This window comes from Ruminococcus sp. AF17-12, from assembly GCF_003479245.1.
Lineage (GTDB): Bacteria > Bacillota > Clostridia > Lachnospirales > Lachnospiraceae > Blautia_A > Blautia_A fusiformis.
The window spans coordinates 57,672-115,342 of the sequence record NZ_QUGY01000009.1 but is presented as its reverse complement, the minus strand read 5'-3'; the positions used below and the strand labels follow the sequence as shown (position 1 = coordinate 115,342).

The window sequence follows — 57,671 nt, the reverse complement described above, 5'->3', positions numbered from 1 at the left end:
CGGATCAGTCATATCCTTTGCAACAACGCTCCATTCACTCGGTCTTACTTCCCCTGCCTCGTTTCCACACCATCTGATGTCCGGGCCTGAAATAGAAATCACCGCATTTGGCTGCAGTTCACGCATCACTTTATAATATCTCTGCCAGTCGTATTTCTGGACCTTTCCATTTGGTCCCTCACCACATGCACCGTCCAGCCAGATCACAAAGATATCACCATATTCTGTCAGCAGCTCTGTCAGCTGGTTCAGATAGTAATCGTCATACTCTTTTCCCTTTCCATAGCTGCTGTTGTTTCTGTCCCAGGGTGAAAGATAAACACCAAATTTAAGTCCAAACTCCCGGCACGCTTCGGCTGTTTCTCTGACAATATCCCCTTTTCCGTTTTTGTACGGGGAGTTTTTGATACTATGCTCGGTGTATTTGGATGGCCACAGGCAAAATCCGTCATGATGTTTGCATGTGAGGATCAAGCCCTTCATCCCACCCTCTGCTGCTGTTTTTGCCCACTGGCGTGCGTCCAGCTCTGTCGGATTAAAAATGGATTCCGGTTCTGTTCCATCTCCCCATTCGCTTCCGGTAAAAGTATTTACAGTGAAATGAATGAAACAGAAAAATTCCATGTTTTCATATGCAATCTGTCTTGCTGATGGTACAACCTGAACCAAACGTTTATCTTCTTCAAAACCTGTATAAAGCATAATCCTTCTCCTTTTTCACAAAATTCTATCAATATGTCTATCTATTTTCGAACATATATTATTTAATTGTCATTTTAATCTCAAAATCAAATTCTTCTGCATCCAGACGATACTGCTCTGATAATTCCGGCCCACAGCTGTTAGATCCGATTCCGTTCTGCGCATAATCCAGACATAAAACAGTACTTCCGCACGGCTGAAGCTCGTAGCTGTGTTTTTTTGTTGTCAGTTCTTCCTGTGTATATGGTGATGCATTAAAGGAGAATGTCTTTTCTCCTGCTGCTGCAAAAGTAAGATCTGCTCCTTTAAGGATCAGATAATCACAGTCTGTATGGCTTCCGTTTTCCTGCGGACGCAGATAATCTTCATGCATCTCATGAATTTCCGCACAATGTCTTCCATGATGGCCTGATCTCTTTTTATCTACATAACTTTCATCTGGTCCGATTCCATAGTATTCCGCATTGTCAAATTCTTTATCAAGAAACAGCCGGATTCCGAACCTTGGGAGCATCGGGAATTCCATATCCCTCTTCACGTTCATTTTTACACGGATTGCACCGTCCGGAGTTATGATCCATTCTGCTTTCACGTTCAGGATCCTCTGTACAGTAGGTGCTGAAACGCTCATGGTTCCTGTGATATGTACCTGTCCGTTTTCAATGTTGCAGAAGGTCTCATATGCTCTTGCATAGCTCTGGTCATAATGCGCATTCATCCATTCCAGTTTGATCTTACGGTCATTGTCTGTCGGAGCTCTCCAGATGTTCAGTTCCATTGGTCGATCAAGGATTTCTTTGCCATTTACGTTCAGTCCTTCAAACAGTCCTGTCAGGCGGTTAAATACATAGGTAGTTTTCTGTCCTGCATGGATTGTAAAGAATTTATCATTTTCTTCCACTGTAAGGATATCATCTGTTTCAGTTTCTGTAAGGAGCTCTGCTGCTTTCTGGTTTCTTCCATCTGCATTCGTTAAGAGAATCTCATCAAATCCCAGTAACGTATCCGGCTGCATAAGCGGTGTGCCATTTTTCAGATAATAGAATACTCTAAGATAACATTTTCCTTTGTCCGGAACAGAAACAGGAAGTTTGATTTTTCCTTCACCATGAGCCGGGATACTCTCATCCAGATTTATATGAGCTACATATTTAGCATCTCCATCAACGCTCATTTCATATATTAAATAAATGTAATCTTTTAAATCCACATAGTTCAGATAATTATGAAGTACAGCTTCACCTGTCTGCTGGTCATAATGAAGTACTCTTGCAGGTCTGTATATGTTTTTGTATTCTTTCAGACCGACATGTGGCTTTCTGTCCGGATATACCAGTCCGTCCATACAGAAGTTTCCATCGTGGATCTCTTCCCCGTGATCGCCGCCATAATAGTAAATTCCTTTTCCATTTTCGGCTTTTCCCTTATAAATCGCATGGTCGCACCACTCCCAGACAAATCCGCCGCAAAGTGCATCATATTTCTGGATAAACTGGAAATAGTCCTCCAGATCTCCAGGGCCATTTCCCATAGCATGGCAGTACTCTACCAAAAGGAACGGTTTTTCCGGATCCTTTTCCATATATTCTTCTATTTCCGAAAATGCCGGGTACATTCTTCCGACTACATCAATATTGGAATAATCATATTCCCTGTCAGAGCTCTGATAAAAAGCACTTTCATATGTAGTGAGTCTGGTAGGGTCAAATTCTTTTGTCCACTTTAAGGCTTCTTCAAAAGTACATCCGTATCCGCATTCATTTCCCATGGACCACATCACAATACATGGACGGTTCTTCTCACGGTATACACAGAGCTTTGTACGATCCATGGTAGCCGGGATAAAATCCGGATTGTTGGAGATGCGTTTATTCCAATGTTCTACTACATTATCCCATTCCTGGTTCTTCAGATACTGGCTCTGGGTACCATGGCTTTCGTTATCTGCCTCTGCGATCACAAAGAGTCCATATTCATCACACAGCTGATAGAAATACGGCGCATTCGGATAATGGCTGCTTCGTACAGCGTTAAAATTGTTAGCTTTCATCATCTTCAGGTCAAGGTCTGCCTGTTCAATACTGATCACAGCTCCTGTCACCGGATCGGAATCATGACGGTTGACACCATTGAACTTCACTTTTACCCCGTTGATATAGATTACGCTTCCATCTCGTTTTACTTCACGAAGACCAATCCTGTCAGTGATCACTTCTCCTTCAGTCTCAAATACTACCTGATAAAGATATGGAGTCTCCGGATTCCAGAGCTTCGGTTCCATGATTGTAAACACTGCTTTATGGGAATATTCCCCTTCAGCCGTTTCTTTAAATCCACCCGCTGCCACTGTGTTGCCATCCATATCCTGGATCCGGATGTTTACAGTTTCTGCTGCGCTGCCAAGAAATTTTGCACAGATCTCTACATCTGCTGTACTTCCCAGTAGTTTTGTAGTAGTGAAGTAATCATACAGAACTGCTTCCGGTCTTTTTAACAGATATACATCACGGAAAATACCGGTCATTCGGAATTTATCCTGGTCTTCCAGATAAGTACCATCACACCATTTCAGAACCAGCACTGCCAGTGTATTCTTTCCACTACGGATGTAATCTGTCACATCAAATTCACTGGTGCAGTGTGAAACCTGGCTATATCCCACATAACATCCGTTTAACCATACATAAAAGCAGGAATCCACGCCTTCAAAGTTCAGATATGCTTTTGGCGCATGTTCATCTTTTTCATACTCAAACTCATGAACATATGCCCCGCATGGGTTGTCCTGTGGAACGTATGGCGGATCAAGGGGAATCGGATAACGTACATTGGTATACTGATGCTCGTCATAGCCGAAATTCTGCCAGATCCCCGGCACAGGTATCTCCCCGAACCCATTTGTATCATAGCTTTCTTCATAAAATTTTTCCTGCAGGTCATAAATGCTCTCATAGAAACGGAATTTCCAGTTTCCATTCAGAAATTCTATTCTGTCCGATTTTTCCCTGTCATGTACGAGGGCTCCCATGCAGGCGGAAGCCGGTACATAGTAGGAACGGTATGGCATGGTATTCTCATGCAGCATGTTAAGATTTTCATAATGCTTAGGTATGATCATGTGATATCCTCCCAATACGTTTATTGTTTTGCTTTTGTCGTACTATCATTATACTTTTTTATTATAAAAAAATACATAAACAACATTCGACAAAACATGCACAAAATGTTATACTTATTACATAATAACCAACTATTTTTTAACAATATTTTGTAGAATCGTAAAATTGCACAATTCATATTGTTGTGTTTTGTGCAATATGACAAGGAGGACATTACTTGTATACGTTATCAGCATACTATCACAAATCCAGGGTAGATTTTATGGATAAAAAACATCCCCTGTTTATTGGAAGCTGCGGCACTTATCATCTATACACCGTAGAAAAGCTTCCTACCCACCGCCCGAAAGGCCGGCTTGATTATCAGCTTCTTTACATCGCATCCGGACGGGCACATTTTTATTTTGATGGAAAACCTACTGTTGTAGAAGCCGGCAATATGGTACTCTACCGTCCACGTGAGGAACAACGCTATTATTATGGAGCGGATCAGACCGAAGTTTACTGGGTTCACTTTACTGGAAATAATGTAAAGAACTTTCTGAGAAGATATGGGATTGCCGACGATACCCGCATTATTTATACCGGTATCTCCATTGAGTACAAAAATCTATTTATGTCTATGATCGAGGAACTGAATCTGCAGCGAATTGATTACGAGGAGATGCTGATAAATTATTTCACGATTCTCCTGATCAGCCTCCATAGAATAGCACTGCAAAAGCCACGTAAAAAGAACCTTCAGAACATGAACGATATGGAACAGGCTGCACAGTACTTTCGGATGCATTATAATAAACCTATAAGTATTGAGGACTATGCTGTTTCCCACAATATGAGTATCAGCTGGTTCATCCAGAACTTCCGTCAGTATGCCAATACTACACCTGCTCAATACGTGCAGTCTCTGAGGCTTACCAATGCAAAAATGCTTCTGGAAACGACCAATTATAATATCACAGAAATAGCCAACCTGGTCGGGTACGAGAATCCATTATATTTCAGCCGCTTTTTCCGAAAACAGTGTGGCATTTCCCCTTCACAGTTCCGCAAACAGCTGGTGCCGAATGCAGAAAGCTGTCCAAAATAAAACCAATCAAAAACGCTGGGAGCAATTCTCAGCGTTTTTGATTGGTTTTATTTAACATAATATTATGATACTTTTTTTACCTTAGAATTAATGGACATAAAGCCTGTTTCAGGATGTCGCGGATAAATATTCTTATACCTGTAAGTACTCAGCACGATCCCCATGAGTCCATAAGAAATTATGATACAGCTTCCTCCGGCTGAAAAAAACGGAAGAAATGTTATTGATTGCGGAAATACGCCAAGATTCTCAAGGACATTTATCAAAAAACTGATGAGAAATACAATTCCGCACCCGCATCCCATCATCATGCCCAGCTGATTTTTCTGTCGTAATGCAGTGTTGAAGACTGCAAAAATCAGAACCGCAAGAACACAGCACAAAAGTATAGCTGCAATTATTCCATATACAGATGACAGATAGGTCAGAATGTAATCCGCATTAAATGCTGGCAGGATTCCCGTTACATCTGATTTGCTTTTCCCGATCAGCTTATTTTGTCTCCAAAGTGAATGCAACATTTTTGTGAGATAGTCTGTTTCGCTGCCGCTGGAAAACATCGCCTGTATGCGCGCAATTTGATATTCCGCCAGCCTGTTTCTCAGGTACATACTCAGAAAAGCTGCTATGGGCGCGGTCAAAAACACAGCCCATATTCCACAGATAGTTCTTTTCTTTCTGACTGTAAACCAGTCCTTTTTGATTGCGATCGTCAACATAGTCAGCATAGTTACCAGCATCACACAAGCTGTCCTGAGTGCCGGCAGGCTGTAAACTAATATTACTGGAGCAATCAGCCATAAGATTGCTCTTATCAGTCCCTTATATCCCCACCCATGATATTTATATAAAATTGCTCCATATATGGGGACATAAAACAGCATCAGTTTTTGTACATCCATGCCTCTTCTGCCTCCTGGCAGTGATATAAAAATCCTTGCTCCGTTTACCTGGCCTCCTTCCAATATAACCAGCAAACAGACGGACAATAAAACAGCTGCAATTATTTTTGAAAATTTTGCCAGTACGGTATAGTCCAGCAGATACAAAATCATCATGACAGCCAGCCCGATCATAACATGAAACACATATCTGTCAGAACCGGCTGCCGCATTCTCACTGGCTTTTCCGGAAATCCCTGCATGTATCAGAACACCTGCAATGCTGATAAATATAATCATTCCCAAAAGTTTCCATGCAGCCTGAGGTCTGTGGATACTGTCAAGGGAGATTCCTGTTTCCACAGGATCCCCCATGTCTCTGACGGCTTCCTTCTCTGCCTGTTCATGATCCATGCCTGCCTTCATGTTTTCCGCAATCTGATCCTCCATATGATCCTGCAGTTCCTGTTTTATGTATGGTCTGGCTTTTGTGCAGCGAATCTGTTCCAGCAATAATTTCAGATATTCATCCATAACTCACACCTCCAGTATAAGCACATTGGTCACTGCTGCAGAATACTCTTTCCATTCCTCTATTTTCTTTTCAAGGAATCCTCTTCCCTGTCTGGTAAGGCTATAATACTTTCTGGTCTTTCCAGCTACATCCTGTTCATATACTGTCAGGAGTCCTTTCTCTTCCAGGCTGTGCAGCAATGGATAAAGAGTTCCTGCCTTCAGCTCAAATACATTCTGAGATTTTTGCCTCAGTGTGTCGATCATCTCATATCCATACATATCCTTTTCAGACAAAAGTTTCATTACAAGCATTGCCATACTTCCTGAAACCAATGCTCTTTCAATAGCCATCTGGTCCACCCCCTTCTTAGAATAAGTTATATATCGACGTTCTATATATCGGTTGTCTATATAATAGATTATTTTACGTTATTTGTCAATATATCAATAAGATTTATCAAAAATTTTATATTTTATATCTAATTTTTGATTATCCGCATAGATACTATACTTTCACGTATTTTGAAGTATAGAAAAACTATAGAAAATCATTCATTATACCACGATTTGCATTGTAGAACAAATGTTTTTTTATTTTGCAATTCATCTCCCACCTGTAGAGGAAGGAGAATTCTTGCTATATATTCTGTTAAATACCTTACGGCTGGACATGCTCTACGGAAAAGGCTTCCTTGCAATCCTCCCAATGCGTATTGTAAAGAACTTGATCATGTGGCCAACTGATTACATATATTTGAAAATATATAATCTTAGTGATATCAAATAAAAAACGCGAATATTCCAGTGCTTAATAAGCCACTGATATTCGCGTTTCTTATTATCCTAACCACTTGAAAGATGGATAGTATCTTACAACAGCTTTCCCCACAATCTGGTCAAATCGCACGAATTTATTTTTCCATGAACGTGAATCCTTCGAATCATTCCGGTTGTCACCAAGCATGAAATAACAGTTTTCCGGAACTGTATATGGACCATAACTTCCGATCATTTTCTCCGGAATGAAAGAGTCATCCAATGGAGTGGGTGAACCATCAATGTAAACTTTCCCATCCTTAATTTCCACTACCTCTCCCGGCAGTCCGATCACTCTTTTGATAAAAAGACGGCTTTCATCATCTGGATATTTGAATATTACAATATCAAATCGCTTCGGATCCTTGAACTTTTCAGAAATTTCATGACCGAACAAATTAAGATTGATTCCATACGCAACCCGAAAACCGAAAAGGCGGTCCTTCACCATAAGTGTTTTTTCCATGGAGGGTGAAGGGATTTTTGCGTTAATCAAAACAACATTGTTGATAACCAGGATAATCGCCACTACTATTACAAGCAATTTCACATAGCCTAACAGTTCACGCCAGATTTTCATGCTCTCCACCTCACCGTTCTTCATCATTCATATATCTGAACAATCTTTTGTCATATTTTGCTTCGCGATACCATCCAATTCCGATCATGACCACGCCTAATACAATGGTAACCGTTCTGGCCATTGTATCGGCTGAAAACAGGCAGCTAATTACAATTCCAGTTCCTGCACCTGTAAAAAAGTCAATAACAGACTTTTCCCGTTTCAATGATCCAAGAACTCTTTCTTTGTCCATGGTTTTTACCATTTTGGCATCTTCCTTTATTAAGACATCGAGAGAAATATCAAAACGGTTGCTGATGTCTATGAGAATCTGTAGATCCGGATAACTCTTTTCATTCTCCCAATTAGACACAGTCTGTCTGGTAACATGAAATATTTTTCCAAATTCCTCCTGAGTCAACGCCTTTTCTTTTCGTATTTTTAATATTTGCGTTCCAATATTCATATTTGCTCTGCTCCTGTTCTTCCAATCGTTTTTGCTTTCTCACTTGGATTATAAAAAAAATTCTGCTAAATGAAAAGCGATTTACCTTTTACAGCGAAAAAACAGGTATGCAAAGCTTTTTTGACATGGGATTTTTGAAAACAGATTCACGTTTCTCTACCTAATCTGAATCCTTATTTTATCACCGACAGGTGTCCAGCCAGATTCTGCAGTGATTTCACCTGTAGTTCCATCATATGCGCTTTCTTCGGTTCCATAATCTTCATCCGTTTTATCTGCTGCGTCGGTATTTTCTTTCTGGTCTGTATCGTCTTGAAGCCTTACTTCTGTGGGAGCATCTGCCCCTCCGATAATTTGAGTTTCAACCTGATTCTCTGCATCTGACGGATTTTTTTCCTCCAAAGTATCCTCCGGAACCTCTTCTACCTCTTCTGTAGTCTCACCAATTTCTACAAAATCGTCATCAACCCAGACAGTGTCTGCAGTAGCCATGTAAGGTTCTCTGGTATAAAGCTGTAATTCCAGATAATCGCTGTCAATATCCGGGAGCAAAAGAACCGGGCCGTCAGAATCCAACTGATACATGCCCCAGAAACTGGTTTTAAAACTCCATTGAGATTTACCATCTGCCGAATTGCTGCGCAGTTCATACTGTACCTGATTTCCTTTACTGTCTGTCCCCATAAGCATCATCTCATTACCATTATACAGCTTTTCCTCAAGTTCTTCCGGAATTTCTGCCTTAATTATACTTTGCAGTTTATTCATGGAAAAGTCTGTTAATTTTACGGTTCCTTCTTCTGTTTTAACAGAAACATCTTCCAGCTTTTTATGAACTGTCTGTTTCATAAGCTCCTCATGGGGAATAGAAAAATCAAACTCAAACTCTGCGAAATAATCTTCGCCAAGATTTTCATTTTGATAGGCACCGAGTACCAAATGTACTTCTGGATTTTCTCCCAAATCACCATCAAGGGAAAACCGGGATTCCAGAACAGCATCATAGACATTTTCATCCAGTCCAGTATTTAGCAAATCTTCGTCCGAATATGGCAGAAGGTGTCCGCTTTCGTATTCTTCAATTTTCTGTCCATTTATTGTAGTTTTCTGATAATCAATGTCAAGCTGTGTATTGGCAAAGGTCCAGTCATCCTGGACATCATCCGTGTCCTTTTGCCCGGAAGATGTTTTTTCTGCATGCACCTTTGTTAACAGAACTCCATTATCCAGAACAACTTCTTTTAATGTTACAGTAATTCCTTTGTCTTCCTTAGAGGTATTCAACACTTCCGTATAAGATTCAATGCCTTTTGGGAAACCAAGGGTTTCTCCTATGGACAATGTAATATTTTTTATTGCAGCCTGGATATGTGGATTAGAAAAGATAACAGAACCCAAGGTGACGATCACACAGGCAGCTGCTGCTTTGCTCCACCCTTTTGGTCTCCGGTTTTCCTTTTTTTCACTCCATTCCCGCTCTGCTTCCTCTATATATTTCGGATCAATATTACCAAATTCTTTTGAAAAATCAAACTTTTTCATATGCGTCCTCCTTCTTTTTCCAACAGTTTCAACAGCTTTTTCCGGTTTCTGTATAAATTCATTTTCACGCTTCCCGCTGACATATGATGCCTTTTGGATATTGCAGAAACAGGATCTAAAAACCAGTATCTTCGTACAAAAATATTTCTGTCTCTTGGAGACATTTCTTCCAAAAAACGATTTATGGTTTCCATCAGTTCTTTTTCTGCCAGCTGTTCTTCCACTGTATAAGTTACATTTAGCTGCTCCATTTCATCCATAACATCTGCCATATGAACATCTGGGCGCTTGCCTGCAAACTTTTTCCTTAAACGGTCAATACTAAGATTTCTTGTAATCCGACCGCAAAAATGTGCCAATACAGGAGGCTGCGTAGGAGGAATCTGAGACCATACTGAAAACCAGGTATCATTCAGACATTCCTCGGTATCTTCTCTATTCGCCAATAAATTCCAGGCAATCTTGTAGCAATAGGGGTGATACTTAGTACTCAATTCTATAATTCCATTCTCATCTCTTTTCAAAAACAGGTTTATAATTTCATCATCATTCATTTACAGGTTGTCCTCCGGGTTTCTTTAAGATAAAAGTCACTGTCCATAATCTGACCAGCAACAGATAAGGCGCCTTTTTGAATAAAAAAATTTCCATTCATATTATATATCGTAAAAAATAGTGGATGGTAACAAAAAAATTTAAATTTTTTCAGTTGAGATCCAAACTACAGTTTTGGTTTTCAGAAGATTACCTTTTAGGGGTAAAAGTAATGAAAAGCAGCCGATATTCTCATTTTATATATCATGAGATACCGGCTGCAACTGCTGTTATAAAATATTTAGTCCAATAAAACTCCCTCTATTTGTATTTTTTAGAAAAGATTTGCACGTCTAACTCATCACTGAAATAACGAGAATGTGACGCACAATTATTCAAGTCGTTGAGTCGCTCTTGAAAGCAAAACCGTATTACACTTGTAAAAAAGGTCTGCCACTTCTGCACTCAGATTTTTTTTGCAAGTGTAATATTCTACATATTCCTGAACTATCCTTATGGAGTAACATATCACTGATATGGACAAACAGATACCTTTCGACGATCAATCAGTCTATTAATTGTTTTAGTATCAACATCAAATTGAATCAATTTCTTTATATAACTTTATTAATTGCCTAAGCAAATTTTCATATTCTTTTATTGTCTCATCCGAATCAGACTCTTTTACTATATCCTTGTCATTTCGTAGATTAGAAATTTCAAATGGGTATTGGTTCAATAATTTGATTGTTTCTTTGCGATTTGGGATTAATTGATTTCTTTTATTATATGGAATCGCATTTATGCGCTCTCTTAAATTATGCCGCAGATTGTATGCAAGCCAGTCTGCCGTATCAAAAAAAGCACGATACTCATGTCCATATGCTTTCTCAAGGTTTCCTTTGATATAAGAATAGTAATCGTATCCTTCCGGCACTTTTTTGGTTGTGCTTGCAAAAATCCTTACAATATGATCATATGCATCCCGGTGCTCTTTTAATGGCTGAATCAATGCATCCCCATTTTCTGATATTTCTTCGGCTGTAAGTAGATAAATTTTGGTTTTTTGATGTAATTGATATATCTTTTTCCACAACAGCCCAATCTCATCGTTTTGCATCAGATTAAAAACATTTTGTTCAGCCATTTAAAATACCCCGCTATTGAATTAATGAATTTTTAACTTTGACTCCTTTTCCCTCATTACCAGAAACGATTTTTCATCTAGAATACGGTCACCAAAAATCCGCCAGGATCCACGTCGCTTTATTCGGTACGCTTTAATAGTGGAGATTTGTCCGTTTTCACAGTCTTTTGAAAAAAATTTCCTATATTTAAAAGTTTCTATTATCCCCCATAGAGTCCCTGCAACTATAAAAAAAGAAGTACTGCTACAGCTTCAATCATAAATATTCTCCTTATCATCCCAGTTACATGCATCGTCACAATCGGACTGCATCCCAAGGTCTTTTGGTTCGATCACATTTCTTACACTACTACCTGCACTATATTTTTCTCTTCTGTAAATTATGCTAAGATGAACAAATGTTTCTCTGTAAAGTAACAAAAGAATAAATCCAACAAATATACAGGATAGTAATATAACTCCTTTCCTAGATGCCACAGACTGCAATTGTGGATTTCCAAGGAAGCAAACTGCTGAAATTGCGCTTCCTGATTTGCCTTTCCATTTAAGAACAATGAGTCGAAAGCATCCAAAACCGTAAAATCTTTCAGATTTCCACCCACATACTCCTTAAACTCTTCCTCCAATAATCCGAAAGTTTCTATACAAACAAATAGAGTTTTATCATAAAAATCCCAAATACCATTGTCAACGGATTTTTCGTATATTTATATTTTTACCGTCTCATAACCAACTCTCTCACTTCGAACATGTAGCAAAAAATCTATCATACCAGATAAGGAATGTCAAAACTGTCCAGATTTTACGGCTGTTATCTGCCTTTTTCTCTTTGTGCTCTTTCAGAAGTAAAAGAAGCTTATCTGTATGAAAAAACTCTTCTGCTTCTTTCGAGGTAAATAACTCCTTTACCCTCTGATACCAGTCATCCTGCCGCAGCCACACACGGATTGGAATTGGAAAACCAAGTTTCCTACGTTCATCGGTTTCCTGTGGAAGAAATTCTGAAACAGCTTTACGGAAAATATATTTGGTTGTACCCGCTGCAATCTTGGCTTCTTTCGGAAGCTTTGCTGCAAAGTCAAAAACTTCTTTATCCAGAAATGGTACCCTGACTTCCAATGAATGTGCCATGCTCATTTTATCTGCTTTCTGCAAAATATCGCCAGGAAGCCAGTATCTCAGATCTACAGACTGCATTTTTTCCATGTCTCGAAGTGATCCTCTGTTTTCTGACTCAAGTTCTTCAAAAAATGGTCTTAAATATTCCTGTGTGGAAGGTCCTGTTACTTTATTTTTCAAAATCTGCGCTTTCTCTTTTTCACGGTAAATATATGCATTTCCGATGAAACGTTCTTCCACTTTCATTCCTGCACGGATAAGGAAATCTCGTCCCTTCACATCCGGCAGCTTTGCAGCCAGTTTTCCAATTACACGTCTGACACCAAATGGAATCCAGGCAATTTTTTTCAATGATTCCGGTTCTCTGTAAATATTATATCCACCGAAAAGCTCGTCTGCTCCTTCTCCGGAAAGAACAACCTTGACATGACCTGCAGCCTCTTTTGAGAGAAAGTAGAGTGCAACGGCGGAAGCATCAGCAAGGGGCTCATCCATATGATACATAACATCTGGAAGGGCATCCCAGAATTCCTGTTTGGATATGATTCTCACATGATGTTTTATTCCAGCTTTTTTTGCTATTTCAGCAGCTTTATTCACTTCATTGTACAGTTCTCCCTCATCAAATCCAACCGAAAAAGCCTGCTTAACACCGGAAGCAACTGCCAGATAACCAGAATCAACTCCTCCAGATAAAAAAGCACCTACTTCCACATCACTTAACATATGGTGTCTGACTGAGTCCGTCAAAATTCTTGAAAGCTGAAACTGCAGCTGCTCCAGATCTTTCTTACTGCCTAATAGCCTGGGTGCAAGTTTTGCTTTAAAATAAGTTTTTATCTCATAGTTTCCGTTTTTATATAAAAGCATATGCCCTGGCATAAGCTTATAAATTCCTCTGAAAAAGGTTTCTTCCAGAGGGGAATATTGAAATGACAAATATTGTTCCAGTGCTTCCTGGTTCACTTTTCTTTCATATCCAGGAAACGCAAGGATACTTTTAATCTCGGAGGCAAATACGAAATGTCCATCTATTTTTGCATAATATAAAGGCTTAATTCCAAAGAAATCCCTTGCAAGCATCAAACTCTGCTCTTTTTCATTCCATACAGCAAACCCATACATTCCTCTGAGTTTATCAAATGCTTTCTCTCCATATTTCTGTATGGTATTTACCAGAACTTCTGTATCTGAGTGAGTATGAAAAGAAATACCATCTGCCTCAGCTTCTGTCCGCAGTTCCTTATAATTATAAATTTCTCCATTAAAGACAATATGCAGATTTCCATCATTACTGTCCATCGGCTGCAGCCCATCTGTTGGGTCTATAATGCTAAGTCTTCGAAATCCTAAGGTTATCTCATCTCTGCAAAAAGAACCTTCACTATCTGGTCCTCGATGTACAATAGCTTTCATCATTTTCTCAATTACAATTTTCTGATCCTGTCTGTAACCTGTAAATCCACAAATTCCGCACATTTTATCCTCCGTATCTATTTGATGTAGTTTATACGCCGCAACAACTTTTTTACCACAGGTGAATCCAGCATTGCCACATTGTAATCATAGTGGCCTGTGAGTCTGCGCCTCAGCTTGTATTCTCCTTGTTTTTTCTACAGATGTAGAAATCTTTTTAATTCTACATCTGTAGAAGCAAAAAGTCAATCTTATTTTCTACAATTGTAGCATCTATGACATATATTTAATAATCCATCATGACATACCCCAATGACTCAGATCTTTCAGATTTTGAGACGGTGTGAATGCCTCATTGTCGATAAAATGAAAAGCCGGAAAAACGGTCTTTTGTTGCAGAACCATTTTTCCGACTGTACGGTTACCTATATTTTATGAATCTTTACCCTTTCACTGCACCTGCCATTACACCTCCGATAATATAAATCTCAGATTAATCATATTTCGCTACATTTCGTAAAATTCTCCTGCATTCTGCCGGGATTCTCCCGAGTCCATCAGGTCCTACATTCAGCAAATAATTAATTCCCAGATGATTTAATTTTTGTTTTATATCTGCGATCTCTCTCTCCGATTTCCAATTTTGATCCCATGCACAATATCCCCAACTGTTATTCACAGTTGCCGCAGTCTCATACAGGCCATAAGGTGATGGCTTGAATCCGTCAAATGCATTCATCATACTTTCTTTCAGTTCCTCATCATCTGGTATGGATTCCGGTACTTCATTGTCTCCCAGCGATACATAATCATATGCTCCATTACCAAGTCTTGAATTAATCAGACAATCTGGCTGATATTTTTTTACCAGATCAAAAATTGCCCGACTATGCTTCTCTTCCAACGTCATCGGAACATCAAACCAAATCAGGCTTAATTCCCCATAATTTCTCAGAAGTTCTTCGATTTGAGGATAAATCTTATTGCGAAAGCACACATCATAATCTTTTTTATCATTATCCGGAAAATCCCAGTCATTGCACCAGGCTGTTCCCTCGCACGGAATGTGTCCGGATAAATATCCTCCACCATTCTTATCATGCCAGTCCAGATCCTGGGAATAATATAATCCAAACTTTAACCCGTTTTTGTAGCAGGCTTCTGCAAGTTCTCCTAAAACATCGCGTTTGAACGGTGTCGCATCCACCACATTGAATTTATCCACCTTAGAATGGTACATGGCAAAGCCTTCATGGTGTTTGCTTGTAAACACCAGATATTTCATTCCGCAATCTTTTGCAAATTTTACAATTTCATCCGCATTAAAATAGACAGGATTGAATGCCGTTGCCAGTTTATCATATTCGCTTATCGGAATTCTGCATCTTGTCTGAATCCATTCAGCGTAATTTCCACATTTCTGGTCTTTCCACTCTCCGGCCAGAAGTGAATACAAGCCCCAATGAATCATCATTCCATATCCGCTTCTTTAAACCATTTTCTCGTATCTGTGCTCATACTGATCGATCTCCCTTCATTTGTGTTTTCATTATATCAGAAAGTTCACGATTCCAACATTCCATAACTTTTACATTATATTAGATATTTTTACTTTCAGAGATGCTATTTGCAAGATTGCCATAATCTGCCAAAAATTTACGCGTTCTATTCGTCACCGCAGATAACAATGAGAACACAACGCGTAGTTTTCAGCTGAAAATATCAGTTCCTGCTCAATATACTCCCACGAAAGACATTACCGGTGCTACTCTGGAGTCTTCGATCACGATTGCCAGAAAATCTGTCTGGATTCCTTTAAGATCAATGATCTTTTTATATCCAATGGTAGTTCCATTATAGCATTCTTTCATAGATCCATTTTCTTCATAGCAGACTTTGAACTTTTCTACTCTCTGACTGAATGGAATGGCCTCCTTCAGTACCAGATAATTAAGTTTCTTTTTCTCGATCCAGTTAATCTTGATCATGAGCTTATTTGTTCCCGCTTCGTTCATAAAATAAGTCTCATAATCATCGTTTCTTAATACTGTAGGTTCTTTCTCCCAGCAGTCCAGTGGCGGGATAGATGTGATACCTGCTTCATCAACCAGATTATATTTAAAGGTATTCTCAATAAACTCGCCCAACTGTTTCAGATTTGCAGCATCTGTTTCATGGATACGGCCATTTTTCATCGGAGGAAGATTTAATAATAATGTGGTATTTCCCCCTACGGATTTTAAGTAAATGTCTTTCAGGTTCTCAAAGGAGCGGACCTGTCCGTCTTCTTCCTCATGATAGAACCAGCCTGGACGGATAGAAACATCCGTCTCTGCAGGGTACCATGCAAGTTCTTTTTCATTTGCAAGGCGTTCCCTGCTTCCAAGGTCTGTCTGAGTCTCGTCCAACGGCCGGTTTCGGAATTCTTCATTATCTTCCTGCTGGCTTAGCGCTGCTGTGATCGCCGGATCAGTCATATCCTTTGCAACAACGCTCCATTCACTCGGTCTTACTTCCCCGGCCTCGTTTCCACACCATCTGATGTCCGGGCCTGAAATAGAGATTACCGCATTCGGCTGCAGTTCACGCATCACTTTATAATATCTCTGCCAGTCGTATTTCTGAACCTTTCCATTTGGTCCCTCACCACATGCACCGTCCAGCCAGATTACAAAGATATCACCATATTCTGTCAGCAGCTCTGTCAGCTGATTCAGATAGTAATCGTCATACTCTTTTCCCTTTCCATAGCTGCTGTTGTTTCTGTCCCAGGGTGAAAGATAAACACCAAATTTAAGTCCAAACTCCCGGCACGCTTCGGCTGTTTCTCTGACAATATCCCCTTTTCCGTTTTTGTACGGGGAGTTTTTGATACTATGCTCGGTGTATTTTGATGGCCACAGGCAAAATCCGTCATGATGTTTGCATGTGAGGATCAGGCCCTTCATCCCGCCCTCTGCTGCTGTTTTTGCCCACTGGCGTGCGTCCAGCTCTGTCGGATTAAAAATGGATTCCGGTTCTGTTCCATCTCCCCATTCGCTTCCGGTAAAAGTATTTACAGTGAAATGAATGAAACAGAAAAATTCCATGTTTTCATATGCGATCTGTCTTGCTGATGGTACTGCTTTAACTAATCTTTTATCTTCTTTCAAACCATTATAGTTCATATCGAATTCCCCTTTTTATTTTTATCGTTTCCCCTCTTCAGAAAAACGGTAATTCCATTTTAACCTTTTAATCTTCTGCTTTTCAGTTCTTCATTTGCTTTTTCTACATTCATTTTTGTCATGATGAACGTGATAATTAAAGCAAGGATTACAGGGAACCACAGATACATGAAATGTAACATATTCAGGCAGGATGCAGACTGGGTAACAACTTCACCATTGAATCCACTTGCAGCTAAAAGCCATCCTGTCAGTGCAGTACCAATTCCACCACCAAGCTTGGTTCCGAAAGATGTACAGGAATACATGGTTCCATCAATTCTTTTGCCTTTTGTAAGGTAAGTATATTCAGAACAGTTTGCCACAACTGCTCCCATATCTCCCTGCCATGGTCCCTGTCCGAATTAGGATACAGCAGTAAAGAGAATCATAAGAGGTACACTGTGCATATAAGCTGCAACAACAACAAGTGCTCTTCCGACAGTTGCAATTGCATAACCTACAATATTCAGTTTGTAAAGTCCTTTCCATTTTGCTACCAGGGTAGGTGTTATGATCAGTGCAATGATCAGTGGAATATTGATCGCCCAGGAAAATACAGCATAAAGATCTTCATTAAGAAGGACATATGTCATATAGTAGATACCCATGTTCAGCATGGCAGAGTATGTCTGCTGTACAATATATGTTACGGAAATCATAATGTAATATTTGTTAGAAAACAGAAGTTTTGCTGCCTCTACAAGACCATATTTCTCTATCTCGTCATCAACAACCCCATCACCATTCAGTTCCTCTTCCGGAAGCTCTTTTACAGAGAAAACAGAGATGGTATTTACAATGACACCTACAATCGCAAACACGATTGCAACTACTTTCCAGGCGTATGCCCCGCCTCCAAGGATCTGTACAAACTTAACTGTCACTGACTGAATAATAAGGACAGTTGAAAAGGCAAAGATGAATCTCCAGGATCCCATCTCAACTCGTTCCTTACTGTTCTTGGTTACTAATGCTACAAGTGCCGCATAAGCAATATTGTTTGCAGTAAAGAATACGGCATTTAAAAGGGTGTATGCAATAAAGAACCATGCATACTGTGCAAATTTTCCCATGTTAGTCGGAATAGCAAAGTTTGCTATCAGGGTTACCGCACAGCCAATGTATGCGTAAAGCATCCAGGGTCTTGCTTTTCCAAGACGGCTCTTTGTTTTATCGATCATAGCTCCAAAAAAGATATCCGTTACACCGTCAAACAGTTTGGATACTGCAATAAGTGTTCCGACGATACCTGCATTCAGACCAACTATATTGGTCAGATAGATCATGATAAAGGATGACAGAAATGAATATACCACATTTCCAGCCATGTCTCCTGAACCATATCCAACTTTGTTATACCATTTCAAGTACTTCTTTTCTTCCATTTTTCCCTTCGCTTTCTCCTGGTTTCTCCAGGTTGTCTTCATGCGTTTAAACCTGTGAGATATCTGATGGCTTTCTGCTTCTCTGCTTCTGTCTCCCTGTCTCTTCCTCTTGTTCTCACATCTGCTATTTCCTACGCATCTCTTGTTCGATGAAAATTATATCCTTTTCTCTGTTAAATTCATATAAACAGATTTTGACAAAACATGCACAAAATTTTTCAATTTATAAAATTCTCGTAAAGCTTCAGGCCCGTTTTTTTTACCAATGTTATAATTGCATAATTTTTATGTGTAATTTTTGTATATAATTACAATTGCTTTTTTGGATATCTTTTTTTTAGATTTTCCGTATTTCTGTATAGGTATAAAAAAACTATCCTGTACAAAATACAAAATATAAAAACCTTGTATTTGTTCAGGATAGTTTTATTCAATCTGACCGGAAGAACTGTATCTCACAATTCCTCCATTTCCTGTGTCTGTAAAATGTATTTTTCTTTATAAAGGGAACGATACTCTCTGGGTGTCATCCTGTACCGTTCCCGAAATACCCTGTTAAATGTCCTCTGGCTGTCAAAGCCAGCATCCAGCCATATATCCGTGATGCTTTTATCTGTACACTCCAGATGTACACAGACATAATTGAGCCTCTGCTCATTAAGATACTGGTTAAAATTCCTGTGGAAAGTCCCTGAGAACACCCGCGAAAGTGTAAATTTGCTTATCCCCAGATCTTTTGCCATGGATTCCAGCGAGACTGGTTCCTTAAAATGTTTTGCAATATAAGATACTGTCTGATAGATAATATCACTGCTCTCCACACTGCTCTTTTCCGCCAGTCTGTAACAGGGGATGCTCCTTGCAAGCAGAATCTGTACATACGCCTGTTCAACAACAGGGTTCTTATCTTTTCTTTTTTTATTATCATAAAGACATTTAACTGCATTCCGGATATCCGGGTGTAAATTCTTCGATGTGATTACTGGATTATCCGGGCATGATTTCTGTATTGTATCTGCAAACTGTCCTGTCAGCGTCATCCCTGCCCACAGATACCAGGCTCTGTTTATCCCTGGTGAAAACACCTGATAATGGTGGATCACATCCGGAAAGATTACTGCAAAGTCCCCCTTATCCATATGATACAGTTCCTGCCCCATCCCAAGCTCCAGGGTTCCTTCTGTAATATATATAAATTCTATGGAGTTATGAAGGTGTGGGGAAGCATGTCTGGACGTTTTACTTCTAAAATGAAGGTTTTCTTTTTTCTCCTCATATACAGGAAACATTTATCCGCTCCTTTTTTGGCAAGATTTGTCTGTTTTTTCTTTCTATTTGGCATGAATTCCCGGTTAACCTGCTTTATAATACAGCCATAAGATAAAGAAAGGAGGAACCGACAATGAAAAGATTTAAAGCTTATATCGAATATGTAATCAATTTTTATGCCAACTATTACAGATTTTACCGGTAAGTGCAAAATATGGCTTCCGGATATAACCCGGAATCTGTATTTGCAGTTCATGTAGACCTTGTAATCAATAATTTCAGTATACGCTAGAATTCGTTTCCTGTACATGAACAGGATGCGTTAATATATAAACAAAATTTTACAGTTGGCAGACTTAGCCAAAAAGAGCCGATATCAGTCTTGCAAAGACCTTGTATCGGTTCTTTTTGTATTTTCTCATTATCTAATTATGGGAGGATTTTTCTGTATCACCGAAAAAACTTTTATTCCCGCACTTCAAGCCACTGGTCAATATTCCCAAAATGTACCGCCTGCAGGTTATCTACATCAACCAGTTGCGGGAAGCTGTTTCTGATGATCAGGACACCTTTTTCCTTATCCTGTTTTTCTCCACCGCCAGCGATGCCTCCCATGGTCCTATCAAGTGTTAAAACCGTTCCATCTTTATAACGCACCTGGTCAATACTAGTTCTGGCATAAAGATCCATGCCATAGTCCGTACCTGCATACTCAAACTTGTTTTTCTCATCTTCATACACCTTCATAGCTTCATCATAATCAAGATATAATGACCATAAAAGGGGCGTTACTTCCATTTTTTTCACTGTGATTTCATAACCTCCAAAATCACATTTCCGGTTCACTTCCAGAGTTGTCGGAGGCTTTACTGCACCCAGAGTCCATTTAAAGTCCCATGTTCCATCTGTAATGACTGTCTTATCATAATCTCCTTCCTCCGTAAGATTCTTTAATGTGATTTCTACTGTTTTATTACTCAGATCATAATCACTGTCATAAGATATACAGGCGTTAAAATGTTTAAGATGTGCAGAATTTTGATCTGTTTTCAGTAACACATCCTGTCCTACCCCAGTACTGAAACTTCCAAATCTGTTATCGTCCACTGCATATACTTCTTTTCCATCGATCTTAAAATGTGTCATCTCCTCAAAAGAAGTATGATCAGTCATAGAAATACTGTCATCTGTTTTCACTTCAAAAAAAGCATACAGGAATCCCTGATCCTGAATAGAATCTGTCAGGGTAACCGTCACACCATTTTGTGTTACAGACTGGTCTATATTCTGAATATAAGTTGATTCCTGCAGTGTCTCCTGCTGTTCCTCCGATGGATCCAGTCTTTTCACCAGGTAATCATTCCATTTAAAGAACTCTTTTGCAGCCACAGTAACAGCCATACCAGTACAGATTACTGCTGCTGCAATCAATAATCGTCCACTGATTTTTTTTCTTTTGTATTTTTTATCAACTGAATCCGCCTGTTCAATCTGTTTTAGTGTATCTTCAAATTTATTATGAAAATCCTGTGGTACTTCCGGTGCGATATTATTCCATTTCTTCTCTAACATGACATTTTCCCCTTTCCTGTTATTCTCTTTAATTGCTTGCTGTTTTTCCCAGTTGCCGGTCTTTTCTCTTCTTCGGATAACTGCACCTTCAAAAACTCTCTTGCACGTGAAAGTCTGCTTTTGATCGTTCCTTCCGGAATATCCAGAGCCTCACTGATCTCTTTCAATGAAAATCCTTCTAAATAATACAATGTTACCAAAACCCTCAGATCCTCCGGAAGTTCCATAATCGCCATATACAGATGACTGTATCTGTCCTCCTCAGTCATTTTCATATTGTCCATATATTCTTCATATGGAATAACATTTTTTCTTTTCCGAAGAATCCCTTTGCATTCATTGATCAATATCCTTGTGATCCATGTTCGGAAATATTTTTCTTTCTTTAAAGTGGGAAGTTTTTCATATGCCTTAAGAATTGTTTCCTGCACAGCATCCCCACAATCAGAGTCATTCTTCAGAATGGACTTTGATATATGATACAGCATGGCTTCTGCATCCCGAACCTCCTTAATAAATACATCTTTTGTCATAACTTTGTCTTCTCCTTTTGTCCAGCTGGATTACTACTCATGTTTACTTTTACACTAATTAGATGCATCGGAAAGGAAATCGGTTCTCATCAAAGTATTTTTTTCCGTTGCCTCTTCCATTGCCAACGAAAGATCCACTTTTTTTAATCTCTGTCCTGTTTGTGCTTTTTATGTAATTCCGTAATATATTCCTCAAGCTTCTCTTTGTCTTGCTCTTCACAGGCGACCAAAACCAAACACTGCTTAGATCAATCCGATATGCTTTTACTGTTTTCTCACCCAGTTTCTCTGTATATGTGCAATGAAAGATGAGATACTTTATCCCCATTCCAGACAGGTACGCAGAGCATGACTCTCACAAAGCAGTGTCCATTCAGATAGTTGGAACCGTTGTGTGCGGCTCAGTATAGATAATATCAGCAGAAATAAGGTATCTGCTGTCGGAACAGAAAAAGTTTCAAAATAGATCAAAAAATATTGCTGAAGTCTACCTATCAGTGTTTTTTCGCTGTATAATGTTTTTGCCGTACAGGGTCACTTTCCTTTGTAATGTTTTATGCCAAATTCATTATACATCAGGAAATCCTGTACGATATTTTTTTATAAAAAAGTTGTAAAGTAGTGTATCAATATCATAATTTTCTAAAATTGAAACTTTTTGCTCTTTGACAGGATATATAAGAATGTAAAGGTTAAAAGCTTTTAATTTTTAAAAATATTAAAAAGAAAGTAGGATTGATATGACAGATGAAGAAGAACTTTTGCAGCGTCTCAGGAACAGAGAAAAAAATTCAATAGATGAAGCAATCCGAATTTATACGCCGTATTTGAGTACTGTTTTGTATCATATGGCCGGCAATTCACTGCCGAAAGAGGATATTGAAGAAATTGTGGCAGATGTGTTTGTTGTACTTTGGAAGAATACCGGGAGGATCGATTTGCAGAAAGGTACATTACGGTCATATCTTGCTGCTGTTGCCCGGAATTTTGCTCTGAAACGGATAAACAGAAAGATGGATCATACATCTCTTGAAGATATTGAACTGTCAGATGACAAAAATTTCATGGAAGAGAATTTTCACAATAATTATGTATGGGAAACAGTTATGAGCCTTGGCGAACCTGACAGCGAGATTTTTGTAAGGCGGTATAAATTTGATGAAAAAATCAAGGATATTTCAAAAGCAATGGGACTTAATATTTCTACAGTTAAGACCAGACTTTCAAGAGGAAAAAGAAAACTCAGAAAAATGTTATCGGATGCGGAGGAAAAATTATGAGAAGAAAAAATTTGCTTAAAGAATTGGGAATACAAAAACAGGCAGATATTTCCTGCAATGCTCTTGATATTGATACAGAGAATGTCAGACAGAGAGTTTATGCAAAACTTGACTTCGCAGATACAGAAAGGAAGCAAACGACTATGAGATCAAAAAAGAAAATATTACCTTTGTTGATAGCTGCAACACTTACAATTGGAGTTACGGCTATGGCAGCAACAGGAAAGATTTCAATGTGGACAGGTTCATCTGCATCACGTGCTGATTATACATCTCTTCCAACGTCAGAACAGATTACAAAGGATATTGGGTATAGACCGGTATTGATTGATACCTTTGAGAACGGGTACTGCTTCAAAAAGGGCAATATTATAAAAAACAGCTTTAAGGATAGCAATGCAAATGTAATTGAGAATTTTAAATCTGTGTCCTTTGATTATCAGAAGAATGGAGATGTTGTATCGTTTGCACAGCAGAAATTTAACTCAAAACTTACTCCGTCAGGTGATATTATTGCCACTGTAAATGGAACAAATTTGTATTATGTACATTATATAAATAAAGTGGTATCAGATGATTACGAATTGACAGAACAAGATAAAAAAGACCAGTCCAGTGGAAAAGTTGTATTCAGTTACGATGACAGTGCTTCTCAGATTGAAGTCAGTCAGGTTCAAAGCGTTAACTGGAATAAGGATGGTATCCAGTATGATTTGCTGCAAAGAGATGGAAAATTATCTGCCGGAGAACTTGCAGATATGGCGAGAGAGGTTATTAATAACAGAAGATAATCGAGTAGGAGGGAGTGATTAGCTCCCGCCCTTTTATCGAAACCGCCGTGCGTACCGTTTGGTACACGGCGGTTTCAATGAGTTGACGTGCACAGACTGATAGGCTTCCAATACATGCTACAGTGCAGTGCCCTTCCCGGGAATAAATAAACGGCTCATATCTGCATGCTCCAGTTCAAGAAGCGCTATTTTTTTGTCAAGGCCTCCGGCATATCCTGTCAGGCTGCCATTTGCGCCTACTACACGATGACAGGGAATGATAATAGAAACTTTGTTGTGTCCAACTGCACCGCCTACAGCTTGTGCAGACATATGAGAAAGCTGCTGCATTTCAGCTACTCTTCGTGCAATCTCTCCATATGTGATCGTCTGCCCATAAGGAATCTGTAATAAAATCTGCCATACTGCCTGTCTGAATGCGGATCCGGAAGGATGAAGAGGGGGAGTAAATGTGGGGTCCTCACCGGAGAAATATATATCCAGCCATTTTTTTGCCTCTGTAAGGATTTTCGTCTCCTGCACTATTCTCGTATCAGGAAGTGTGTTGGCAAAATATTTCTGGCCTTCAAACCACAGACCGGTAAGCCCAATATCATCGGCAGCCAGTAAACTATTTCCCAGAGGTGATAAATATGTAGAGATATAGATCATTTTCAACCTGCCTTTCAAAAATCATATTCTCCCATATATGATGAACAGAATACCGGTCAATGTCAAGATGGCATACAGTAAGAATTATGTTAATGTGATCGTAGCTTCCAAGGTTCAGAAAAGAAGCTGTTCTTTCAATTTCCATTTTCTGTTCCTGGAAGTAAAGGCTGCCTCCACAGAATTCAGAAGCAGCAGCCTTTTCTGCTCCTGGGTAAGATCTAACAGAGATTCCATATATCGGAATTCCCGGGAAAGGGTTGTTCTTTCAATCGCCGGATCATCGGTATTTAAGGTTACCTTAAGTCCCATTTCGAGAAATGCTTTCAGCGGATAATCAGACATTTCTTCCACAGCTTTTGTCTGGCGGTTGCTTGTAGGACACATTTCCAGAAAAATCCCATTATCCTTTACAAGCTGTATCACTTCCTTATTTCCTGCAATCCTTACACCATGGCCGATCCTAACTGCACCCATATGGACAGCTGTTTTTACATCCTCTGCATTTCCGGCCTCACCTGCATGGATAGTAAATGGAACCTGATATTCTCTTGCTTTTGCAAAAAGAGCCTCGTAATTTTCTGTTGGAAAGAGTGCCTCGGCTCCTGCAAGATCGATAGCAACCACGCCGCCATCTTCAACAAGATATTTTTTGGCCAGCTCCAGAGTTTCCAGATTTTCTTTTTGGTTAAGATCACCGCGCATACAACATAAGATCAGATTACCGGGGATGGGAGCTCTTTTCAGACCACGTAATGCAGCATGGATCGCTGTTTCCTGAGTCATTTCCTTCTGTGTATGGAACTGTGGGGCAAAACGAAGTTCTGCGTAGATCACACCGTCTTCTTCCATTTCAGAAAGGATAAGATAAACAGCCTCTTCCAATGCCTCTTCTGTCTGAAGAAGGGAAAGAGGCAGGTCAAAGCATTTCAGAAAATCATTGAGATTTTCGCAGGTATCCGGCACAGAAAGGAGAGAAAGAAGCTCTTCATCTGTGGCAACCGGAAGCGTGATCTGCTGCAATGCGGCAAGTTTTCTGGCTATCTCTGTGGTAATGCAGCCGTCCAGATGTGCGTGGAGATCGATGTAGTGATCAATTCTATTTTCTGTTTTCATAGGCGCTAAGTACCTCCCTGGTTGGATTTATTCTTATCCCTGAAATGGTTTTGCGTTTCTTATGGTATCTGTCGGAAGGAAATATTAAGGTGAATTCCGGGTTATATTTCCTGTGTGGCTTTTTTTAACCAGGATTGCTCTTCTTCATTCAGATACGGAGAAATCTTTTCGTATACAAGGGCATGATACTGATTGAGCAATTTGCGCTCTCCTGCTTCCATCTGTTCCGGATCGATACCTTCCAGATCAAATGGGACCAGAGTCAGTGGCTCAAATTTCATAAACTGGCCGTAGGATGTTTTTTCGGCTTTTTTGCAAACTACAAGATTTTCGTGACGGATGCCGAATTCATTTTCCGCATAATATCCCGGTTCATCGGAGGTGATCATCCCTTCTTCCAGAACAGGAGCCGGAAGCTCAGCAGGGCTTTTCCAGCGGAAGCTCTGCGGTCCTTCGTGTACATTGAGAAGATAACCTACGCCATGGCCGGTTCCGTGGTTGTAATCCTCTCCCATAGCCCAGAGAGGTCCTCTAGCCAGGGCATCCAGATTCAGGCCGGTACAGCCGTAACGGAATTTTGCTGCTGCCAGGTTCAGGTGTCCACGGAGTACTGCTGTGAAATATTTTTTTTCTTTTTCAGTAACCGGGCCAAGTACAACGGTGCGGGTGATATCAGTAGTGCCCTCCAGATAATGTCCGCCTGTATCCATCAGAACCAGCCCTTTTGGCTCCAGTGGAATATTGGTTTCTTCTGTTGCACTGTAATGGACAATGGCTCCATGTGCACCGTAGGCAATGATGGGATCAAAGCTGTTTCCCTGAAAATTCTCCTGTACGGAACGGAATTCATAGAGCTTATCAGCAGCGGAAAGCTCGGTGATCTCCTTCATTCCCACATTCTTCTTCAGCCAGTAGATAAACTTCACCATTGCAACGCCATCTTTGAGGTGGGCTGTCTTTTCATTCCGGACTTCGGTTTCATTTTTGATGGCTTTTGGGAGAAGGGTCAGATTTTCACCGTCCAGGATCGTTACCGTCTTTGGAATACTGCTGACCAGCCGGCTGTTTACATTGCTTCTGGAAAGAAATACCTTTTTCTCTTCGGGAATCGTCTGTACATAGGTGTAAATATCATCATATGGATAAATGGCAATACCGTCTTTGGAAAGTGCTTCCTTAACAGAATCCGAAAAGGCTTTTTCATTGACAAAAAGACGGAGCTCACTGTCATCCAGCACAAGATAGGAAAGAACTACCGGGCAGCAGTGGATATCATTTCCGCGGATATTTAAAAGCCATGCAATGTCATCAAGGGAAGTGAGGATAAAGAGGTCTGCGCCCTTCTCTTTCAGTTTGCTGCGGATCTCACGGATCTTGTCTGCTCTGGATCTTCCGGCCCATTTTTCGGATAATTCCATTACCGGTTCACAGGAAAGTGCTGGACGATCATCCCAGATATTTCCGATGAGATCCTCATTTACAGAAAAATGTACCTGTTTTTTCTGAAGGATTCTTTCTAGCGTCTCTGCTTCTTCTGCGCTTACGGTACGGCCATCGAAGCCGAGACACATTCCCTCTTTCAGATTTTCTTCCAGGAATTTGTGGATCGTTGGTACGTCCGGTTCTCCCATCTTAAACAGAGTAACCGGAGTTCCCTCTAACTGCTGTGCAGCCTGGATAAAATATCTTCCGTCTGTCCAGAGTCCGGCCATGTCCTGCATGATCACGGCAGTTCCGGCAGAACCGGTAAATCCGGTGATGTATTTTCTGCATTTAAAATAATCTCCAACATACTCAGAACCATGAAAATCATCGGTCGGAACCAGATAAGCATCGATTCCCTTTTCCCTCATCTGTTTTCGAAGAGCTGTGATCCGTTCTGTAACTGTCATAATCTTATGCCTCCTCTGTATAACTGTTCTTTATCGCAAAGCCATGATCCATAGGGCCGCTTCCTTTTCCCAGATCTAACATGGCAGCAAGGGCTCCGGAAATATAGTCCTTGGCACGGTTTACAGATTCCACCATGGAAAATCCCTTTGCAAGGTTGGAAGCGATGGCTGAGGAAAGAGTACATCCTGTTCCGTGGGTGTTGGGATTGTCGATCCTTTTTCCCTCAAACCACTGATATGTTCCATTTACATAGAGAAGATCATTGGCATCATTGAGCTTATGTCCGCCCTTGCAGAGAACTGCACAGTGATATTGCTCGGAAACCTGTTTTGCAGCTTCGATCATATCATCGGCGCTTTTGATCTTCCTTCCGGTAAGCACCTCGGTTTCCGGGATATTGGGGGTGAGAAGATCTGCAAGAGGAAACAGTTCTTCCTTCAGAACATCCACCGCCTCCTCACTGATCAGTCTTGCACCACTGGTGGCAACCATAACCGGGTCCACCACGATGTTTTTTGCCCGATACTGTCGGAGTTTTCCTGCGATCATATGGATCAGATCACTTTCGGAAACCATTCCGATCTTTACTGCATCCGGAAAGATATCCGTAAAAATACAGTCCAGCTCCTGACCCAGGAACTCTGCGGTTGCATTCTGGATGGCTGTGACACCGGTGGTGTTCTGGGCAGTCAGTGCGGTGATGGCACTCATGGCGTATACTCCGTTTGCCATCATGGTTTTAATATCGGCCTGGATCCCGGCTCCTCCGCTGGAATCGCTGCCTGCGATGGTTAATGCTGTTTTCATCTTTGGTTTCCTCCATTTTCTGTGAATATATGATTCTGTAACTCTGTCAGATCCCGACAGTAGATATAGGCATCCTTTTTCAACTGTTCCTGATCCGGTTCTCCCAATGCGTCATAAATACCGGCAGTCAGAAATCCTGCTTTTCCGGCAGTCTGCAACGCGTAGAGCGAATCCTCCACAACCAGTGTCCGGGATGGCTCCGATCCCAGTGCTTCTGCTGCTGTAAAATAGACCTTCGGAGAATGTTTGCTTTCTCCGATCTCACTGGTGGTATAGATTTTATTAAAAAAAGAAAGAAGTCCGTTTCTTTCCAGTGCCCGGCAGATATGTTCCCTGGGGCTTGAGGTTGCCACAGCAGCCGGGATTTTCTGTTCTGTAAGACATTGAAGAAGCTCCCTGGCACCTGATTTTGCCGGGACCTTTTCAAAATAATATTTACGGATCCGGGCTTTCAGATCCATCACGATCTTTTCTTCGGAATACGCAAGAGTAAACCTGTTTTTCAGCCAGGCCGCTCCCTGCTCCATACTCATGGGAAAAAGGATTTCGTCCATTCCCGCAACCGGTTGATATCCCAGATCTGTAATATATCGTTTTCCAAGCTCCTTCCAGACAGAAAGCGAGTCCAGAAGGACACCATCTGCATCAAATATCATGGCTTTTATAGGAAAAATCATGTTTATACTCCTGAAAAATTTTTTGTGATACTCTGTCATTGGAACATTACGAAATAATTTTCCATGACATAAAAAACTGACATAAAAAACGCGGATATATCACAAAAGATATATCCGCATTTATTATAAGCCGCAGATTCCCAAAATGCAACCGGGAGTTAATGAGGCTCATCTGAAACAGTAACTCTCTGTTTTCAAAATATTTTTTATTCTTTACCGTTAAAACAATATGTGCATACATTACAAGGATCGATTCCAATGGATTCCAGAAGATCATCCAGTCTGTGATAACGGAGAGTGGTAAAATTCTGCATCTTGCAGATATCCTGTACCATCTGCTCGTATTTCTCTGTATGTGGATCTGCATATTCATCCAGAATTTCCTGCGGACAGTTGGGGCCTTCTCTTTTTTCAATCACCTGACGGGCGATCAGCTCCATCTCAGATTTGGAACGTGAGAAGTTTAAGTATTTGCAGCCGTACATGATCGGCGGGCAGGCAGGACGGACATGAACCTCCTTGGCACCGCTGCGGTACAGAAATTCAGTTGTTTCGCGGAGCTGGGTACCACGTACGATGGAGTCGTCTATGAGAAGAAGTTTTTTATCCTTGATCAGCGCACGTACCGGGATCAGCTTCATTTTTGCAATAAGGTTACGCTGGTTCTGATTGGTCGGCATAAAAGATCTGGGCCAGGTTGGTGTATATTTGATGAAAGGTCTTGCGTAAGGAATGCCGGATTCATTGGCGTATCCGATGGCATGGGCAATGCCGGAATCCGGAACACCGGCTACAATATCCGGGTGCACGGAATCGCCGTCTCTCTTTGCAAGCATGCTTCCACAGCGGTAGCGCATCTCCTCTACATTTACACCTTCATAAGAGGCTGTCGGATATCCGTAGTAAACCCAGAGGAAAGAACAGATCTTCATTTTCTTTCCAGGCTCAACCAGAGTTTTAACTTCGTCTGCTGTTACGAATACGATCTCTCCAGGGCCTAGCTCTTTATAATCTTCGTATCCAAGGTTGATATAGGCATGACTTTCAAAAGAAATACAGTATGACCCTTCTTTGTGGCCAATTTCCACAGGAGTTCGTCCCATCTTGTCACGGGCTGCATAAATTCCGTCTTTTGTCATAAGAAGCAGAGTCATGGAGCCATCGATCAGGCCCTGTACATACTGGATACCTTCCACAAAATTGTCCTTTTCACAGATCAGTGCAGCGATCAGTTCGGTCACATTGACTGTTCCGTTGGTCATCTCCTGAAAATGTACCTTGGTCGTATTGTACAGCTGCTGCAGAAGTTCATCATAATTATTGATCTTTCCCACAAAAGTGAGGGCAAAGCTGCCGATCCTGGAACTGAACAGAAGGGGCTGAGGCTCATAATCAGAAATGCATCCGATTCCCATATTTCCCTTCATGGAACCCACATCTCCGTCAAATTTTGTACGGAAAGGCGTGTTCTCAATGTTGTGGATGGCACGGTCAAATCCACGTTCTCCGTAAACCGCCATACCTCCGCGGCGTGTTCCCAGATGAGAATGATAATCCACTCCGTAAAAAAGTTCCAGTACGCAGTCGCTTTTCGATGCTACTCCAAAAAATCCGCTCATAATGTGCTCCTCTCTGCTTCCATAGTATTAACGATTCCTGTTATCGTTCGTACATCCATAATCGTTATCAGTATAGCATAAGAGAATTGAAAATAAAAACCAATTTGGCGGATAATCCTGCTTTTTCAGAATAAACTATAAAGATATTAGCCGGATTTATAGAAGTGGAAAATTTTTTCTGTATGAGCCAAAAGAAACAGCTCCGCTTTTACAGAACTGTTTCTTTTGGCCATTTGGCAAATATGTGGTTTAAAAATCCGGTTTATTCCTGGGTGATTCCCTTAAACTCGTAACCGGCTTCCTTGATCACTTCTTCAACCTTTGCTTCGTCAACCTTCTCAGGTACAGAGAATACAGTTGTTCCGTTCTCGTGGGAAGAAACTACATCTTCTGCTCCGAAAGCTGCCTGGATGGCTTTGTTTACGTGGGCCTCACAGTGTCCGCACATCATTCCTTCTACATTGACCGTTACCTTTACCATTGTTTTGTTCTCCTTTTCTTCTTTTATATTTTCATCATGACTGATGTGTAATGTTACCGGATTTTTGATCGTTTTGTCTTTGGCTGCATTGTGGATCTGAAACAGATTCAGACGTAGTGCATTTGTTACAACACAGAAGCTGGAAAGACTCATGGCCGCAGCTCCGAACATCGGATTCAAGGTCCATCCGAAAAGCGGGATCCAGACACCTGCTGCAAGGGGAATGCCGATTATATTGTAGAAAAATGCCCAGAAAAGATTCTCATGGATATTCCGAAGTGTGGCGCGGCTTAAACGTACTGCCGCTGGAACATCGCTTAACTGGCTCTTCATCAGAACGATATCTGCCGCATCAATGGCAATATCTGTTCCTGCACCGATGGCAATTCCGATATCGGCTCTTGTAAGTGCCGGCGCGTCGTTGATACCGTCACCGACCATGGCAACCTTTCCCTGCTCCTTCAGAGCGCGGATCACACTTTCTTTTCCATCCGGAAGAACTCCTGCGATCACATCGTCAACTCCTGCCTGAGCTCCGATGGCTTTTGCGGTACGCTCATTGTCACCGGTAAGCATAACTACACGGATTCCCATGTTCTGAAGCTCTTTTACTGCACGGGGACTGTCTTCCTTGATCACATCCGCAACTGCGATGATTCCCAGAAGTTTACCGTTTCGTGTGAAAAGAAGGGGCGTTTTTCCATGCTCTGCAAGCTGCTCGGCTCTCCTGTTAAGGTCTGCGGAAACCTTTGTCTGGCTGCTGATAAATTTCATGCTTCCGCCTGTCAGTTTGTCACTTCCAAGTATAGCGGAAAGTCCGTTTCCCGGAAGTGCCTGGAATCCGGTTACTTCACCTGTGGCAAGGTTCTCTTCCTCGGCTTTTTTGAGAACGGCTTTTGCCAAAGGATGTTCACTTTTTTTCTCCAGTGCACAGGCCAGAGAGAGAAGCTCTGTTTCTGTAACTCCCTCTGCCGGGAGAATATCTGTTACCTCCGGCTGACCGCTTGTAATGGTTCCGGTTTTATCCAGTGCGACGATCTGGACTTTTCCTGCTTCCTCCAGGGAAACAGCTGTTTTGAAAAGGATTCCGTTTTTGGCACCCATACCGTTGCCGACCATAATGGCAACCGGTGTTGCAAGGCCAAGTGCGCAGGGGCAGCTGATGACCAGAACGGAAATCCCCCTTGCCAGAGCATAACCGAAGGTCTGTCCTGCAAGAAGCCAGATGATCGTTGTGATCACTGCGATTGTGATCACTGCCGGTACAAACACACCGGAAACACGGTCTGCGATCTTTGCGATCGGTGCCTTGGTGGCTGCCGCATCACTGACCATTTTGATGATCTGGGAAAGAGTGGTATCCTCTCCCACTCTGGTCGCTTCGCATTTGATAAATCCGGACTGATTCACAGTTGCCGCAGAAACCATATCTCCAGTTTCTTTATCAACCGGGATACTCTCGCCGGTCAGTGCGGATTCATTGACTGCGGTGGTTCCTTCCAGGATCACTCCGTCCACCGGAATATTCTCTCCCGGGCGGACGACAAAGGTTTCTCCTTTCTGAACCTGCTCAATAGGAACGGTAAGTTCCTGTCCCTTTCGTACCACGACCGCAGTTTTGGGTGCCAGCTTCATAAGGCTTTTAAGCGCATCCGTTGTCTTTCCTTTAGAACGGGCCTCCAGCATTTTTCCTACGGTGATCAGTGTCAGGATCATGGCTGCAGATTCAAAATAAAAATCCATCATATAATTCATAACTGCAGCAGAATCTCCATCTACCTGTGCTCTTGTCATGGCAAACAGTGCATAGACGCTCCACAGGAAGGATGCCATGGAGCCAAGAGCTACCAGAGTATCCATATTTGGGGAACGGCGCCACAGACTCTTAAATCCATTGATGAAAAATTTCTGGTTGATCACCATAATGATACCAGCCAGGAGCAGCTGTATCAGTCCCATGGCTACGTGATTGCCGTCAAACCATTTCGGCAGTGGCCATCCCCACATCATGTGCCCCATGGAGAAATACATCAGCACCAGCAAAAATCCCACGGATGTGATAAGACGTTTCTTTAGGATCGGAGTTTCATGATCTTCCAGCGCTTCTTCTGCCGCAGACATGGAAATCTTCGCTCCGGCAGTTCCGCCCTTTAAGGATGCACCATATCCGGCGGCTTCCACTGCGGCAATGATCTCACCGGATGAAGCGGTTCCTTCAACTCCCATGGAGTTGGTCAGAAGACTGACGGAACAGCTATTCACCCCCGGAACTTTCGATACGGCTTTTTCCACACGGGCAGAGCAGGCGGCGCAGCTCATACCAGTTACATTATATTGTTCCATTTTCTTTCAGTACCTCCTAAAATCCAGTTTGTCCCTTTATTTCATCAGCTTCTGGAGGGTTGCTACCAGCTCATCAATGGTCTCATCCTTACCTTCCCGGATATCCCGGGCAACGCAGGTGCGGATGTGGCTGGCAAGCAGCTCTTTATTAAACGCATTCACTGCAGCATTGACTGCAGCAGACTGGATCAGGATATCATTACAGTAGGCATCATTCTCCATCATTCCTATAATGCCTCTGATCTGGCCTTCAATACGTTTCAGACGGTTGATCAGCTTTTTTTTCTCCTCTTCTGAACGCGCAGTGTGTTTTTCACAGCAGCAGGGACAGACTTTCTTTTCAGACATAAGCTGTCTCTCCTTTCCCATAAATACCCTCATGGGGTATCCTGTTTATATGAAATAATATATACCCTCATGGGGTATTTGTCAATAGAAACAATATTTTTATAATAAAAAAGCCCGCTCATCCGATAATGGCAATGAGCGGGCAATATAAACTTATAATTAGCCGAATCAGGTAAGTCCCCAACGGGGTTGCGAAAAGCAATAAGCAGTGGGTGGGGACTTGTCTATAATTCTACTCTTCCACGATATGTCCGAAATAATAGAATCCCTTGCAGGTATCCAGGCTTACTTTTACATATTTGCCGATGAGATCTTTTTCTCCCGGGAAATGAACCAAGAGATTATGCTGGGTACGGCCAGTAAGAGTGCCTTTCTCCCGGTTTTCGTCTTCTACCAGGATTTCCTGAATGGTTCCCTGGAAACGGGAGGAATTTTCCCGGCCCTTTTCCTGTACTAGGGTAAGAAGACGGCTGAAACGGTCTTTTACCACATCCTCCGGCACCTGATTTTCCATGCCGGCTGCAGGGGTTCCGCTTCGTTTGGAATAAATAAATGTGAAGGCAGTATCGTAATTTGCTTTTTTTACAACATCCAGTGTTTCCTGGAAATCTTCTTCTGTTTCTCCCGGAAATCCGACCATGATATCTGTTGTCAGCGAAATATCCGGGATCGCCTTACGGATCTTATCTACCAGCTCCAGATATTTCTCCTTGTCGTAACGGCGGTTCATTTCCTTTAAGACTCTGCTGCTTCCGGACTGCAGCGGAAGATGCAGATGGTGACAGATCTTCTGGCTCTCTGCCATGGTCTGGATCAGCTCATCGGACAGGTCCTTCGGATGGGAAGTCATAAAACGGATACGCTTCAGCCCTTCGATCTTTTCCACTTCTTTCAGAAGTTCTGCAAAGGTTACCGGTGTTTCCAGAGTTTTTCCGTAGGAGTTTACATTCTGACCAAGAAGCATGATCTCAGTAACGCCATCTGCGACCAGTTCCTCGATCTCGCGAATGATGGCCTGTGGCTCGCGGCTCTTTTCGCGGCCGCGGACATAAGGAACGATGCAGTAGCTGCAGAAGTTATTGCAGCCAAACATTACGCTGACTCCTGTTTTGAATGAGTATTTGCGGGAAGTTGGCATGCCCTCTACGATCTCATCGGATTCCTTCCAGATATCAATGATCTGGTCGTCGGTCTGCAGCGTCCGGTAAAAAAGCTCGGGGAATTTGTGGATATTATGGGTTCCGAATACAAGATTTACATATTTATAATCCTTGCGGATCTTTTCCACTACGTGATGCTCCTGCATCATACATCCGAACAGTACGATCTTCATATCCGGGTGCTCCCGTTTGATGCTCTTTAAATGTCCAAGATGTCCATAGATCTTCTGATTGGCATTTTCCCGGACTGTGCAGGTGTTAAATACAACTGCATCAGCATCCTCGGTATCTACCATTTCATATCCCATTTTTTCCATGATGGCCGCAATAGACTCTGTCTGGATGGAGTTCATCTGGCATCCTTCATTCTGGATGTGGAAGGTGGGACGTTTCGTACTGCTTTTGGCAAGAAGTTCTTTACATTTTTCAATGTACTGAAGCTGGATCTCTGTTTCTTTGTTCTGGCTCAAATCAATTCCTCCAATAACTAAAAATTTCATATGTATCTATAAATTATTTTTCTTTAGACAATATCAGACGGGAGCATTGAACTCCCGTCTGATATATCATACAGAATTTACAGTTGTCTGTCAAAGAGTTTTTATAATAGCGGTGCAAAAACTCTCAGTACGTTCTGAATGGCACGTACCACAATATTTCTCTTCTGGCAGAATGCCAGATCAATGGGATCACAGTACTCCAGAGTTTCTGTAAAATCATCCCGGATGTCCAGGATCACATCATTCTTATACATCCAGACACCATCTTCAAAATGCAGATAAAGGCTTCGGTAATCCAGATTTATGGTTCCTACGACGCCTACTTTGTCATCACAGACAAAAGATTTTGCATGTAAAAATCCCGGCTGGTATTCGTAGATCTTTACACCTGCTTCCAGAAGCTGCTTATAATAAGACTGTGTCAGCAGGAATACCATTTTTTTGTCCGGGATACCTGGTGTCATGATCCGGACATCCACACCGCTTTTTGCAGCGAGGCACAGGGCGGTCATCATCTCATTATCTATGATCAGATATGGTGTGCAGATATAAACATAGTTTTTGGCGCGATTGATAATATTAAGATAAACGTTCTCTCCTACGATCTCATCGTCCAGGGGGGAATCGCAGAATGGTTGGACATAACCGTTTCCCGGAAATTCGTTGGGGTGCCACCTGTGCGGAACATAATTTCCGAAATCAAGAGAAGTATCTGTTTTGGTAACGATTCCCCACATATACAGGAACATAGCTGTCATATTCCAGACGCCTTCTCCTTTCAGCATAACGGCTGTATCCTTCCAGTGGCCAAACCGTTTTCGCTGATTGATATATTCGTCAGCCAGGTTGATGCCGCCGGTAAAACCGGTCCAGCCATCGATCACACAGATCTTACGGTGGTCACGGTTATTCTGGATTATATTAAGAATCGGACGGAACCGGTTGAATACTTCGCATTTGATTCCTCGCCGGCGCATCTCCTGATCATACTTGTATGGCAATGTGGTAAGGCAGCCGAAGCCATCATAGATCAGTCGGACATCCACTCCTTCTTTAGCCTTTTTTTCAAGGATATTAAGGATCGTCTGCCACATTACCCCATCATTTATGATGAAATATTCGATAAAAATAAAATGCTTTGCCTGCTCCAGTTCATGCACCAGAACCGGAAACATATCATCTCCTACCTGAAAATACTCTGCTGTGGTATTCTCGTGAACCGGATATCTTGAATATTGCCAGATGTAATCCGACTGGATCCTCATGGAACGGTCGTCTTCGTTTAAACGTTTTCTTGTGAGCTCTGAGCCTTCCAGGTATTCAGCAGTTTCATCAATAAGATTCTGATAATGCTGCTCCATTACAGTGCCGATCCGTGACTTACCGAAAAGAAGGTACAGGGAAACACCAAATACCGGAAAAATAAGGATCAGCATCGTCCAGGCGAGCTTATAAGATGGATTGATCTTTTTATTTACGATCCACAGAACAACCAGAAAACCTATGGCCTGCATTCCGATCGTCACCCATCTGGAGTATTCCATAAGCCGGAAAAGGGCGATCAGCAACCATGCCAGCTGCACAACAAGAGCCAGAGCTACATAAAAAATTCGATTAAATAATAATTTAAGGAGCGATCGCAATGGTTTGATAATCAGTTTAATAAACAAATTCATATTTCTTTCCTTCGTCAAACGTTCCTGTTTCTATTTAATTAAAAATCCCTGACCATACAGCCAGGGATTTTTGCGCACAATTAATTATATTTACGTTTTCTTGCGGCTTCAGATTTTTTCTTACGACGAACGCTTGGCTTCTCGTAATGCTCTCTCTTACGGATTTCCTGCTGGATTCCCGCCTTAGCACAGCTTCTCTTGAATCTGCGAAGAGCGCTATCTAAAGTCTCGTTCTCTTTTACGATAACGTTTGACATAGACTCACACCTAACCTCCCTCCAGTTGTAGATTGTGCTAAAATACAACTGTCTGGGTATTTTTCTTGCACGAGTGTTATTATATAGCATAACATGTGCTTTCGTCAACATCTTTTTCGATTTTTATGAAAAAAATGTCAAAACTGTAAATCACGCACAACTTTGTTATTTTGTGAGCTGTTTTTCAAGGATTCCTGCTGCTGCGTCCATAGCTTCCTGGGCTTTTTCCGGATTCTTTCCGCCGGCCTGTGCCATGTTCGGACGTCCGCCGCCGCCACCGCCAACGATCGCTGCCACTGCTTTGATCAGGTTTCCTGCATGAGCGCCTGCTTTCTGAGCTGCATCCGTTGCCATTGCAAGAAGATTAACCTTGCCGTCGTTTACTGCTGCAAGAAGGACAACACCTTCGCCAAGCTGCTCTTTCAGTTTATCACCCAGGTCTCTGAGACCGTTCATGTCAACGCCTTCAACTTTGGCTGCAAGGAGTTTTACACCGTTTACTTCAACGACTTTATCCATAACATCGCCAAGTGCACTCTGGGCAGCTTTGCTCTTAAGGGATTCATTCTCGCTCTGAAGAGCCTTTACTTCAGCCTGCAGGTGACTGATCTTTTCTACAACCTCGGCTGTATTGGCCTTTAATGCTTTTGCAGCCTCATGGAGAAGCTCTTCCTGCTTTCTGTAGTATTCGATAACTGCTTTGCCGGTAAGTGCCTCAATACGGCGTACACCAGCTGCGATACCGGATTCGGAAACGATCTTAAAGAGCATGATGGAGCTTGTATTCTTTACATGAGTACCACCACAGAGCTCTTTGGAAAAGTCTCCCATGGATACTACACGTACCTTCTGGTCATATTTCTCACCAAAGAGAGCCATTGCTCCGGATTTCTTGGCTTCTTCCACATCCATGACATCTGTATGAACATCAAGACCTGCCTGGATCTCTTTGTTTACAAGCTCTTCTGTTGCCTGGAGTTCTTCTGCTGTCATAGCCTGAAAATGAGCAAAGTCAAAACGAAGTCTGTCCGGAGTTACCAGAGAACCCTTCTGCTCTACGTGGGAACCAAGAACGGTCTTCAGTGCTTTCTGAAGAAGATGTGTTGCACTGTGGTTTTTCTCGGTATCTTTTCTTGCTTCTTCGTTTACCTTCAGGGATACTGTCTCACTTGAGGAAATCATACCGGATTCCATATGTCCTACGTGACCGAATTTGCCACCGCGGAGTTTGATGGTGTCCTCAACAACAAATTTACCGTTTGCAGTCTCGATCACACCGGTATCACCTTCCTGTCCACCCATTGTTGCATAGAAAGGAGTCTGCTCTACAAATACGGTACCCTTCTGTCCCTCTGTGAGAGAATCTACGATCTCTGTTTCTGTGGTAAGGACAGTAACCTTGGAATCAAAGGTAAGATGGTCGTAGCCGACGAATTCTGTTGTTACGTTTACATCAATATCATCGTATACGGTTGCGTCTGCACCCATATAGTTGGTTACTTCACGGGCAGTACGTGCCTTGACTCTCTGTTCCTCCATTGCTTTCTGGAAGCCTTCCTCGTCAATGCCGTAGCCTTTTTCCTCAAGGATCTCTTTTGTAAGGTCAAGAGGGAATCCGTACGTATCATAAAGCTTGAATGCGTTGTCACCGGAAAGAGTCTTTTCACCTGCTTTTTTCATATCCTCTTCCATGTCGGAAAGGATGCGAAGTCCCTGATCGATAGTTTTGTTGAACTGATTCTCCTCATTTGTCAGTACACGGAAGATGAACTCTTTCTTCTCCTCAAGCTCCGGATATCCGGCTTTGGAGCTCTCGATCACCTGTGCACTTAATTTTGCAAGGAAAGTTCCCTCGATGCCAAGAAGACGTCCGTGACGTGCTGCACGGCGGATCAGACGGCGGAGAACATATCCACGTCCCTCATTGGTTGGCATGATTCCATCGGAGATCATAAATGTTGCGGAACGGATATGGTCCGTGATCAGACGGATGGAAACGTCATCGGCATAGTTTTTATCATATTCTTTATGTGCGATCTCGCATACAAGATTACGAAGTGCACAAATTGTATCTACATCAAAAATAGAATCAACATCCTGAACAACTACAGCAAGACGCTCAAGTCCCATACCGGTATCGATGTTTTTCTGTTTCAGGGTTGTGTAGTTTCCGTTTCCATCGTTCTCGAACTGTGTGAAAACGTTGTTCCATACTTCCATGTAACGGTCGCAGTCGCAGCCTACCGTACATCCAGGTTTGCCACAGCCGTATTTTTCGCCACGGTCATAGTAGATCTCAGAGCATGGACCGCATGGACCTGCGCCATGCTCCCAGAAGTTATCCTCTTTTCCGAAACGGAAAATACGTTCAGACGGAATCCCTACTTCTTTGTTCCAGATATTGAAGGCTTCATCATCATCCAGGTAAATGGATGGGTAGAGACGGTCTGCATCAAGCCCTACAACCTCAGTAAGAAACTCCCAGGACCAGTGGATGGCTTCTTTCTTGAAGTAATCACCAAAAGAGAAGTTACCAAGCATTTCAAAGAAAGTACCGTGACGTGCGGTTTTACCTACATTTTCGATATCTCCGGTACGGATACATTTCTGGCAGGTTGTCACTCTTGTTCTTGGCGGCTTCTCAGCACCTGTAAAATATGGTTTCAGCGGAGCCATACCTGCATTGATCAGCAGAAGACTCTTATCTCCCTGAGGAACCAGGGAAAAGCTTTTCATTACAAGATGGCCCTTGCTCTCCATAAAGTCAAGGAACATCTTACGAAGTTCGTTCACTCCGTACTTTTTCATGTTGTTATCCTCCTTGTGTCAACCCTACCTGTCAGCATTTCCGGAATGCCGTAGCTTTATCCCGGAAATGTCACAGATATGGGAAATTATTTTACACAGATCTTTTTGAATTTTTTCTTGCCTCGTTTCAGAACGATCCCGTCCCCTGCAAAAGCATCCTTCTCAACCGTATGGTAAATATCGGTGAGCTTCTCACCATCGATGGATACACCACCCTGCTGGATTGCACGGCGACCCTCGGAACGGCTTGGTACCAGCTCTGCTTTTACAAGAAGTGTGATCAGGTCGATTTTTCCTTCCTCGTCAAAATCTTCCTCTGAAAGCTCTGTTGTAGGCATATGAGAAGTATCTGCACCTGAGAACAGTGCGCGGGCACCCTCCTGTGCTTTCTTGGCTTCCTCCTCACCGTGTACAAGCTCTGTCAGCTGGTATGCAAGGATCTCCTTGGCTTTGTTCAGCTCGCTGCCTTCCCATTTGGCCATCTCGTCGATCTCCTCAAGAGGAAGGAAAGTAAGAAGACGCATACATTTGATAACGTCAGCATCGTCTACATTTCTCCAGTACTGGTAGAAATCGAACGGGGATGTCTTATTCGGATCAAGCCATACAGCTCCGGACTGTGTTTTTCCCATTTTTTTGCCCTCAGAATTGAGAAGCAGTGTGATGGTCATGGCATAGGCATCCTTGCCAAGCTTACGGCGGATCAGCTCGGTACCGCCAAGCATGTTGCTCCACTGGTCATCGCCACCGAACTGCATGTTGCAGCCGTATTTCTGGTACAGCATGTAGAAGTCGTAGCTCTGCATGATCATGTAGTTAAATTCCAGGAAGCTTAAGCCTCGCTCCATACGCTGTTTGTAGCACTCTGCTGTCAGCATACGGTTTACGGAAAAGTGAGCACCTACCTCACGGAGAAGCTCTACATAGTTAAGGTTCATAAGCCAGTCAGCATTGTTTACCATAAGAGCTTTTCCATCAGAGAAATCGATGAAACGGCTCATCTGCTGCTTGAAGCAGTCAATATTGTGCTGGATGGTTTCTTTTGTCAGCATCTGACGCATATCGGTCCTTCCGGACGGGTCACCGATCATTCCTGTTCCGCCGCCGAGAAGGGCAATCGGACGGTTTCCTGCCATCTGCAGTCTCTTCATCAGGCAAAGAGCCATGAAGTGACCTACATGAAGGCTGTCTGCTGTAGGGTCAAAGCCAATATAGAATGTGGCTTTCCCGTTATTTACCATCTCTTTGATCTCGTCTTCGTCTGTAACCTGTGCGATCAGGCCACGTGCTTTCAGTTCTTCCCAAACTGTCATTGTTCTTTCCTCCTGTATAGTCATATAAAAAATGCCCGGTTCCTGTCCGTTTAGGACGAGAACCGGGTCCCGCGTTACCACCTAAATTTACAGAAAACTCGCATTTCCTGCCTCATAAAGTGAATCTACATCCCGTTATATTCATATATATCAAGATATAAAACCACTTCAGCACAATAACGGGTGCCATTCCGTCGCAGCCTATCTATAATACGCTATTATTATAAAGTTTATAATTTACAGTATCAAGTCCCGATTCGGTGCGCAGCTCCGGGATGTATTCACAAAAGTTCTACCCTGCGCCTCTCACCTGCCGGCTGCTCTCTGTGGGGTTTTCCTCAAGCTACTTTTTCCCTTCCAAGCCTTTTACTATACTATATGAAGTATACAAACTGCTTTTTTGTTTGTCAAGAAATTTTAATATTGCTTTGACAACTTAAAGTGGCAGAATGTTACTGTTTACTCTGTTCTCAGTAACACGCTTCGCGATGCACAGAATTTACGCTGATCGCATAAATTCGCGCGATATGTTTCGGTTTTTCTGTGAGTGATAAGTGGAACTTTTATTTCTGTAAGCCATTTATTCCTTCATCTACGTAAAGGTCATTGCCGTCTGCCGCTGATGTGGCAAGCTGATCACACCGTTCATTTAACGGATTATCTGCATGTCCCTTAACCCAGTGGAAGCTTACCTGATGCTGCTCCTTGGCCTTTAAAAGGCGTTTCCAGAGATCTACGTTCTTCACATCTTCGTTTTTTCCACGTTTCCAGTTTTTCTTCAGCCAGGCATCGATCCAGTGCTGATTAAAAGCATCTACCAGATATTTGGAATCGGAATACAGATCCACCTGGCAGGGGCGGTTCAGTGCTTCCAGTGCTACGATGGCTGCCATCAGCTCCATCCGGTTGTTTGTGGTTTTTTTGTAGCCTCTGGACAGTTCACGTTCATGTAGCTGGCCTTTGGTATCGATGTACTGAAGAACTGCTCCGTAGCCTCCCGGTCCATCCGGATTTCCCCGGGCTGCACCATCCGTATAGATTTTCACCTGCATATTTGCTTCTCCTTAAATTATCAATTTAATGTCCATACGCCTGTTTGTTCAAAGTTTACTGCCGGAGACTATGTTGCTTATACCCAGTCTACAAAAAATGTATGGCCTTTATAAGTTTCATATTTCACTTTATTGAAATTCAGATTCTGGTTCCAGAAATAGCTGGTCATCATGAAATACATATAATTAAAATCTTTCTGTTTAAATCCGCTGAGTGTCCTGGCTTTGCCGGAAGTGACATGTTTATTGAAAATAGTCATTGCTTCTCTTGCAGCCTGATAAGCAAGAGTACGGTTTTCAAACTGACCATTGAGACGTTTGAGAAGGGCCCCGTTCCGCACTACAGAATACTGTGGGGTTGTGCTGCTTCCGATATTCTCATAGATCACACCTCGTATCGTAGATGGAAATTCCTTGTCTGATTTGATCGTACGGTTCAATACACAGAGTGCTACTGCTTCCATTCCGATCTTGCCCTGATCGCCTGCTTCTGATTCGCAAAGTGCGGCCAGAAGTGCTTCATCTGAGGTCTTTCCGTTTGCAATTCCGGAATGACTCTTATATTCCTTGACCATGGTGTAATATCTGCTGTTTCTGGTATCATAAATTTTAACATTTCCGTTTCCGACATTTACATTAGGTTTGGTAGTCTTCGCAGTGGCCACTCCGTTTGCTGCGATGGAGTATGTAATTCCATTCACTGTCACGGAGGTACTTACTGCCATGACACCGTTGGATTTAAAATAATAGTTCTTCTGATCGATCGTCTTCAGACCAGTATACATATAACCGGTACTGGTGGCAAAATAGTAGCTGATATTTTTGGATTTGTTTTTTACCCATTTGGTTGCCATATAACCGGAAGTTTTGTAAAAATAACGTTTCTGCCCTTTGCTGTTGGTGAGCCAGCCGGTTGCCATAATGCCTCCGCTTTTTGTGAAATAACGTTTCCTTCCCTTGCTGTAGTTTACCCAGCCTGTGGTAAGCTTACCTGTTTTGGGGTTGAAATAGCGCTTATGGCCTTTGGAATCTGTCATCCAGCCGGTTGCCATAACCCCCTTGCCTTTTGTAAAATAGTAGGTATATTTGCCATTGACCTTCATCCAGCCCTTTACCTGTACTCCGGTCTTTGTGTTAAAGTAGTACTTGTATCTGCCCAGGGTCAGCCAGCCTTTCTGCTTGCTCCCATCACTTTTTATGTAGTATGTTTTTCCATTGATAGTTTTAAAGCCTGCAGTGGCAGCCTGTACCTCTTTTGCAGAAGCAGAAAAGACTGTGCTTCCCACGATCAGCAGCATGGCAAGCATCAGACCCTTCAGCCATTTTTTTGTTCTGAAACTCTTCATAATTTTCCCCATTTCCTGTTTTAGATATAAAAGCTAGTTTGTCTCAAAAATTACAAAAATGTTACATTTCGTTTATTATATCGTAATGAATAAACACTGTCAACTTTTTTGTAACTGTGGACGGACTCCTGCCATATGATGAAGTGTAAATAAAATTTGCTGGAGGACTTATCGATGAGTGACTTAGCGGCTACCAATTGTGGATGTGATTGCGGATGTGGTTGTGATTCCGGATGCAGCACAGGATGTGGATGTAACAATAACTGTGGCTGTAATAATGGCTGCGGAACTTCCCTGTTTGGAAACGGTGGAAACAGCTGCTCCTGTATCCTTTGGATCATCTGTCTGATGTGTTGCTGTGGAAACAACAGTGGCTGTGGCTGTAATAACAACGGCTGCAACGACAGCTGTTGGATCATCATCCTTCTTCTGCTTTTGTGCGGAAATGGATGCGGCTGCAACAATTGCTGCTGATCTTTTGAAAAGGCAGAGGTCATTTCCTCTGCCTTTTCTGCTGCCGTTTTTCTGCTTCCTCCTGTTTCTGTTTTTTCTCTTTCAGACATTTCAGATCTATCTCATAAAAAGAATTTCCATCAATGACAAGTTCCTGTTTTTTTTCAGATTCCATAATCACATTCCTTTGAAAAATTTCTTCTATATATAATATGACCAGAGAAGGTTTCTGTCATATTTCTTTCTGCAAATTCATAGATTTCAGGAAAAAGGATTTTTTTATGGAACAGGAGCCTATCGCACGTACTGCTCTGGATGAAATGGTGGAAAGTGACCAGGATCAGATGCTGAAAGCCATGATCCCGTACCTTCCTTCTTCCGGGCAGCGGTTTTTATCTGTGTATACGAAAGTCCGGGAACTTCGGAATACCATGTCGCTTTTTCAAAGCAGCCGTAGAACAGCCGATCTGCAGGCTACCGGTTTTTCCGGCACCGATCCTCTGGAAATGCTGCAGGATATCCGTAAGTGCTGTGGCGGAGAAAATCGCCGTCAGATCGATCATATCACCAGTCTTATGGCTACGATCCAGATGCTTCAGATCATGAATGAAGATTCGTCAGGAGGTGAGAATCCATGAGTGATGACTGGAAAAATAATCCCCGGCTTTCCGGAATGGACCCTCAGAAGCTTTCCATGCTTCAGGGTCTGGCAGATCAGGGATTGGGGAAAAATCCGTCCGAACTTCTGCCTTTTATCATGGGCGCAGCTTCTAAAGGAAAAAATGCGGGCTTAAATTTCAGCTCTGATGAGATCTCTACTATCATAGAAGTTCTGAAAATGGGGAAAAGTCCGGTAGAGGCAGCTAAACTTGACAGAATTGTGAATCTGATGAAAATGATACGTCATTAACAGCTCTGTGATCCCGGAACAGCGGTTTTCTGTTCCGGGATTTTCTACTTTGTAATTCTTTTTATATTTGTCGGAATATAATCTGCAAAAATCTGACATATCCATAGATTCTATCGCATAATTCATAGAACATATTCCCTATTTTTGTGATATTTTTTTATCATTTTCCCTTTCTTCTTATATCAGTATATGGTATACTTGTCCGTGAAATGAATGATATGCAAAATAGGATTTTATGCGTCAAGTGTTTGGCGAATGGGGAGTTGTCGCCAGAACGAAAAGTACGTCTTACGGTATGAAATCCGCACCCGTTGCAGCAATATAAGAGAATATCTCATATTGTGTAGGGCTTTTTCGACATACGTTCTATTACAATTGGAGATATCTTTTTTTATGCGCAAAAATAAAAGAGACAGTCTCCGAAAAACGTGATTTTTTTAACAAATGGAGGTTGTTATTTATGGTAGACAAAGCAAAAGTTGAAGAGGCGATCAAGCTTCTTCTCGAGGGAATCGGCGAGGATGTAAACAGAGAGGGACTGCAGGGAACTCCGGAACGTATCGCCCGCATGTGCGAGGAAATTTATGGCGGACTTGATAATGAAGCGGATGAACATCTTCAGAAACAGTTTCATGTAGAGAACAATGAAATGGTTCTGGAAAAGGATATTACCTTTTATTCCATGTGTGAACATCATCTTATGCCCTTTTACGGTAAAGCTCATATCGCATATATCCCAAATGGCAAGGTTACCGGCTTAAGCAAGCTGGCCCGTACCGTTGATGTGTATGCAAGAAGACCGCAGATCCAGGAACGTCTGACTGTGCAGATCGCAGATGCGCTGGAACGTGTTCTCGCTCCAAAGGGAATCATGGTTATGCTGGAAGCGGAGCATACCTGCATGACCATGCGTGGAATCAAAAAGCCGGGAAGCAAAACGGTTACGACTGTTACCAGAGGTGAATTTAAAGAAAATATGGAGCTTCAGAAACAGTTCCTTGCTATGGTCAAGGACTGATGGACAGAGTGAATCAGATCTGGAATCATCCGCTCTATCAGAATGAGCTTAATAAGCTTCAGCTTCTGGAGACTGACCGTGAATTCTGCAGACATACACCGGAGCATTTTTTGGATGTGGCACGCCTTGCCTATATCCGGGCACTTGAGGAAAATGCTCCTGTTTCAAAGGAACTGATCTACTGTACTGCCCTTCTTCACGATATCGGACGGGCCAGACAGTATGAAGATGGCACTCCTCATGATGAGGCCGGTGCTGCTATCGCAGGACAGATCTTAAACGAGCTTGGATTTTCTATGGAAGAAATGGAAGCGATCATTGCGGCAATACGTGGTCACAGAGCTCAGACGGATCCGACAGTTCTTGGAAAATTGCTCTATACTGCGGACAAAAGCTCCAGAAACTGTTTTTCCTGTAAAGCAGAGCCGGAATGTTACTGGTCTCCTGCTAAAAAAAATATGACGATCCAATATTAGGAGGTTTTTCCATGAAAATCGGAAATCGTGAGTTTGATGTAAAAAACAAAACATATATTATGGGTATCCTAAATGTCACACCGGATTCTTTCTCAGATGGCGGAAAATGGAACGATATGGATCATGCCCTGAAACATACAGAAGCTATGATCGCCGAAGGTGCTGATATTCTTGATATCGGTGGGGAATCCACACGTCCGGGGCATACACCGGTTGGCGCACAGGAGGAGATCGAGCGTATTCTTCCTGTTATCGAAGCAGTAAAAGGGCGTTTTGATATCCCCATCTCTGTAGATACCTATAAGGGATGTGTTGCGGAAGAAGCCCTGAAACACGGAGCAGATCTTATCAATGACATCTGGGGACTGAAATATGATCCTGAAATGGCTCCTGTCATTGCCAGATATCAGGCTCCCTGCTGTCTGATGCATAACAAAGATAATACTGAATACAATAATTTTATTGTGGATATGCTGGCAGAAACCCAGGAATGTGTCAATATTGCCAAACGTGCCGGTATTGCCGATGATAAGATCATCCTTGATCCTGGTGTCGGATTTGGTAAAACCTATGAGATGAACCTGATGACTATGGATAATCTGGAGCTTTTCCGGAAGCTGGGATATCCGGTGCTTCTTGGTACCTCCAGAAAATCCATGATCGGACTTGCCCTTGATCTTCCTGTAGATCAGCGTGTAGAGGGAACTCTTGCCACATCGGTGATCGGTGTTATGAAGGGGTGTGCATTTGTCCGTGTTCATGACATCAAAGAAAATAAACGCGTCATCCAGATGACAGAAGCTATTCTGGGACGTTAGGAGGAACTGATGGATAAAATCGAAATCAGAGATCTTGAGATTTTTGCAAACCATGGTGTGTTTCCGGAAGAAACAGCTCTCGGACAGAAATTTGTTGTTTCTGCTGTTATGTATACAGAAACACGTCCGGCAGGGCTGACAGATGATCTTTCTGCTTCCATCAATTATGGAGAAGTCAGTCATATGATCACCGATTTTCTTCAGAAAAATACTTATAAACTTCTGGAGGCTGCTGTGGAGAATCTGGCAGAGACGCTGCTGCTTTCTCTCCCTCTTCTTAAAAAGATCACCCTCCGTATTGAAAAGCCCTGGGCTCCGGTAGGTCTTCCGCTGAAAACCGTTGCTGTGGAAATTACCCGAGGCTGGCATACGGCTTATATTGCTTTTGGTTCCAATATGGGGGATAAGAAGAAATACCTGGACAATGCGATCCAGGGTCTTCGGGATATGAAAGAGATTGTTGTTGAAAAGGTTTCCGAGTATCTTGTAACGGAGCCTTACGGGGATGTGGAGCAGGATGAGTTTCTCAACGGAGCCTTAAGAGTCCGGACGCTGCTTTCTCCGGAGGAGCTTCTTGACAGGCTGCATGTGCTGGAACAGGCTGCGGACCGGAAAAGGATCATTCACTGGGGACCAAGGACACTGGATCTGGATATTCTGTTTTACGATAATGAGATTATTGATACAGTGGAACTACATGTGCCTCATATTGATATGGAAAACAGGGATTTTGTTTTGAAGCCTATGGTGGAGATCGCACCGTATCTTCGGCATCCGGTGTTGAATTTAACAATGGAGCAGTTGTTAAAAAAGCTTGAGGGAAAAACTTTGGCGGTGTGACTTTATTTATTAAATAATAAAAAGATAACAAGCCCGATACAGATATCTTTACTATAATCTGTATCAGGCTTGTTTTGTATCAGTGTGGATTATTGACTATTATCGAAAAATATTTTATTTCTGGTTTACCAGATCAAATTCGTCGGTGATCTCTTTGGATGGTGCCTTGGTAATGAGGCTGACGATGATGTTTGCTGCAATGGCCACCAGGAATGCGGGAAGAAGTTCATAGATTCCCCAGGCGCCGCCGAGCGTGCTGATTCCGTATTTCCAGATAAATACCATGGAACCGCCGCAGATCATTCCTGCCAGGGCTCCCTGCCAGTTGGAACGTCTCCAGAATAATGCCAGAAGTACCACCGGGCCGAATACGGCTCCGAAGCCTGCCCAGGCAAAGGATACGATAGTAAACACAGAACTGTTCGGGTCGCGGGCAATAAACATGGCTACTACTGCGATGAGAAGAAGCGTGATCTTATCGGCTACCATGCTTTCTTTTTTTGTTTCTTTATCCTTCAGGATACTTCCGAGAAGGTCGGAAGAAACTGCTGAGGATGCTGCCAGGAGCTGAGAATCTGCAGTTGACATGGTGGATGCCAGGATTCCTGCAAGGATGAGTCCTGCAAGGATTGCTGCAATTACACCATGTTTACTGAGAAGATCTGCGATCTGAACGATAATTGTCTCAGATGCGGAGCCTTCCAGAAGGTCAAACTCTCCTGCTGCTGTCATTCCAAGTCCTACCACACCGATCAGTACTGCTACTGCCAGTGAGATCACTACCCATGTAGTTGCTACTCTTCTGGAAAGTGTAAGCTTCTCTTCGTCTTCGATCGCCATGAAACGAAGAAGAATATGCGGCATTCCGAAATATCCAAGTCCCCATGCAAGCATGGAAATGATATTAAGCAGTGGATATGCCTGTTCTGTTCCGGTTGTTGGATCATATGTAGTAAACATAGTCAGATATCCGGGCAGTGATCTTGCATGGTCTGCAACTGCTTCAATACCACCTGCTGTGCTGATCCCGAATACAAATACGATCACAAGAGCGATGGACATGATGATACTCTGGATAAAGTCCGTGGTAGATGCTGCCAGGAATCCTCCCAGTGTGGTGTATCCAACGATGACCAGTGCACTGATGATCATAGCTGGCAGATATTTTACACCGAAGAGACTTGCAAAAAGTTTACCACAGGCTGCAAATCCGGAAGCTGTATACGGAATAAAAAAGATCACGATAAAAATCGCTCCGATAGACTGCAGGATCTTTTTCTCATCTCTGTAACGATTACTGAAAAAGGATGGCAATGTAATGGAATTTCCTGCCACATGTGTGTAGCGGCGGATTCTTTTTGCCACGATCCTCCAGTTTACGTAAGTTCCGATCGCAAGGCCAATGGCTGTCCAGCCTGCATCTGCAATACCGGTAAGATAAGCAAGTCCCGGCAGGCCCATCAGAAGCCAGCTGCTCATGTCAGAAGCCTCTGCACTCATAGCTGTGACAAGTGGTCCAAGCTTTCGTCCTCCAAGATAGAAATCAGAACTGTCATTATTGTTCTTGGAGCAAAGATAACCTACAAAGATCATTGCACCCAGATAGACGATAATGGCTGCCATTATACAAATATGTGCTGTTGTCATTGTTTCTCTCCCTTCCATGTTTCTGCTTTAAAATCACAAAACATGAGGGGTTTTGCTTATGTATCCCTATGCTTTCTGCTTTTAAACCAGTTTTACACATATTTATAGATTTTATTATATTAACTTTAGAAAGTAAAGAGGATTTTTCGTTTTTTGACTAAAAAACTTACTAAATTTCTGATTATCTTTTCATAAGTTGGTAAATGCCGATATATCCCGTATTTTAGGGCTTTATCGGTATTTTCTTTTTGGAAGATACCTTGCATAAGCTGGCATTTACCAGCATGAAAATGCAACCAAAAGTAGTAAATAAGTAGTAAATATAAGTTCCGATATTAACAAGCCAGTCTTTCCAGTTCCGCTTTTGCAGATTGAAATGTACCGTGTGCGTAATAGCCAAGTGTCATGGTTATGTTAGCGTGTCCCATGAGATATTGCAGAGTGTTTGGGTTCATTCCTCTGTTTGCCATATTCGTACAATAAGTATGTCGGAATGAATGTGGTGTGATGTTCGGTAACTTGTCCGTGTGATACTTGTTATACTTCTTAATCAGCCCTCGCACCATGCCCTCATAGTTTCCTGCAACTTTAGGTAAGCCCTCACGGTTTAAGAATAGGAAATTGCTGTAACCATCTACAGTCAGCGGTTGTGCCTTTCCTCTGTTCTTTAGTATTCTTTGGATTGCTTGATAAGCCCGTTCTGTCAATGGAAGTTCCCGTTTTCCGTTTTTGGTCTTTGGCGTTTCAATATAGTAACCCATTTCGCTATCTTTCAATAACTGGTGGTCTATATTGAGTATTCTGTTCTGCATATCAATATGCGTCGTCAGTCCGCAAAATTCAGAAATACGAAGTCCCGTTTCCAGCAGAAGCACAACCTCATCATAATACTTACTGTAAATCTTGTCCTTTTCCATAAAGGCAAGCAGGCGTTCTTCCTGCTCTGATGTAAGGATAACTTTCTGCTCCGTATCATCTTCCAGAACATCACTTAGCTTAAACTCAAACGGGTTTTTTCTAATAAAGTCGTCTTGTATCGCCATGTAAAATGACGCTTTCAAGGAACGCTTATAGTTATCAATCGTTTTATAGGCATATCCTTTTTCACTCATTCTGATAGCCCATTCTTTAGCGTCTGACTGTTTGACGGTATCAATCGCTCTCATACCCAACGGGTCATTTTTCAGAGCGTTCATAAGATACTGTCGTCCTTTTTCAGTAGCCCTCTTGATGTTCTTTCTTTGGCTGTTCTTCTTGTCATAGAGCTGGCAGACTGTCATTTTACCGCCGACTGTGTCGATACCGTCGTTAAGGTCTTTTTTTATCTGTGCTTCTTTTTCCCTCAACGATATATCATCACGCTTTCCAGCAGGTGTCTTGTCTGTCGGTACAAGTTTCCAAGAATAGATAAACTGTGGCTTTCCGTATATATCGGTATATTTATAAACGTATCTTCCGTCTTTTCGCTGGCTCTCTCCATTACGCAAATTGCGATTTTTACTGTCTTTTCGTTTTACATTAGACATAGTGTAAAGCTCCTTTCCGTCATGGAATGAGCCGTGATACGCTATACCTTATTATACCATATCTACGGCTCAATGACATTAGATTTCGTCCAATGTATCTATGATTTTTTCAAATTGTTTTCGCTTAATCTGAATACGATTACCGTTCACGATAACCCAGCCAGCGTCAAGATTTTCTTCGGCTAATTTACGCAATTTCTTTTCGCCAATACGGAAGTATTTGGACGCTTCTTCAATCGTCAGCGTATATTTTTCCCAGATAGGCACATCAGTATTGTTCATAATCTATGCACCCCCTTTACTGTGTGTCATTTTTTACAAGCAGGCAGACGGCTTTGGAAAGCTCCGTTAGTATCTCAACTATTCCCATTCTTGTGGGCAGAACCGCACCATGCGGACGTATCATTATTCTGTGAGGATAGGTCGTGGCAAAACAACTTTTCCAACAGTCGCTCTCGGATCACTGCGTGGGTCGCTCGCTTTCTTTTGAAAAGGTCGTGGCGTACAGTCCCCGTGGCTCGCTATCTCACAAACGTATCTGTCTGCTTTATTCAGTTGTCAAAGAACAATAGGCTTGTCCGCCTATAAAAATCTGTCGTAGTCAACAGATTTTTATAGATTGACAAATCTTTAAATCGGGACAGGAAAGAGGGTTTTGGCAAATCATATCCCGATATAATCATTATTTAATGTTTACTTCAAATGCTCTCATTTTCTTTATCATTGCTTCACGAATACGTCCTTTCAGTTCCATATCAACAGCAATATAAAGATTTCCGTATTCATCATACAAAGGACGAAGACAACACTTTGAAAGGTAAGCGTCATAGAATTGAAGCATTTTTTCTATTGCTTTTTCGTCCCCGTCTGCTACAGAAGCAATTAAACGGTAAGGAGGGCATTTTGCAACAGCTTTTCCCATCTACTTTTCCTCCTGTAAAATTTTTTTCATATTATGTAAAGCGACTTGACGATTTTTAAATACACCAGCTCTTGAGATATGCTGAAGTTCTGCAATTTCTGTATCACTCATGTCAAGAAAATAGAACATTAAGAGATTATTTCTTTTTCTCTCTGGTAACTGTTGTAACGCTTTACATAGTTCATTACCCGATACTCGGGCTTCCATTCCATACACATCAAAAATAGTTATATCAAGTTCGTAATCATCAAAAACAGGAAAGGAATTAACCACAATTTTTGGTAGTTCACAAAACGGGATTTCACGATTAGAACGTCGGTCTAATTCTTTTTCATAATTCTTTATGATTCCGTCAATAACTTTTTTCATTAGCGTATCGAACTGTAAGCGAATTGCGTTTTCAAAAGAAGTCGGTTTCATGTTCACACCTCCTCCCTGCACAAAGCGGAGAATCTTTATCCCCCTTTCCGCACCAACACTGTACAGGCAGGTGTGATTTGCTAACCTAATTTCAAAAAAAGTGAAAAAAAGTTTTTGAGCATGAAAAAAGTCCGTACAAAACAAATTGTTGTAGCGGACAATTTTAAAAGTATTTATTAAAATTTTTGGGATATTAAAACAACTATAAAAATGAAAGTTTGTATCATTATCAATAACTTTATTTAGTGTACAATTAAAATATGTTTTCCCATTTGTAACCAATCTCCTTTAAAAAAATATAAACGATACATATTACATTAAAATTATAATCTATCACATCAAAAAAATTGAGCGAAAATAGTCGAAATGAAAAATAATATAAATATAAAATATTTTTCTATTTGATTCTATGCTTTGATAGATAGTTATAATCACTTTAAGATTGTAGAATTTTTAACAAATGCTTGTGCATTATTTATATAATTAAAGCATTAAATTGACAAAATTCGTCATTTTATGAAAGCGCTTATTTTTTTTATAATTTCGTATTGTTAGATATTGACAATCCAGTAGTTTAGGACTATCATAAAGGTGTAGAATAAAGTAGCTGAAAGGAGCCAAAAGGAGGAATGGTTATGTTAAACAAAAAGTCTTTATTCACTAAACTAGCAGCTGTGAGCATGGTAGCTTCAATGATGTTAGCTACGCCAGTAATGGCAGCGACGAATGACACAGGCGACAAGGACGCACAAAATGGAATCGTAAAGACAACTTACGAGGACGAAAATGGCACATGGACTGAAGGTATGATTGGTGGTAATCCAGAAGGAGTTGAAACTTGTTGGTTGGCATATGGACCATTGTACCAATATCCAAGTGAAGGTGGAACATGGCAATACGGTTTCTGGAATGCTAAAGTTCGTTCTTACTACACAGTTAATAGATGTCATGGTTCAACAGTTAAGTTGAATGGTAAGACATCACGTTCAGTAAATACTGCATCAGGTAAGAAATCTATCGCTGAATTATGGGCTATTCAATCTGATTCTAATGACCAGTATTTCTATCGTGTTTGTTAGTTAAGTATCATATTTATTGTTTGATAGCTTAAATGACAAATTAGATTTTAGGCTTCGGTGCTTGTCATCGAAGCCTATTTTATTTAATAAATAGGATAATGGAGTTGATATTTTTATGAATAAACATGGCATTAGATTGATTAGTTTTATTTTAGCTTTATTTTCATTCATTATGATCTTTCAGAATTTAATGAATGACCAACAGCAATTACCTTTAGGTACAACAGAACAACTTGTATTAAATATTGCTGAAACTGGTACTACGAAAGAACAACTTATTTCAGAATTAGATAATATCACGAATAAGCACAATGCTACTTTAGTAAAAGTTGTTATTCCTAGTGATGAATATAAAAATAAAAAAGACATCATTTACTTTGGAGATGAGAAACCAAAAAGTTCTGACATTATTATTGATAATGATAATATTAAATGGTTAGATTCAAGTTTAGAGGGAAAGTTAATTTCATCTAAAGATATTGGTAATAGACCTTTATATGGAAATTATGCAGTAAAGGGAAATCAGAATTTTAAACAGGATATAGAAAACTGGGCTAATGATAACGGAATTACTATTCAATGGTTGAGAAAAGTATCGTTTATAAAAAGTTTGTATTACAATTTAGTTCATAATGGTGTTGGAAATGTTATTTTAACAGTATTATTATTATTCATTTCAGTATTATTGACATGGTTTATTTCACACTCAAAAGGAAGAAGTATAAGATTATTGAGTGGAGTAGACATTAAAAAAATTCATATTGAAGATACATTAACACTATCAAAAATGTTTATATCCAGTTATTTAATTTCACTCATAGCATTTTGGGTATATATTGGAATTACTAATGATTTTAAACAAATTACATTATTGTTATCTAAGGATATTATAACACTATTGGTATTGGTTGTTATTTCAGCATTGATTAGTTTCGGTATTTCAATGATTGTCAAACCAAAAACAGAACATCTTGCGAAAAGAGAAATTCCTTTCAAAAAATTCAGAATGCTCAGTATTGGCACTAGAATTATGTCAATAATATTAGCTCTTTTGATAGTACCAAGCACCATAACATCTGCTTACATTTTACAGCAGTTATCTAATGAGTATTCTTTATGGGAAAATATGCAAAGCATTGTAAGTATATCTTTCAGCGATTTAGATTCATTAAGTACAGATAAAATGTTGCCATATGTTGATGATTTTTTTGCAAATATGGCAGATAACGATAATTTATTCTTATCTTTATCTATTGATAAATCTATACAATTAAGTGAGGAAGAATACGGTGGTTACGACCACATAATAGTTACTGATAAATCATGGGTTGATTCTTTTGATATTGGAATAGAAGAAAATAAAAGTGGTGGAGAATTGAATAAAATTGAATTGAACGATTTAGATAAACCACTACAGGACTTTATAAATGTTCAAATGCCTTTATGGACTAAGACAGAAGAAATCCAGCCTAGCGGAATTAACTTCTATGAATTTAGCGGAGATAAATTTTTAGCTTTACCGCCAAATGTTGGCTATGGTGGAAGCACTATACAAGCTAAAAATCCATTAGTTATATTAGTGGATAATCCAGTACAATCATTAAATACATTAGGTTTTATGTTACCTGCTTGTTCAAGTGGTAATGTTGTTTTTCCAGATGAAAATTTATTGAGAACTGAATTAGCAAAAACACCTGTAAAAGATTACGTTGTTTCGATAGATACTATTGCTGATGTTGCTTTATCACAAGCTCAAAAATTTGCAAAAGAAGCTGTATTCTATGTGATAGCTTGTATTCTAATTTTTGTATCTATGATTTTTGCAGGTATTCTTACCGCACAGTTATGGGTAAGCGAAAACAGAAAACGAATATTTACGTTACATACATTCGGAAAATCATACAAAGAAATAATAATGCAAACCTTTGTGCATGAATCATTTATTGCGATAATCACGGTAATCATTGGAGCAGTAATTTCTTTTGTTATAAGACGACCAGAAATTATTACAGTTTTATCAGTGAGCATTATTATTTTGATTTTATATTGCTTGAGTAATTTTGTTGCTTATCATATATGTACTAGACAAGCATTTTACAAAGTAGCAACAAGAAATGAGTAAAAAATGGGGTGTAAAAATGGAAATTAAAATGAATAGTATAAGCGTTGTAATCAAAGGAAAACGCATTTTCTCAAATATCACAGACACAATGAATAGTGGAGATATGGTAGCTCTCACAGGTTCTTCTGGGTGTGGAAAAACGACATTATTAAATTGTTTAGGTTTAATACAGCCAATAGAAAGTGGTTCTATTTTGATAAATGGCAAAGATACTTCAAAGTGGAACGATAAGGATAAAACGAAATTTTGGCATAAATATGCGACATTTATTTATCAAGATTATGGAATTATCGAAGATGAAACTGTAGCATATAACATTACATTAGATAAGTCAAAAGCTAAAAGTAAAGCTGTGAAAAACATATTAGATAAAGTTGGTTTAAATGGTAGAGATTCTGAACTAGCAATCGTACTCTCTGGTGGAGAAAAGCAACGCATAGGTATAGCAAGGGCAATATTAAAAAATGCTTCTATTATCTATGCTGATGAGCCTACTGCTTCTCTTGATTCTGAAAATAGACAAATCGTGATTAGCTTATTAAAAGAATGTGCTTCAAATGGGGCAATTGTTATTTTAGCTACACATGATGATAGGCTTGTTAGTGAATGTAATAAAGTCATAAGTTTAAATAAAAATAGAAATTAGGAGCGATTATGAAAAAAATATTTTCAGTTTTATTGATTACAACTATCATTACTACATTAGGTAGTCCTGTTTATGCAAGTAGTCAAAATCCAAGTGATTTACAAGAATGTATAGAGAACTCTATGTTCTATGATAATGAATATAGATTATTCAATGAATTTACATATCAAGGAATGGAAATCAATTTGTTTCCTGAAACAACAATCACTAAAGAAGAAGCTCTTATTAAGTATAAAGAAGCGTATAACTACATAGCAGAAAAAGCTAGTGTACTAGGTATTGTAGCGGATTTAGATAACTATGAATTTCAACAATATATTAAAGGTTATGCTATACCAACTTCAACTAATAAGGAACTTAATGATAAACTAGCGGAATTTGCAGAATTTATAGATATTTATGAAAATGCAGAATCTAATAAAAAAATCATTTCTTGTTTAAAAGAAAAAGAATTTAATTCTGAAGAACTTGAATTGTTATTACCAATAAGTAAGAGTTCAACTGAATTATCTAACAAAATAGCTCCTAGTGATAATAGAGAATCAAATGGGTACTCTTCTAATAAAGCTACTCAATATGCAAAGCAATGGTGGAATAGAACAAATAATACAGATTTTCCATATTATGCTAATTATTATAAGCAAGACCTTAATTCTAATGATTACAATGATTTAGATGAAAATGCAGAGGGACAGTCTGCAATAAGAAGAGGTTGGAGCGACTGTACAAATTTTGTTTCACAATGTTTAAGTTATGGTGGTTTTCAATATAGAAAATCAGGATTGATTTTACCACATAGAC

The 57,671-nt window shown here is 41.0% G+C and carries 50 protein-coding genes, 1 pseudogene, 1 riboswitch and 1 other annotated feature (2 of these 53 cut by a window edge); of the genes and pseudogenes, 14 read left to right on the top strand and 37 right to left on the bottom strand.

Going from position 1 to position 57,671, the window contains the following annotated elements; all coding sequences use genetic code 11:
* Both DWW77_RS11405 and DWW77_RS11400 read right to left on the bottom strand, forming a co-directional pair.
* Positions 1-702 carry the 5' portion of an alpha-L-fucosidase gene (locus DWW77_RS11405; protein WP_118608732.1) on the bottom strand. The gene continues 732 nt to the left of window position 1, outside the view, so only the first 702 of its 1,434 coding nucleotides appear in the window; its start codon is at positions 700-702; the stop codon falls past the left edge of the window.
* Between the two features lie 58 nt (positions 703-760).
* Positions 761-3,820 (bottom strand): glycoside hydrolase family 2 TIM barrel-domain containing protein, encoded by a 3,060-nt coding sequence (locus DWW77_RS11400; protein WP_114002668.1) that lies wholly within the window; start codon positions 3,818-3,820, stop codon positions 761-763.
* A 218-nt stretch (positions 3,821-4,038) separates the two neighbouring features.
* Here DWW77_RS11400 and DWW77_RS11395 point away from each other — a divergent pair, with 218 nt between their 5' ends.
* Positions 4,039-4,911, top strand: a complete 873-nt coding sequence (locus DWW77_RS11395) for a helix-turn-helix transcriptional regulator (protein ID WP_055066332.1) — start codon at positions 4,039-4,041, stop codon at positions 4,909-4,911.
* A gap of 62 nt (positions 4,912-4,973) precedes the next feature.
* Here DWW77_RS11395 and DWW77_RS11390 read toward each other — a convergent pair whose 3' ends face one another.
* The 14 genes and pseudogenes from DWW77_RS11390 to DWW77_RS11315 all read right to left on the bottom strand — a co-directional run bounded on the left by DWW77_RS11390 (position 4,974) and on the right by DWW77_RS11315 (position 21,878).
* Positions 4,974-6,326, bottom strand: coding sequence for an FtsW/RodA/SpoVE family cell cycle protein (locus tag DWW77_RS11390; RefSeq protein ID WP_118608731.1), 1,353 nt, complete (start codon positions 6,324-6,326; stop codon positions 4,974-4,976).
* Between the two features lie 3 nt (positions 6,327-6,329).
* The gene (locus DWW77_RS11385) at positions 6,330-6,659 is read right to left on the bottom strand and encodes a PadR family transcriptional regulator (RefSeq protein WP_055066334.1); all 330 of its coding nucleotides are present in this window, start codon (positions 6,657-6,659) and stop codon (positions 6,330-6,332) included.
* A gap of 487 nt (positions 6,660-7,146) precedes the next feature.
* A complete protein-coding gene (gene lepB, locus DWW77_RS11375) occupies positions 7,147-7,704 on the bottom strand; it encodes a signal peptidase I (protein ID WP_118608741.1) in 558 nt (185 codons plus the stop codon).
* Between the two features lie 10 nt (positions 7,705-7,714).
* Entirely contained in the window at positions 7,715-8,152 is a 438-nt protein-coding gene (locus tag DWW77_RS11370; RefSeq protein ID WP_118608730.1) for a helix-turn-helix transcriptional regulator, read from the bottom strand.
* Positions 8,153-8,308: 156 nt separating this feature from the next.
* On the bottom strand, positions 8,309-9,694 hold the full coding sequence (locus tag DWW77_RS11365; protein ID WP_118608729.1) for a DUF4179 domain-containing protein: 1,386 nt from the start codon (positions 9,692-9,694) through the stop codon (positions 8,309-8,311).
* Positions 9,691-10,248 (bottom strand): RNA polymerase sigma factor, encoded by a 558-nt coding sequence (locus DWW77_RS11360; RefSeq protein ID WP_118608728.1) that lies wholly within the window; start codon positions 10,246-10,248, stop codon positions 9,691-9,693. The genes DWW77_RS11365 and DWW77_RS11360 overlap by 4 nt, the downstream gene beginning before the upstream one ends.
* Positions 10,249-10,823: 575 nt before the next feature.
* Positions 10,824-11,375: a hypothetical protein gene (locus DWW77_RS11355; RefSeq protein WP_110103543.1), complete on the bottom strand. Its 552-nt coding sequence runs from the start codon at positions 11,373-11,375 to the stop codon at positions 10,824-10,826.
* Positions 11,376-12,113: 738 nt separating this feature from the next.
* The gene (gene asnB, locus DWW77_RS11345; protein WP_118608726.1) at positions 12,114-13,973 is read right to left on the bottom strand and encodes an asparagine synthase (glutamine-hydrolyzing); all 1,860 of its coding nucleotides are present in this window, start codon (positions 13,971-13,973) and stop codon (positions 12,114-12,116) included.
* 430 nt (positions 13,974-14,403) lie between these two features.
* Positions 14,404-15,384 carry an alpha-L-fucosidase gene (locus DWW77_RS11340; RefSeq protein WP_207664957.1) on the bottom strand — a complete coding sequence of 327 codons (981 nt, stop codon included), beginning with the start codon at positions 15,382-15,384 and terminating at the stop codon, positions 14,404-14,406.
* A gap of 259 nt (positions 15,385-15,643) precedes the next feature.
* Positions 15,644-17,077, bottom strand: a complete 1,434-nt coding sequence (locus DWW77_RS11335; protein ID WP_118608725.1) for an alpha-L-fucosidase — start codon at positions 17,075-17,077, stop codon at positions 15,644-15,646.
* Between the two features lie 59 nt (positions 17,078-17,136).
* Positions 17,137-18,504: pseudogene (locus DWW77_RS11330) on the bottom strand (MFS transporter).
* Between the two features lie 455 nt (positions 18,505-18,959).
* Positions 18,960-19,793, bottom strand: a complete 834-nt coding sequence (locus tag DWW77_RS11325; protein ID WP_118608724.1) for an AraC family transcriptional regulator — start codon at positions 19,791-19,793, stop codon at positions 18,960-18,962.
* A 445-nt stretch (positions 19,794-20,238) separates the two neighbouring features.
* On the bottom strand, positions 20,239-21,345 hold the full coding sequence (locus tag DWW77_RS11320; RefSeq protein ID WP_118608723.1) for a DUF4179 domain-containing protein: 1,107 nt from the start codon (positions 21,343-21,345) through the stop codon (positions 20,239-20,241).
* Positions 21,339-21,878, bottom strand: coding sequence for an RNA polymerase sigma factor (locus tag DWW77_RS11315; protein ID WP_055056185.1), 540 nt, complete (start codon positions 21,876-21,878; stop codon positions 21,339-21,341). The genes DWW77_RS11320 and DWW77_RS11315 overlap by 7 nt, the downstream gene beginning before the upstream one ends.
* A 740-nt stretch (positions 21,879-22,618) precedes the next feature.
* On the opposite strand from DWW77_RS11315, the gene DWW77_RS11310 reads away from it, so the two are divergent.
* Together DWW77_RS11310 and DWW77_RS11305 are read left to right on the top strand one after the other, a co-directional pair.
* Positions 22,619-23,158: an RNA polymerase sigma factor gene (locus DWW77_RS11310; RefSeq protein ID WP_118608722.1), complete on the top strand. Its 540-nt coding sequence runs from the start codon at positions 22,619-22,621 to the stop codon at positions 23,156-23,158.
* Positions 23,155-23,949 (top strand): hypothetical protein, encoded by a 795-nt coding sequence (locus tag DWW77_RS11305; protein ID WP_118608721.1) that lies wholly within the window; start codon positions 23,155-23,157, stop codon positions 23,947-23,949. The genes DWW77_RS11310 and DWW77_RS11305 overlap by 4 nt, the downstream gene beginning before the upstream one ends.
* A gap of 117 nt (positions 23,950-24,066) precedes the next feature.
* Here DWW77_RS11305 and DWW77_RS11300 read toward each other — a convergent pair whose 3' ends face one another.
* The 15 genes from DWW77_RS11300 to DWW77_RS11230 all read right to left on the bottom strand — a co-directional run bounded on the left by DWW77_RS11300 (position 24,067) and on the right by DWW77_RS11230 (position 43,993).
* Positions 24,067-24,600 (bottom strand): methylated-DNA--[protein]-cysteine S-methyltransferase, encoded by a 534-nt coding sequence (locus DWW77_RS11300; protein ID WP_118608720.1) that lies wholly within the window; start codon positions 24,598-24,600, stop codon positions 24,067-24,069.
* Between the two features lie 114 nt (positions 24,601-24,714).
* On the bottom strand, positions 24,715-25,713 hold the full coding sequence (gene add, locus DWW77_RS11295; RefSeq protein WP_118608719.1) for an adenosine deaminase: 999 nt from the start codon (positions 25,711-25,713) through the stop codon (positions 24,715-24,717).
* Between the two features lie 101 nt (positions 25,714-25,814).
* Positions 25,815-27,605 (bottom strand): aminopeptidase P family protein, encoded by a 1,791-nt coding sequence (locus tag DWW77_RS11290; protein WP_118608718.1) that lies wholly within the window; start codon positions 27,603-27,605, stop codon positions 25,815-25,817.
* 4 nt (positions 27,606-27,609) lie between these two features.
* A complete protein-coding gene (gene thiD, locus DWW77_RS11285) occupies positions 27,610-28,413 on the bottom strand; it encodes a bifunctional hydroxymethylpyrimidine kinase/phosphomethylpyrimidine kinase (protein ID WP_118608717.1) in 804 nt (267 codons plus the stop codon).
* Entirely contained in the window at positions 28,410-29,090 is a 681-nt protein-coding gene (locus DWW77_RS11280) for an HAD family hydrolase (protein ID WP_182431217.1), read from the bottom strand. Before DWW77_RS11280 ends, thiD begins: the two co-directional genes overlap by 4 nt.
* Positions 29,091-29,296: 206 nt before the next feature.
* Positions 29,297-30,709, bottom strand: a complete 1,413-nt coding sequence (locus tag DWW77_RS11275) for an amidophosphoribosyltransferase (RefSeq protein ID WP_118608715.1) — start codon at positions 30,707-30,709, stop codon at positions 29,297-29,299.
* Between the two features lie 262 nt (positions 30,710-30,971).
* A complete protein-coding gene (locus tag DWW77_RS11270; RefSeq protein WP_118608714.1) occupies positions 30,972-33,533 on the bottom strand; it encodes a heavy metal translocating P-type ATPase in 2,562 nt (853 codons plus the stop codon).
* A gap of 36 nt (positions 33,534-33,569) precedes the next feature.
* On the bottom strand, positions 33,570-33,881 hold the full coding sequence (locus DWW77_RS11265; protein WP_118368760.1) for a metal-sensing transcriptional repressor: 312 nt from the start codon (positions 33,879-33,881) through the stop codon (positions 33,570-33,572).
* A 232-nt stretch (positions 33,882-34,113) separates the two neighbouring features.
* A complete protein-coding gene (gene miaB, locus DWW77_RS11260; RefSeq protein ID WP_118608713.1) occupies positions 34,114-35,541 on the bottom strand; it encodes a tRNA (N6-isopentenyl adenosine(37)-C2)-methylthiotransferase MiaB in 1,428 nt (475 codons plus the stop codon).
* A gap of 101 nt (positions 35,542-35,642) precedes the next feature.
* Positions 35,643-37,217 carry a cardiolipin synthase gene (gene cls / locus DWW77_RS11255; RefSeq protein WP_118608712.1) on the bottom strand — a complete coding sequence of 525 codons (1,575 nt, stop codon included), beginning with the start codon at positions 37,215-37,217 and terminating at the stop codon, positions 35,643-35,645.
* Between the two features lie 80 nt (positions 37,218-37,297).
* Positions 37,298-37,474, bottom strand: a complete 177-nt coding sequence (rpsU, locus tag DWW77_RS11250; protein WP_004222305.1) for a 30S ribosomal protein S21 — start codon at positions 37,472-37,474, stop codon at positions 37,298-37,300.
* Positions 37,475-37,639: 165 nt separating this feature from the next.
* Positions 37,640-40,282, bottom strand: a complete 2,643-nt coding sequence (gene alaS / locus DWW77_RS11245) for an alanine--tRNA ligase (RefSeq protein ID WP_118608711.1) — start codon at positions 40,280-40,282, stop codon at positions 37,640-37,642.
* Between the two features lie 86 nt (positions 40,283-40,368).
* Positions 40,369-41,595 (bottom strand): tyrosine--tRNA ligase, encoded by a 1,227-nt coding sequence (gene tyrS / locus DWW77_RS11240; protein WP_015524942.1) that lies wholly within the window; start codon positions 41,593-41,595, stop codon positions 40,369-40,371.
* 48 nt (positions 41,596-41,643) lie between these two features.
* Positions 41,644-41,964, bottom strand: a binding site (T-box leader).
* A gap of 194 nt (positions 41,965-42,158) precedes the next feature.
* Positions 42,159-42,647, bottom strand: a complete 489-nt coding sequence (rnhA, locus tag DWW77_RS11235) for a ribonuclease HI (protein WP_021651464.1) — start codon at positions 42,645-42,647, stop codon at positions 42,159-42,161.
* A 77-nt stretch (positions 42,648-42,724) separates the two neighbouring features.
* The gene (locus tag DWW77_RS11230) at positions 42,725-43,993 is read right to left on the bottom strand and encodes a cell wall hydrolase (protein WP_118608710.1); all 1,269 of its coding nucleotides are present in this window, start codon (positions 43,991-43,993) and stop codon (positions 42,725-42,727) included.
* Positions 43,994-44,167: 174 nt separating this feature from the next.
* Here DWW77_RS11230 and DWW77_RS11225 point away from each other — a divergent pair, with 174 nt between their 5' ends.
* Positions 44,168-44,467, top strand: coding sequence for a hypothetical protein (locus DWW77_RS11225; RefSeq protein WP_092070538.1), 300 nt, complete (start codon positions 44,168-44,170; stop codon positions 44,465-44,467).
* Between the two features lie 19 nt (positions 44,468-44,486).
* Here the strand turns inward: DWW77_RS11225 and DWW77_RS18335 are convergent, their stop codons facing one another.
* Entirely contained in the window at positions 44,487-44,621 is a 135-nt protein-coding gene (locus DWW77_RS18335) for a hypothetical protein (protein WP_021651468.1), read from the bottom strand.
* A 106-nt stretch (positions 44,622-44,727) separates the two neighbouring features.
* Between DWW77_RS18335 and DWW77_RS11220 the strand changes: the two genes are divergently transcribed.
* From DWW77_RS11220 to folK, 6 genes are all read left to right on the top strand, one after another.
* Complete coding sequence (locus tag DWW77_RS11220; RefSeq protein ID WP_022426549.1) at positions 44,728-45,084, top strand: hypothetical protein; 357 nt, start codon at positions 44,728-44,730, stop codon at positions 45,082-45,084.
* Positions 45,081-45,356, top strand: coding sequence for a hypothetical protein (locus tag DWW77_RS11215; protein WP_118608709.1), 276 nt, complete (start codon positions 45,081-45,083; stop codon positions 45,354-45,356). Before DWW77_RS11220 ends, DWW77_RS11215 begins: the two co-directional genes overlap by 4 nt.
* A 219-nt stretch (positions 45,357-45,575) precedes the next feature.
* Positions 45,576-45,672, top strand: a riboswitch (THF riboswitch).
* Between the two features lie 144 nt (positions 45,673-45,816).
* Positions 45,817-46,374, top strand: a complete 558-nt coding sequence (gene folE / locus DWW77_RS11210) for a GTP cyclohydrolase I FolE (protein ID WP_015524935.1) — start codon at positions 45,817-45,819, stop codon at positions 46,372-46,374.
* On the top strand, positions 46,374-46,850 hold the full coding sequence (locus DWW77_RS11205; protein WP_021651470.1) for an HD domain-containing protein: 477 nt from the start codon (positions 46,374-46,376) through the stop codon (positions 46,848-46,850). Before folE ends, DWW77_RS11205 begins: the two co-directional genes overlap by 1 nt.
* Positions 46,851-46,861: 11 nt before the next feature.
* The gene (folP, locus tag DWW77_RS11200; RefSeq protein ID WP_092070547.1) at positions 46,862-47,668 is read left to right on the top strand and encodes a dihydropteroate synthase; all 807 of its coding nucleotides are present in this window, start codon (positions 46,862-46,864) and stop codon (positions 47,666-47,668) included.
* A gap of 9 nt (positions 47,669-47,677) precedes the next feature.
* The gene (gene folK, locus DWW77_RS11195) at positions 47,678-48,508 is read left to right on the top strand and encodes a 2-amino-4-hydroxy-6-hydroxymethyldihydropteridine diphosphokinase (RefSeq protein WP_092070551.1); all 831 of its coding nucleotides are present in this window, start codon (positions 47,678-47,680) and stop codon (positions 48,506-48,508) included.
* Between the two features lie 114 nt (positions 48,509-48,622).
* Here the strand turns inward: folK and putP are convergent, their stop codons facing one another.
* The 5 genes from putP to DWW77_RS11165 all read right to left on the bottom strand — a co-directional run bounded on the left by putP (position 48,623) and on the right by DWW77_RS11165 (position 53,023).
* Positions 48,623-50,155 carry a sodium/proline symporter PutP gene (gene putP, locus DWW77_RS11190; protein WP_110103526.1) on the bottom strand — a complete coding sequence of 511 codons (1,533 nt, stop codon included), beginning with the start codon at positions 50,153-50,155 and terminating at the stop codon, positions 48,623-48,625.
* Positions 50,156-50,490: 335 nt separating this feature from the next.
* Positions 50,491-51,681 (bottom strand): site-specific integrase, encoded by a 1,191-nt coding sequence (locus DWW77_RS11185; protein WP_117826909.1) that lies wholly within the window; start codon positions 51,679-51,681, stop codon positions 50,491-50,493.
* Between the two features lie 78 nt (positions 51,682-51,759).
* Positions 51,760-51,963 (bottom strand): excisionase, encoded by a 204-nt coding sequence (locus tag DWW77_RS11180; protein ID WP_002347229.1) that lies wholly within the window; start codon positions 51,961-51,963, stop codon positions 51,760-51,762.
* A gap of 400 nt (positions 51,964-52,363) precedes the next feature.
* Positions 52,364-52,603: a helix-turn-helix domain-containing protein gene (locus DWW77_RS11170; protein WP_021414330.1), complete on the bottom strand. Its 240-nt coding sequence runs from the start codon at positions 52,601-52,603 to the stop codon at positions 52,364-52,366.
* Positions 52,604-53,023 carry an RNA polymerase sigma factor gene (locus DWW77_RS11165; RefSeq protein WP_117632413.1) on the bottom strand — a complete coding sequence of 140 codons (420 nt, stop codon included), beginning with the start codon at positions 53,021-53,023 and terminating at the stop codon, positions 52,604-52,606.
* A 635-nt stretch (positions 53,024-53,658) separates the two neighbouring features.
* Here DWW77_RS11165 and DWW77_RS18180 point away from each other — a divergent pair.
* From DWW77_RS18180 to DWW77_RS11145, 4 genes are all read left to right on the top strand, one after another.
* Positions 53,659-54,102 carry a lactococcin 972 family bacteriocin gene (locus DWW77_RS18180; protein ID WP_198013389.1) on the top strand — a complete coding sequence of 148 codons (444 nt, stop codon included), beginning with the start codon at positions 53,659-53,661 and terminating at the stop codon, positions 54,100-54,102.
* A gap of 115 nt (positions 54,103-54,217) precedes the next feature.
* Entirely contained in the window at positions 54,218-56,224 is a 2,007-nt protein-coding gene (locus tag DWW77_RS11155) for a bacteriocin-associated integral membrane family protein (protein ID WP_117632412.1), read from the top strand.
* A complete protein-coding gene (locus tag DWW77_RS11150; protein ID WP_021651350.1) occupies positions 56,217-56,870 on the top strand; it encodes an ABC transporter ATP-binding protein in 654 nt (217 codons plus the stop codon). The genes DWW77_RS11155 and DWW77_RS11150 overlap by 8 nt, the downstream gene beginning before the upstream one ends.
* Before the next feature lie 8 nt (positions 56,871-56,878).
* Positions 56,879-57,671: the 5' portion of an amidase domain-containing protein gene (locus DWW77_RS11145; RefSeq protein ID WP_117632411.1), read on the top strand. It continues 344 nt past the right edge of the window; 793 of the gene's 1,137 nt are visible here — the first part of the coding sequence; its start codon is at positions 56,879-56,881; its stop codon lies beyond the right edge, outside the window.

Coding starts and splice junctions, on each gene's coding strand:
- DWW77_RS11275 (WP_118608715.1), bottom strand. CDS start 30,709: ATGAGCGGATTTTTTGGAGTAGCATCGAAAAGCGACTGCGTACTGGAA.
- rpsU (WP_004222305.1), bottom strand. CDS start 37,474: ATGTCAAACGTTATCGTAAAAGAGAACGAGACTTTAGATAGCGCTCTT.
- DWW77_RS11165 (WP_117632413.1), bottom strand. CDS start 53,023: ATGAAACCGACTTCTTTTGAAAACGCAATTCGCTTACAGTTCGATACG.
- DWW77_RS11315 (WP_055056185.1), bottom strand. CDS start 21,878: ATGACAAAAGATGTATTTATTAAGGAGGTTCGGGATGCAGAAGCCATG.
- DWW77_RS11215 (WP_118608709.1), top strand. CDS start 45,081: ATGAGTGATGACTGGAAAAATAATCCCCGGCTTTCCGGAATGGACCCT.
- DWW77_RS11155 (WP_117632412.1), top strand. CDS start 54,218: ATGAATAAACATGGCATTAGATTGATTAGTTTTATTTTAGCTTTATTT.
- folP (WP_092070547.1), top strand. CDS start 46,862: ATGAAAATCGGAAATCGTGAGTTTGATGTAAAAAACAAAACATATATT.
- putP (WP_110103526.1), bottom strand. CDS start 50,155: ATGACAACAGCACATATTTGTATAATGGCAGCCATTATCGTCTATCTG.
- thiD (WP_118608717.1), bottom strand. CDS start 28,413: ATGAAAACAGCATTAACCATCGCAGGCAGCGATTCCAGCGGAGGAGCC.
- DWW77_RS11205 (WP_021651470.1), top strand. CDS start 46,374: ATGGACAGAGTGAATCAGATCTGGAATCATCCGCTCTATCAGAATGAG.
- DWW77_RS11170 (WP_021414330.1), bottom strand. CDS start 52,603: ATGGGAAAAGCTGTTGCAAAATGCCCTCCTTACCGTTTAATTGCTTCT.
- DWW77_RS11325 (WP_118608724.1), bottom strand. CDS start 19,793: ATGTTTCCTGTATATGAGGAGAAAAAAGAAAACCTTCATTTTAGAAGT.
- DWW77_RS11320 (WP_118608723.1), bottom strand. CDS start 21,345: ATGTTAGAGAAGAAATGGAATAATATCGCACCGGAAGTACCACAGGAT.
- DWW77_RS11365 (WP_118608729.1), bottom strand. CDS start 9,694: ATGAAAAAGTTTGATTTTTCAAAAGAATTTGGTAATATTGATCCGAAA.
- tyrS (WP_015524942.1), bottom strand. CDS start 41,595: ATGACAGTTTGGGAAGAACTGAAAGCACGTGGCCTGATCGCACAGGTT.
- DWW77_RS11280 (WP_182431217.1), bottom strand. CDS start 29,090: ATGATTTTTCCTATAAAAGCCATGATATTTGATGCAGATGGTGTCCTT.
- DWW77_RS18180 (WP_198013389.1), top strand. CDS start 53,659: ATGTTAAACAAAAAGTCTTTATTCACTAAACTAGCAGCTGTGAGCATG.
- DWW77_RS11230 (WP_118608710.1), bottom strand. CDS start 43,993: ATGAAGAGTTTCAGAACAAAAAAATGGCTGAAGGGTCTGATGCTTGCC.
- lepB (WP_118608741.1), bottom strand. CDS start 7,704: ATGAAAATCTGGCGTGAACTGTTAGGCTATGTGAAATTGCTTGTAATA.
- DWW77_RS11225 (WP_092070538.1), top strand. CDS start 44,168: ATGAGTGACTTAGCGGCTACCAATTGTGGATGTGATTGCGGATGTGGT.
- DWW77_RS11180 (WP_002347229.1), bottom strand. CDS start 51,963: ATGAACAATACTGATGTGCCTATCTGGGAAAAATATACGCTGACGATT.
- rnhA (WP_021651464.1), bottom strand. CDS start 42,647: ATGCAGGTGAAAATCTATACGGATGGTGCAGCCCGGGGAAATCCGGAT.
- DWW77_RS11265 (WP_118368760.1), bottom strand. CDS start 33,881: ATGTCTGAAAAGAAAGTCTGTCCCTGCTGCTGTGAAAAACACACTGCG.
- DWW77_RS11360 (WP_118608728.1), bottom strand. CDS start 10,248: ATGAATGATGATGAAATTATAAACCTGTTTTTGAAAAGAGATGAGAAT.
- DWW77_RS11355 (WP_110103543.1), bottom strand. CDS start 11,375: ATGGCTGAACAAAATGTTTTTAATCTGATGCAAAACGATGAGATTGGG.
- DWW77_RS11270 (WP_118608714.1), bottom strand. CDS start 33,533: ATGGAACAATATAATGTAACTGGTATGAGCTGCGCCGCCTGCTCTGCC.
- DWW77_RS11340 (WP_207664957.1), bottom strand. CDS start 15,384: ATGATGATTCATTGGGGCTTGTATTCACTTCTGGCCGGAGAGTGGAAA.
- DWW77_RS11185 (WP_117826909.1), bottom strand. CDS start 51,681: ATGTCTAATGTAAAACGAAAAGACAGTAAAAATCGCAATTTGCGTAAT.
- DWW77_RS11150 (WP_021651350.1), top strand. CDS start 56,217: ATGAGTAAAAAATGGGGTGTAAAAATGGAAATTAAAATGAATAGTATA.
- DWW77_RS11385 (WP_055066334.1), bottom strand. CDS start 6,659: ATGGCTATTGAAAGAGCATTGGTTTCAGGAAGTATGGCAATGCTTGTA.
- DWW77_RS11370 (WP_118608730.1), bottom strand. CDS start 8,152: ATGAATATTGGAACGCAAATATTAAAAATACGAAAAGAAAAGGCGTTG.
- asnB (WP_118608726.1), bottom strand. CDS start 13,973: ATGTGCGGAATTTGTGGATTTACAGGTTACAGACAGGATCAGAAAATT.
- alaS (WP_118608711.1), bottom strand. CDS start 40,282: ATGAAAAAGTACGGAGTGAACGAACTTCGTAAGATGTTCCTTGACTTT.
- DWW77_RS11220 (WP_022426549.1), top strand. CDS start 44,728: ATGGAACAGGAGCCTATCGCACGTACTGCTCTGGATGAAATGGTGGAA.
- DWW77_RS11335 (WP_118608725.1), bottom strand. CDS start 17,077: ATGAACTATAATGGTTTGAAAGAAGATAAAAGATTAGTTAAAGCAGTA.
- DWW77_RS11300 (WP_118608720.1), bottom strand. CDS start 24,600: ATGATCTATATCTCTACATATTTATCACCTCTGGGAAATAGTTTACTG.
- DWW77_RS11400 (WP_114002668.1), bottom strand. CDS start 3,820: ATGATCATACCTAAGCATTATGAAAATCTTAACATGCTGCATGAGAAT.
- DWW77_RS11390 (WP_118608731.1), bottom strand. CDS start 6,326: ATGGATGAATATCTGAAATTATTGCTGGAACAGATTCGCTGCACAAAA.
- DWW77_RS11310 (WP_118608722.1), top strand. CDS start 22,619: ATGACAGATGAAGAAGAACTTTTGCAGCGTCTCAGGAACAGAGAAAAA.
- DWW77_RS18335 (WP_021651468.1), bottom strand. CDS start 44,621: ATGGAATCTGAAAAAAAACAGGAACTTGTCATTGATGGAAATTCTTTT.
- cls (WP_118608712.1), bottom strand. CDS start 37,217: ATGAATTTGTTTATTAAACTGATTATCAAACCATTGCGATCGCTCCTT.
- folK (WP_092070551.1), top strand. CDS start 47,678: ATGGATAAAATCGAAATCAGAGATCTTGAGATTTTTGCAAACCATGGT.
- DWW77_RS11290 (WP_118608718.1), bottom strand. CDS start 27,605: ATGACAGTTACAGAACGGATCACAGCTCTTCGAAAACAGATGAGGGAA.
- add (WP_118608719.1), bottom strand. CDS start 25,713: ATGAAAACAGAAAATAGAATTGATCACTACATCGATCTCCACGCACAT.
- miaB (WP_118608713.1), bottom strand. CDS start 35,541: ATGAAATTTTTAGTTATTGGAGGAATTGATTTGAGCCAGAACAAAGAA.
- DWW77_RS11305 (WP_118608721.1), top strand. CDS start 23,155: ATGAGAAGAAAAAATTTGCTTAAAGAATTGGGAATACAAAAACAGGCA.
- folE (WP_015524935.1), top strand. CDS start 45,817: ATGGTAGACAAAGCAAAAGTTGAAGAGGCGATCAAGCTTCTTCTCGAG.